The sequence below is a fragment of the Nocardia lijiangensis NBRC 108240 genome, assembly GCF_001613045.1.
Lineage (GTDB): Bacteria > Actinomycetota > Actinomycetes > Mycobacteriales > Mycobacteriaceae > Nocardia > Nocardia lijiangensis.
Genome location: NZ_BDBP01000021.1, coordinates 57672 through 113677, shown reverse-complemented (window position 1 = coordinate 113677; position 56006 = coordinate 57672). Strand labels below are relative to the sequence as shown.

Below are 56006 nucleotides of genomic sequence, written 5' to 3'. Positions count from 1 at the left end.
GGGGGTGGTTGCGGCACGCCGGGTCGGCCCTGCGGCGGCGGCACCCGGCGCGTCCGCGCATTGCGGGGGTCGTCGCCGTTCATCACACTGACTCTACTGATCGGGTAGGCACGGGGTTTCTCTGAGAATCACCCGGCGGGGTATTTCCGTTACGGCAGCCAGGAAACGTGTCCGCGCAGCGCCGTGTAGCCGATGTAGGCGACCGCATCGATGGTGGCGTGCGCCAGTATCAGCGGCCACAACCGGTTGGTGCGCTGCCAGTAGCGACCGAAGATCAAACCCATCACCAGGTTTCCCAGACCGCCGCCGAGCCCCTGGTAGAGGTGGTAGCTGCCGCGCAACAGCGCCGAGGCGAACAGCGCGGAATTCTCCGTCCAGCCCAGCCTGCGCAGCCGCGTGATCAGGTACGCGACCACGAGGATCTCCTCGGCGAACGAATTCGCGCAGGCCGACAGGATCAGGGCGGGTAGCCGCCACCAGTGCTCGTCGAGCGCACTCGGCACGATCGTCACACTGAAACCCATGGCGTGCGCGGCCAGATACAACCCGAGGCCCGGCACACCGATGATCGCGGCAAGCGCCAGCCCCGGCAGCCCGTCCGCGTGGGGCCGGAACCGCCCGAGCCCGATCAGGCGTGGCCCGATTCCGCTGCGCCACAACAGGTACAGGCCCAGTGCCGCCCACCCGGCCAGCCGCAGCACCCCGAGTAGCTGGAACAGCAGGTCGATCAGCGAATGATCGGAGCGCGAGGCGTTCAGCGCGACCGTGCGCCCGCCGACGCCACCCGGCGCCAACGCGCTGTCCAGCAGCGAGAGCGCGGCGCTGATCCCGCTCAGCCCGAAGGTGGCGGTCAGCACGATCGCGATCTCGATCCGGATCGCGAGCCGCTCCCGATCCGTCAGCTCGGATTCGCCGGGGGCATCCGACTCAGCACGCATGCCGTCGAATCTAGTGTTCCCGCTGCGGTCACATTCGGCGCAGGCCGTTGAGGAATGGGCAGCCTGCCAGGGTGCGCACGGCGCGGCTGAGCGATTCGACGTCGTCGGCCGGTGCGCTGAAGGGCAGGCGGAAGTCGTGGTCGCCGTCGTGACCCTCGACGCGCAAGGTGACGCCATACCGATCGATGGCCAGCGGGTGCACGGTGCCGGTCTGCAGGCGCGGCGGCAGGTGGCGGGCGAGCTGGGCGATGACGTCGGCGTGGTCGGCGTCCATGTGCTGCAGCCAGGCCGATTCCAGCGCGTAGAACGGATCCGGCTCCGCCAGCCGCAGTTCCTCGACGCAGACCGACTCGGCTCCGGTGGAATCGGCCATCACGGCGCTGTTGATCACCAGCCGCAGCAGCGTCGAGGTATGCCCGACGTCCAGCAGCGCGGGGTCCGGGTTGTCCTTGGCGACCTCGCCCGCCAGCACACGCTGCGCCTGGGCGGGCACGGCGCGCACGGTGCCGCGCAACCAGACGAGGGCGCGCACCGGTTCGCGTAGCGGCAGCGGCGCGTGATCGGTGAGTTCGAGCACCGCCGCCGCGCCGCCCGGGCCGGAGTTGGCGGTCAGCACCGCGGCCAGCGAACCGGTCGGCACCGCGACCACCACGTCGCCGCACTGCCGCACGTGATGCACCGAGGTCGGCGTCGGGTCGATCCCCGGCAGGGCGAGGACCGCGTGCTCCGCGTGGGCGCACGCGCTGCGTACCCGCTCGGCGGTGGTGGGCGCGACGGTCGGATTCAGCATGCGGACCTCCGTGGTGATGGCGGCGGCGTCAATTAGGTAAACCTAAGCTAAGTGAGCCGCTCTTGATCTGCAAGCGCTACCTTCCGGCTGATTCCAGAATCTGGGCCCGCTACGGTGATTCTCGTGGGAGATGCGACACCAACGGCAGGTCACGGCGCGAGCGAACCGGTGCTGGTCACGTTGTCCGCCCCCGCGCGCCGCAGCCTGGTCGCCGGCCTGATCCGCCCGCCCGGCTCCGTCCCCGACGCCCCGATCCTGGACGCCGACGCCCCCGACGCACAGATCGCCGACTTCCTCGCCGCCATCGCGCACGCCGACACCGGTTTCGTCGCGCGCACCGACAGCGGCGAGCGCGCTCTCGCCATCGTCGCCGCCACCGTCGCAGCGCTGTGCGGCGAGGACATCCGTACCGCGCTCACCCGGCCGGACATCGCCTTCCTCACCGGGTTGAAAGCGCCTGCGGTGGAAGCGGTTCGCGGTGTCCTACACGCTGTGGAAACGGCTGAGCCCGAGCGCGTCGGTGCTGCGCTCTCGGTGCTTGCGCCCTGAAGCGGTTGGCGGTTCGCTGCTGAAGAGGATCTGGTCGGTGCTGGGCGCGTCGCGTGCGGTAACCGGCCAACTTCCGCTGTTGGGTGCGCGGTGTTCGGCTTCCCCGCCCGGTCGACCGGCTGTGGTTGCGTCTGACTCCCACCACCACGCCGAACGGTTGCACACCCCACCTTCTTGAACCACCCCCACGTGCACCCGCCGAGGCCCAGCCCCCGCTCGCGTACGACGCGCGTCGTACGAAGCAGTTTGCTGGCTTCCCGGCGCTTGTAATGTCGTAGGGGTGCCGCGCATCGCGTATTTCGGACCTTCCGGAACCTTCACCGAGATGGCTCTCGCCAAGCTCGAATCCTCGGCGGTCTTCGACGGACCCGTCGAGCGGGTCGCCGCGCCCAGTCAGGGGGCGGCGCTGGATCTGATTCGGTCCGGTGACGTCGATGGCGCTGTCGTGCCGATCGAGAGTTCGGTGGAGGGTTCGATCTCGGCGACGCTGGATTCGCTGGCCATCGGGCCGCGGTTGCAGATCGTCGCGGAGACCGAGCTGGAGGTCAGCTTCACCATTCTGGCCAGGCCGGGTACCGAGTTGGCCGATGTGCGCACGCTGGCCGCCTACCCGGTGGCCGCCGCGCAGGTGCGGATGTGGGTTGCGCGCCGCCTGCCCGATGCCGAGATCTACACCTCGTCCTCGAACGCGGCCGCCGCCGAGGATGTCGCCGCCGGGCGCGCCGATGCCGCCGTCTCCACCGCGCTGGCGGGGGAGCGGCTCGGGCTGACCGCGCTGGCTACCGGGGTGGCCGATCACGACCAGGCGATCACCCGCTTCGTGTTGGTCACCCTGCCGCGCGTGGCGCCGTCGCCGACCGGCGCGGACCGCACCTCGGTCGTGCTGGAGCTGGCGAACGAGCCCGGCTCGCTGATGCGCGCCTTCGCCGAGTTCGCGACGCGCGGCATCGACCTGACCAGGATCGAATCCCGCCCCACCCGAACGGGTTTGGGCACCTACCGGTTCTATCTCGACTGCGTCGGGCATATCGATGACACCGCGGTGGCCGAGGCGCTCAAGGCGCTGCATCGCACGGCCCGGATCCGCTTCCTCGGTTCCTGGCCCGCGACCTCGGCGACCGGAACGCCGCCGCCGTCCGACGAGGCGGCCGCGGAGTGGCTGACCCAGTTACGAAAGGGGGTGGCGGACTTATGAACGAGATCGCAGGCAAGCTGATCCTGGTCCGGCACGGTGAGACCGAAGGCAATGTCGCCAAGATTCTCGACACCAAGGTGCCAGGGCTGCCGCTGACCGAACGCGGTGCGGCCCAAGCGAAGACGTTCGGATCGAATCTGCTCGCCCAGCCCCGCGCGCTGCTTTCCTCGGCCGCCCTGCGCGCCAGGCAGACCGCGGGTTATATCGAGGCCGCGACCGGCATCGCGGCCGACGTCCTCGACGACGTGCACGAGGTCCAGGTCGGCGCACTGGAAGGGCTGAACGACCCGGAATCGCACCGGACCTTCCAGCGCATCTACCGCGCCTGGCACGAAGGCGACCTGTCCGAGCGGGTACCCGGCGGCGAATCCGGCGAGGACGTCCTCGCGCGATTCCTCCCGGTCATCGAGACCCTGCGCACCTCCTTGCTGCTGCCCGAAGCGGGCGGCGGCGACGTGCTGCTGGTGAACCACGGCGCCGCGATGCGACTGGTCGCGCGCACCCTCAGCGGCGTGGCGCCGCCGTTCACCACGAACAACCACCTCGACAACACCGAAACCATCGAGCTGGTCCCGCGCGCCGACGGCGGCTGGGACTGCATCCGCTGGGGGCGCTTCGTCCCACCCTTCGGCTACGAAGTCTCACCCACCGCCGACGACCCGATGGGCTGAGTCCTACCCCGCCTTCGCCGCGGCCGTACCACTACATCCGGCCGGTCACGAACCCTCGCAACACATTTCAACGCCCCGCAGAGGCCGGAACCTGTGCGAGGCGTGGAACGTGTTGCGAGCGCTCGGAACGTCGGATCAGGACCGCTTGGTCGCGGTCTGCGGAAAATCCTCCCGCTCCGGCAGCGAATTGATCAGATCCAGCAGCGCGGTGCGCAGCCGCGCCGTGGTGCCGGAGCTGATCGACGACCACTTCGTGCCGTCGTCGGCGACGCTGGCGGTGATCAGGAACCTTCCGCCGCGGGTGTTGAAGATCGCGATGTGGTTGTCCGAGATGTCCCGGGTGCCGTCGCCGTACGCCACACCGGAAATCTGCACGTGCGAATGGATTTCGACCAGCGCCGAGGCCAGCACCTGCGCGTCGCGGTTCGGGTTGCACACCTTCGCCAACCGGTGGGCCGTTGCCGCGGCATCGCCGGTTTCGCCGAAGATCGGCGCGAGCAACTCGGTCTGGGCGTTCATGCTCTCCAGCTCGAGCGGCTCGGCGGGGCCGAGCGCCGCGACGATGGGCCCCGGCAGATCCTCTTCGACCTCGTCGATGACGTAGGACTCCGGCCCGCGGAGGGCGACGACCACCAGGTCGTCACCCTTCGCGAGACACATCCGGCTGACCTGTCCCTCGACGACCCACCGCAGCGCGAGTACCCAGTGCGGCCGGTAGAGCGTCCGCAACCGATCCTCGAGTTCCCGGTGGACGAGGCCGTCGATCAGGAAGTCCCGCTCGGTGAGTACCTGGGCGGCCACGTCCATCGCGGCATCGTGGTCGGTCTGGTTGTCGTAGCGCCCCATCGCTTGCAGCACGACGGGAAGCTCGTCGATCTGCAGTTTCTCCAGGAGAAACTGCATTTCGTCGAGCGACAACGTGACGCCCCCGAGCATCGACGGGCCGCGGCCCGCTCCCAGAATCGTCACTTAGCCGTCCCGGCGGGGTCGGCGCCGATGACGCCATCGGCGGAGAAACGGCCGTCGGTGAAGTGATCGCCGCGCAGGTAGTCCGCGCCCTTGTGCTCCGACTCGTCGTCCTCGGCGCCGCGCGTGTTCCCGAGCAGCGGGCTTCCGGCCGGGTTGCTCGCGGCCGGACGGACCGGCGCGGCATCGACCCGGGCGACGACCTCGGCGACCGGGGCCGCGGCGGGCGCGTTGGTCGGCAGACCTGCACCCCAGCCCTCCGGCAGCTTCAGCGAGCCATTGTTCAGGTTGACGCTGCCCGGCCCGAAGGTCGCCGAACGGGTGGCGCCGGTGGTCGCCGCGGCGCCCGCCATGCCGCCCGCCATCATCGTCATCGGGGCCGCGGGTGCGACGCTCGGCGCGGTCGCGCTGGTGACCGCCGCGATGGCGTTGGCGCCGATATTGCCGACGGTGCTCACACCGCCGGTGGCGACGGTGCCCGCCACGTTCGCGACCTGGGTCGCGGCGCTGGCGATGGCCGGGTTGTTCACCACCGAGACGGCGGTCGCGATGGCCGACTGCACCGGGTCACCCTGGAAGGTGGCCTCGGCGGAGCCGGGGTCCGCGCTGCCCGCGCCGTTGGCGATCGAAGGCGGGTTGTGGAACTCGCCCGGGGTGGACACGGTCACGGACGTCGCGGCCTCGTAGGTCTCCATGACCAGCGCGGCGCGGATGTCCATCGCGTGCTTGGCGACCTCGGCGGCCTCCAGCGCGCCGGATACCGCACCGGGCGGGTTCGCCGAGGCGATGACGGCGCCGACGGTGGCGACGATCTCGGGCGGGCTCGGCATCGTGAGCGCGGCGACGGTGTAGGCGGTCGCGTTCGCCGCGGCCTTCGATCCCATCGCGGCGGCCATCACGCCCTGCTGCTCGGCCCAGCCGGTGAATCCGACCAGCCGGGACAGGGCCGCGATGCCGTTCACACCCTGCATGCCGACGCCGAGCTCGGCCATCACGCGGGTGACAGTCGCGGTCGCGTCGACCCACGCCGCGGTGAGCCCGCCCCACGCGGTGGCGGCGGCCGAGATCGGAATGGCGTGCGCGCCCGAGTGGAGCAGCGCGGAGTTCGTTTCGGCCATGCGGGGCAGCCAGAACACCCCGGTGATACCTGCGGTCATGCTTGTTTCTCCCCTTGTGTCTCGATGTCCGCGATCAGGCGCCGATGGTGCCCGCGACGCCGCGCATCACGCCCGCCTTGACCACGTCCTCGGCGACGTGGGTGGCGAGCTGCATGCGCAGCACGGCCGCGGCATGGTGCAGCTCGAGAATGCCCTGGGCGACGGAGCCGTCGTGCGTCGCGGCGGCCTTGTTGAAGTGGTGGGCGGCGATGAGCGACACCTCGTCGGCGCCGGACGGAATGACGTGCGTCGCCGGGGCGGTGATCGCCGCGGCGCCGGCCAGCCGTTCGGCCAGCAGGTCCAGCTCGGCAGCGGCGGCGAGGATGATCTCGGGCGAGATCGATACGTGGCCAACCATTACTCGACTCCTTCTAGTGGCGGCTATGGGGCGGAACCACGAGAATTCCCCCTACGAGTGATAGGACGCGACAGCCACGCGATCGGTTCCATCGAATCCCCTACTTCTTTGCGATCTTGCCAGCCGCCCGCGCTCCCCTGCGCACCGTGTCCGTCCGGATGACGCGGCTTCGCACCGGCGACTTGGTAAAGACTAGCCCCATCCCAGCTGATGCAACCGGTCTTCGTCAATGCCGAAATAGTGTGCGATCTCATGGATCACGGTGATCGCGACCTCTTCGACCACCTCTTCCTCGTCGGCGCAAATCTCCAGAATCGCGTCGCGATAGATGGTCACGGTGTCGGGCAGCGCGCCGCCGTATTGACTGTCACGCTCTGTCAACGCGATTCCGTGATAGAGCCCGAGCAAATGCGGGTCTTCCATATTGCGCGGTTCGATCAGCACGACCACATTGTCGATGGCGCGCGCGAGTTCGGCCGGAATGAGATCGAGCGCGTCGGAGACCAGTTCTTCGAACCGGTCCTCGGACATGAAGACCGTCATGGGTGAACGCGACCTACCGGGGCCTCGGCTGCGGCGGCAGCGGAGCCGCGCCGGGCAGCGGTGCGGGTGTGGAGCGACCCGAATTCGGCGGCGGCACAGGGGCTTGGCCGTTGATCAGGATCTCGCCCTTGGCCGAACCGGTGATGGGCGCGAAGCCCTCGCCGTCGGTGCCCTTGCCGACCATGCAGTCCAGCTTGCGGCTGCCCGCCATCCAGCTGCGGGCGTCGAGGTAGTCGAAGAACAGCGTCAGTGTCTTGTCGCGGATCGCCTCGGGCGAGCCGAGGTAATCGGTGGCCAACCTGGCGCACTCCTCCTCGACGTACCTGTCCTGCTCCTCCTTGGCGGGCGGGCCGCCGTTGAAATGGGCGCCGAGATCGACGGTGGCGACGATCTCCACCGCGTGCGCCTGCGCGCAGTCCACCGGATCGGTTGGCAGATTCTGGTTGATGCCGAGGCAGATGCCCGGCTGGAACACCCTGGACTGGTCGTGTTCCGCCGCGCTGCCCTGCGACGGCAGCGGCGTGCCCGTGCTGCCCGAGAACTGCAGGCCGCAGCGCAGCGTGCGGTCGCCATGCTTCCAGCCGTCCGGGCTCGGGTACATCAGGCCGACGACATAGCGCCCGCGCGGATCGAACTTCCCGCTCATGTACTGCTGCACCGAGGGCACGCAGTGCTCTTCCTTGAGCTCGGTGAGCCGCAGCGAATCCGGGAAGCGCGAGCCCGGCCCGAATTCCACGCCGGGGTATCTGCTCATGTCGATGTCGGCGGCGACCTCGAACAGGTGCCTGCTGCCGCAGGACACCTTCACCAGGTCGCTGCGGTCGGACTTGGTCCAGCTCAGGCAGTCGCCCTTGGCGGCGGTGCCGAATTCCTTGTCCAGCACGGTCTGCGCGGGCGCGCCGGGGTTGTGCGCCTCGAGGCCTGCCTCGTTGTCGAAGCCGGTCACGAACAGGGTGACCAAGGCCGCGGCAACGGCGCCCGCCGCGACGGCGAGCAGCCCCCAGCGCAGCGTCGGCGCGGACAGGTGCAGCCCGCCGCCTTCGGCTAGCGCGTCGCGCGCGGACGCGAGGGATCGAGGGAACGAACCCGAGCGCGCCGATCGACCCGTCGGCGGCTTCTCGGGCTGCGGAGTCTGGGACACATCATCGGAGGACATTGCGCTCCATCATGGCAGCCGTCTGCCCTCCGGTGCCACGACCTGGCCGAATCGGCGCGCTCAACCGCGAAACGCGGACAGGAACACACCGGGCAGCCGCGCTGGATTGCGATCGGCGTAGAACTCGGTGAGCTTGCGGCCCGTCGCGGCGGCGGTGCCGTTGCCGACGAACCACGGCGGTTTGGGCGAGAGCGCGAGCTCGCCGCCGAGCAGCGACCGCGGCACCGGCCGGAACGGCCCGCGCACCACCGTGCGCTCCACCTCGTCGAGCAGGAAGGCATTGTGCACCACGCCGATTCCGCTCTGCACGTCGTCGAGGGTGTGGCCGGGGAACGCGCCCCAGGTGGCGCGCGGCGACAGGAAGGCCAGGCCGGTCCACGCGTTCACCGCGACGGTGCCGTAGCGCAGCCGCTCCACGGCGCGGTCGAAGGCTATGCCGAGCCTGCCGATGGTCTTGGGATCCGCGAGCACGTTGGCGCCCAGCGTTCCGGTCAGTTCGGAGTTGGCGAAATCGACCGCACGCTGGAGGAATTCGCCGCCGCGTCCGGGCAGCTCGACAACGCCGAGCACCGGCGAGAAGTACTCGGTGCGCAACAGCGGCGTGTCGGCGGCGGGCAGTCCGTCGATCAGCACCCGGCCCTGGCCGAGCCGCTCTGCCTCCGGGTAGGACGCGAGCGCGTCGGCGACGCGGCTGTCGCTGCCCGGGTAGTAGGGCGTCCGCTGCGGCGCCAGCTCGAGCGCCGTGCGCAGTTCGTCGAGGAAGCGGTCCTTCTGCGGCCAGTCCGCGCCGAGCACGACGGCCTGCGCGGCCACGCAGTTGTAGCCGCCGTTGTGCAGCCGCTGGGTCGCGATGTGCTCGGCCTGGAAGCTCAGATCCGCGTCCGACCAGTCGCCCGGGACCACGATGGTGGGGGAGACGCCGCCCAGCTCGCTGGTGATCGGCTTGTCCAGCAGCGGTGTGCCCGCACGCCGGTTCGCCGCGCCTTCGGCGCCGCGCCCCCAGACGATCGCGTCGTGGGTGCCCGCGCTGCCGGTCATGTGCACGTGCGCGACGTCCGGATGACGCACCAGATAGCCGCCCGCCTCCGCGCCGCCGAGCAGAATCCGCAGCACGCCCAGCTCGATGAACGGCGCGAAGACCATCTCGAACACCGTGAACAGCGGATCGGTGATCGGGTTGAGCTTGAGCGCGACGACGCGATTGTGCGCGTACAGCTCGTAGAGCGTGTCCAGCGGCGGGATCGAGGTGATGTTGCCCGCGCCGAGCACCGCGCCGATGCCGCCGGTCGCGGCGGGATCCAGCTGGCCGAGCCCGGCTCGGCGGCGCGCGCTGTCGGCGTCCACGCCGGGGCGCAGCCAGACCTCGCCGCGGAACCCGCTGAGCAGCAGCCGGTCGTAGGTGTCGAGGGGCAGGACCGGCACCGCGACCCGGTCGCCGGGTGCGGTGGTCAGCCGGACGCCGTCCAGCGGGCTGCGCCCGGCCTCCAGCTTCGCCAGGGTGGCGGAGAGAGCGGCGGTGGCCTGCAGGAGCGCCATCGGGCCGGACATCCACTCCTCGCCGACCAGCGGCGAGTCCGCGTCGAGGTCCTTGACGGTGCAGGCGGCCCGCACCCAGTCGCCCGCGAAGCGGCCGGTGCGTTTGTGCAGCTCGTCGAGCAGTTCTCTGCGCCTGCGCAGCGGAATCGCGGCCCATGTCTTCTCGCCCGCGGACAGGTCGGCAAGGGCGTTGTCGATGGTCGTCTCGTCGAAAGTCGTGCCCACAAGCCAACTATGCGCGCGTCGCGCCCCGGGCGGCCAGGAACTGGACAGATCGGCGCAAACAGGTCAGCGAGCGCGGGCCGTTGTGGCCGATCGGACCCACGGGACCCGCAGACCGATATCGGGGTGAAACGCCGAAGGCCCGCCGACTAGGCTGATAGCCCATGATCGACCTCCGACTCCTGCGGGAGGACCCCGACGTGGTGCGCGCCTCGCAGCGCGCCCGCGGCGAAGACCCCGCCCTCGTCGACGCCCTCCTGGAGGCGGACTCGGCGCGGCGCGCCGCGGTCGCCACCGCCGACAACCTGCGCGCCGAACACAAGGCGATGGGCAAGCTGGTCGGCAAGGCGTCCAAGGAGGAGCGCCCGGCGCTGCTGTCGCAGGCGCAGGAGATGTCGGTGAAGGTCAAGGAGGCCGAGGCGGCCCAGCACGCCGCCGACGCCGACCTGGACGCCGCGCAGCGGGCGATCTCGAACGTCGTGCAGGAAGGCGCGCCCGCGGGCGGCGAGGACGATTACATCGTCCTCGAAACCGTGGGAACGCCACGCGAATTCGACTTCGAGCCGAAGGACCACCTGGAGCTCGGCGAGGCGCTCGGCGTGATCGACATGGAGCGCGGCGCGAAGGTGTCGGGCGCGCGGTTCTACTTCCTCACCGGCTACGGCGCGCTGCTGCAGCTCGGCCTGCTCCAGCTGGCCGCGCAGAAGGCCGTCGCCAACGGATTCACCATGATGATCCCGCCGGTGCTGGTGCGCCCGGAGATCATGTCGGGGACCGGCTTCCTCGGCAAGCACTCGGCGGAGGTCTACCACCTGGCCGACGACGACATGTACCTGGTCGGCACCTCGGAGGTGCCGCTGGCCGGCTACCACTCGGGCGAGATCCTCGATCTCAGCGGCGGCGCCAAGCGGTACGCGGGCTGGTCGTCGTGTTTCCGCCGCGAGGCGGGCAGCTACGGCAAGGACACCCGCGGCATCATCCGGGTGCACCAGTTCGACAAGGTCGAGATGTTCGTCTACACCACGCCGCAGGAGGCCGACGCCGAGCACCGGCGCCTGCTCGCCTGGGAGCGGGAGATGCTCGCGGCCATCGACGTGCCCTACCGCATCATCGATGTCGCGGCGGGCGATCTGGGTAGCTCGGCGGCGCGCAAGTTCGACTGCGAGGGCTGGGTGCCGAGCCAGCAGACCTACCGCGAGCTCACCTCGACCTCCAACTGCACCACCTTCCAGGCCCGCCGCCTCGCCGTGCGCTACCGCGACGAGAACGGAAAACCGCAGATCGCAGCCACTTTGAACGGCACGTTGGCAACCACCAGGTGGCTCGTCGCGCTGCTGGAGAACCACCAGCAGGCCGACGGTTCGGTGCGCGTTCCCGAGGCGCTGGTGCCGTTCGTCGGCACCGACGTGCTGCGACCCGCGGGCTGACCACGGGCAATAGCCACTGGTTCGCCATGCCCGGATTCCGGGGATGTGGCAACCAGTGAGATGCGTTGTGTCTAGGCTATTCCCCGTGCGAGGAATCGGGGCGCGCGGCGATACCCGAACCCGGGTGCGGGCGGCATCGGCGCTGGCGACGGCAATGGTCATGGCTCGGACCACCGGGGCGTTCTACGTCATGGGTGGTGTGCTTGGTCTGGTGATCACGGCCATCGCACCGGGCGATGAGGGTAATCGACCACTGGTCGGCACAGCGGCGGCGATCGCGCTGGCGCTGGGTCTGACGCTGCTCGCGTGGGGTCCGCGACTGCCGCATTCCATCCACCACGGCTATGTCGCGATCGCGACCGTGCTGGTGACGGTCGCGGTGCATTCGTTCCCGAACACTGTCGGCGGCATCAGCCTCGCCTCGTTCTATGTCTTCATCGCCTGCGATGCGGCCCTGTTCTTCCGCTGGCCGCAGGCGATGGCGCACATCGCCTTCGCCATGGCGCTGTGTCTGTGGGCGCTGCCCGCGCGCGACCTGCCCTGGTGGTCGGGTCTGATCCCGGCGGGTGTGACGTTCGGCGTCGGCGTCGTCGTCGGCATCCTGACCAGGATGGCCTCCGAAGCCGATATCGACGTGCTCACCGGTCTGTTGAATCGCCGCGGTTTCGACCGCGCCCTGAACACCGCGATCGAGCAGGCCACCCGCAACGGGCAGGGCCTTTCGCTGGTGCTCGTCGATCTCGACCGCTTCCAGAAGATCAACGATCACCTCGGCCACCGCGCGGGTGACGCGGTCCTGCAGCGCGTGGCCGATACCTGGTCGAAGCTGCTCACCCCCGAGCAGCGGCTGGCCCGCTACGGCGGCGACGCCTTCGCCCTGTTGCTGCCGAACACCACCGAACAGGCCGCGATCCTGCTCACCGAGCAGCTGCGGGCGGCCGTCACGACCGGCTGCTCGGCGGGTGTCACCTCGTGGCAGCCGGGCGAGTCCGGTTCGCTGCTGGTGAGCCGCGCCGACGTCGGTCTCTACCGCGCCAAGCAGGCCGGTCGCAACCGGACGGTGCTCGAGTCCTCCCGGCAGCTGCCGCTGGCCGTCGAACTGCGCGAGGCGATCGATCGCGGCGCGCTGGACGTGCACTATCAGCCGATCGTCAGCCTGACCGAGGGCGGCGGCAAGGCGGTCGGCGTCGAGGCGCTGCTGCGCTGGTCGTCCAGCGCGCAGCCGGACGTCACCACCGAGGGGCTGATCCGGGTCGCGGAGGAATACGACCTCATCTCCGATCTGGACGAGCTGGTGCTGCGCCGGGCCTGCGCCGACGCGGCCCGCTTGCAGGAGACCTTCGCGCAGCTGGACCTGACACTCAATGTCAATGTCAGCGGCCTGGAACTGGCCGAATCCGGTTACGCCGACCGGGTGTCCGGCATTCTGGCGAGTACCGGATGGCCCGCCGATCAGCTGGTGCTCGAGGTCACCGAGAGCGAGCTGGCCGCCGAATCCCAGACCGCCATCGCGAATCTGCACACGCTGCGCGACCGGGGCGTGCGCATCGCCATCGACGATTTCGGCACCGGTTACTCCTCGCTCAGCCGCTTGGCCACCCTGCCGAGCGACATCCTGAAGGTCGACCAATCCTTCGTGGCGGCCATCCGCTCCGATTCCCCCGCGCCGCCGCTGCTCGGCGTGATCGCCGCACTCAGCAGCGCGCTCGACCTGCAGGTCATCGCGGAGGGCGTGGAAACCGAGTACCAGGCGGCGGTGCTGACCGAGCTCGGTTTCGCGCTCGCCCAGGGCTACCACTACAGCGATTCGCATCCGGTATCGGAGCTGATCAACGATCTGAACGAGGGCCAGGGCCGGGTCGGTTCCGGACTGGCCGATCGGGAGATCGACGGCGATTCCCTGCCCGCGGCCAACGGCTGGCTGCCGCTCGGTTGAGTCGCCCGCCGCCGCGGAAAATCGCTTGACGCGGTCGAGGGCCGACGCCGAAGCTGAAGAACATGCGCTTGATCATCAACGGCTATTGAGCTTCGCACGCACCCTCCACGCGACGGGGTCGTGATCACGGCGTCCGTGGTCTCGCCGTGCGGGCGGTGCTGTTCAAAGGCTCGCGCGATCTCATCCCGCTCTACGCGCTGTACGCGCTGCTGTTCGCCGAACACGGCCTGAACACCGCGCAGATCTCCTCGCTGCTCGCCCTGTGGTCGATCACCGCATTCGTGCTCGAGGTGCCGTCGGGCGCCTGGGCCGACACGGTGTCCCGGCGCGGCCTGCTGATCCTCAGCGGCGCGCTGGTGCTCGGCGCCTTCACGCTGTGGACCGTCGCACCGTCCTATCTCGGCTTCGCGATCGGCTTCGTGCTGTGGGGTGTGTCGAGTGCACTGGAGTCGGGCACGTTCGAGGCGCTGATCTACGACGACCTGGTCGCCAGGGGCGAACCCGCCGCCTACCCGCGCATCATGGGCTACGCCCGCGCGGCGGCGGAGGGTGCCGTGGTCGTGGCGATCCTCGCCGCTACCCCGCTGTATGCCTGGGGCGGGTACGCCCTGGTCGGCTGGTCCAGCGTGGCGATCGCGGCGTTGCACGTGCTCGTCGCGGTGTCGCTGCCGAGCGCGCCGAGGGCGGCGTCGGTCGACGACCTCACCGACGACGCGCCCGACGCCGTCGCGACCGTGCCGGGTCATCCCGTCGTGCCCGGCGACGGACGGGCTCCGGTCGTGGCCGCCGGTCGGTCGGGCGTGCTGACCCGATACGTGACGATGCTGCGCACCGGCGTCGGCGAGGCCATCCGGGTGCGCCGGGTGCGCAACGGCGTGCTGCTCGGCGCGCTGCTGTTCGGCATCACCGCCTACGACGAGTACTTCGCGCTGCTCGCGCAGTCCGCCGGCGCGCCGACCGTGGTGGTGCCGCTGCTGGTCGGCCTCACCGTGGTCGGTTCGCTCACCGGCTCGCTGCTCGCGGGCCGCACGGCGCGGCTGTCCGCCCGCACCATCGCCGCGGCCGTCGCCGTCGGCGGTGCGCTGTTCATCGGCGGCGCGCTGATCTCGGGTCTGGCCACCGATCGCCCGGACGCGGTGTACCTGCTGACCGGCATCGGCTTCACCGCGATCGGCATCGGCTACGGCGTCGTGCTCAATGCCGAGGTGGTCGCCGAATCCCGGTTGCAGGACGCGATCGAGGGACCGGCCCGCGCGACGGTCACCTCGGTGTCCGGCCTGCTCTCGGAGGTGGTGTCGCTGGTGATCTTCGGGTTCGTCGCGCTCGCGACGATCCAGCTCTCGATGGCCACGACCTTGGCGCTGCTCGGCCTGGTCATGCTCGCCATCGCCGCGCTCACCCCGGCGTGGTTGCCGCGGCGGGCCGAAGTCACCGAACAAGCCTGAGTGACGGCGTAGCTATCTGGCAGAGGTCCTTGCCAGATAATGGAATTTGTGGGACGGTCTTATCGGAACGCGCCCGATACTCGGCGCGAAGCTCGATCCGATGGGTGCAATGCAATGGCGCATGACAACCGGAAATTCCTGCCGACTCCGCAGCTGTTCACCGAGTTCCCCTTCAAGTACGCGGTACCGGTGCTCGCGCCTGGCGACCTGCGCTGCACCGCTGCGCAGCGGGACTCCTTCCGCCGTTTCGCCCAGGTCGGCGACCCGCTCGCCGACGACGTGGTGGCCATGATCCAGCGACTGCCGGTCGGCGAGGGCCGCCGGATGTTCGAGACCGCGGTGGCGCACGGTATCGACGCGGTGCCCGACGCACCGCGGGAGCTACGCGCCTTCTTCGAGCAGGTCGAGGCTGATCCGTACTGGCTGGATCGGGGGAAGATCGATCGCGGCGCGCGCGTGGTGAACCGGACCGGCGTCTGGGGCGGCATCGCGATGGGCATGTTCGCGCTGATGGGCGGCTACCTGGCCTCGCGCGCGGACAAGACCCTGGTCGGCACCGGCGATCTCGACGCGATGGCGCCGCGCAGGCTCGCCGAGACCACCCAGTGGTGGCTCGACGTCACCACGCCCGGCGCGTTGGAGCGGCACGGGATCGGCTATCAGAGCGTGCTGCGGGTGCGGCTGATGCACGCGCTGGTGCGTTCCGGCATGAACCGCCGCCCCGACTGGGACTACGCGGCCTGGGACCAGCCCGTCAACCAGGTGCTCACCGTTGGCACGCTCGGACTCTTCTCGATGGCGAACCTGGTGGGCGCGCAGGCGCTCGGCCTGCGGTTCTCCGCACGGGAGAAGGACGCCGTCTTCCAGCTGTGGCGCTACATCGGCTTCCTGCTCGGCATCGACCCCGAGATCCTGCCGACCTGCGAGACCGACACCTGGCGCGCCTTCTGGATCCTCGCCGACACCGAGTTCATCCCCGACGAGGACTCTCAGCGCCTGGCCCAGGCGCTGATCCCCGCCGCGGGCGGGCTGTTCGTCGGCGACAGCACGCCCGGGCAACGCGCGATCCGTCACCTGGTCACCCAGTACATGGTCGCCTACAGCCGAATCGTGCTCGGCCGCACCAACTCCGATTTCCTCGGTCTGCCCGACAGCCGCCTGTTCCAGTACGCCGTGCTGGCCACCGCCGCGATCAACGGCGCGCTGGAAGTCCCGCGCCGCGTCATCCCCGGCGCCACCCGGCTGCAGGAGAACGTCGGAGCCCGTGTCCGCACCCGCCTCGTGCGCGGCTCGATCGCCCGCAACGGCGGCGACCGAACTTACGCCAGACACGATCGCTTCGCCGCCGACCGCGGGGAACTGCGCGCGGGCTGACGCTCAGCGTGGCGATGCCGAACAAGGGTCGCAGCACGTTCGAGCCGCAAGTCGGCGGATGCGGCGAGCCGATCGCGCCGATGACCGGCGTCACCGCCGGGCGACAGGCCGCGCCGGGGTCACCGAGTTTCGCTCTAGCGCTCGGGAAAGGCATGGCCGCACCGGTCTTTCAGGGCTGCGTCGAGTGCCGAACGACCCGCGGGTACGGTGCGGAAATGACCGGGCGGACCAGGCTGGGGTTGCTGTTCGGGTTCTGCATCGGCGCGGGTGTCGCGGTGCAGGCCCGGATCAACGGTGCGCTCGGTGTCTGGTTGCAGGATGGCGTTGCCGCCGCCACCGTGAGTTTCGGGACCGGACTGCTTCTGCTTGTGATCGCGTTCGCGTTCAGCGGCCGACTGCGTGCGGGGCTCGGCGCGGTGCGGCGGGGAATCGGTGACGGGACGCTGCACAGGTGGCAGCTGCTCGGCGGGTTGTTCGGCGCGTTCTTCGTCGCCTGTCAGGGTCTGACCGTCGCGGCGATCGGCGTCACCGCGTTCACCGTCGCCGTCGTCGCCGGGCAACTGTCGAGCAGCCTGGTCGTCGACCGGCTCGGTCTGGCGCCGAGCGGCGCGACGCCGATCACCGCGCTGCGGGTGGGTGGCGCGGCGCTCGCCGTCGGTGCGGTGTTTCTCGCCGTCGCCGACCGCTCCGGCGCGGTGCCGGGCGCGCTCGCCCTCCCCGAATCGCTGCGCGCGGTCCCGTCCGCGCTGCTCATTGTGCTGCCCGCGCTTGCGGGCATCGGCCTGGCCTGGCAGCAGGCCGTGAACGGACGCGTCGGCGCGGTCGGCGGATCGTTCTCGGCGGCCCTGGTGAACTTCGCCGTCGGGCTCGTCGCGCTGCTGCTCATCGAAGCCGCCCTGCTGACCGGCACGGGCGGCCTCGGCGAATTTCCCGCCGAACCCTGGCTCTACCTCGGCGGAGCGATCGGCGTCGCGTTCATCGCCCTCGCTGCCCTCACGGTCCGCTGGATCGGCGTCCTGCTCCTCGGCCTCACCTCCGTCGCAGGCCAGCTCGCCGCCGCCATCTCCCTCGACCTGCTCATCCCGACCGGCCCGCAACTGTCACCGTGGTCCGTACTGGGCTGCGCGCTCACCTTTGCGGCGGTGGCGCTGGCCGCACAGCAACGTCCCGGCACCACTTCCACGCTGGCCGATTACCGGTCGCCGAACGAATGACCTCGGCTTCCCGCCAATCGACTACCTCCTCCTGCCTGCTTGCACCCCGGTGATCTCGCTGACCCACAGCCTCAGCGCCATAGGTCTGCGCGGTGGCGGGCACACCGATCGCGCGTCGGCACAGTGCGACGATCACGTTGTGCGACGGTGCGCTCGCCGAGATTCGCTCGCTCGGGCGATGCCGTCGTGCTGTGTGCAGCGGCGGATATCGGGTTGTTCGGACCGGGCGTGAGCGTCGCCGTCCGCCAGGAAAGCGGGCTGTTCTTCGCAACACCTCGCATACTCTTCCGGCGATTCCGATTTCGAATAACCGCAGATGTGGGAGGGTGCGGCCCATGCTGATCGAATACGGGGTGTGGGTGACGCGGTTGGCGCTCGCCGTGGTGTTCGGGTTGTCGGCCTGGGGGAAACTGGCCGATCGCGCGGGGACGCGGCAGGCGGTGGGGGACTTCGAGGTGCCGGTGCGGTGGGTGCCCGCCGTGGCGTGGGGGCTGCCGGTCGTCGAGGCGGCGCTCGCGGTGGGTGCGGTCCTGCCGTGGACGGTGGCGGCCGCGGCGGTTGGCGCGCTGCTCTTGCTGACGGTCTTCACCGCGGCCATTGTCCGGTTGTTGCGGCGCGGGAAGCATCCGGCGTGCTCGTGCTTCGGAGCTGCGAGTGCGACGCCGATCGGCGCGCGCAGCATCGTGCGCAACGGCGCGCTGATGCTGCTCGCGGCGCTGGTCCTGTGGGGCGCGTTCGCTCATCCCTCGGTGCCTGCCGGACTGCCCGCCGACACCGCCACCGGGCTCGCGCTCGTCGCGGTGCTGTGCGGCGTGCTGGCGTGGCTGGTCGGCCAGGTCGGCGCGCTGCGGCGCAGGCTCGACGAGCAGGCGCTGTCGACGCTGGGTGCCGAGGGCTTGCCGGTCGGTTCGGTGGCGCCGGAGTTCGAGTTGCTCGACGTCGCGGGCGACCGCACGAATCTCGCGGACCTGCTCGCGGCGGGCCGAGCCGTGCTGCTGGTGTTCGTGCACCCGGGCTGCGAGCTGTGCGCCGCGCTGGCGCGGGAGCTGCCGCGGTGGCGGGCGCGCACCGACCTGACCATCGTGGTCGTCGGGAACGGGGACGCCGCGGAGCAGGCTGCATGGGGCGTCGAACAGGGGCTCGGCGATATTCCGTCGCTGGTGCAGCAGGGCAACGAGGCGGCGCTGCGATACCGCGTCCGCGGTACACCGTCGGCCGTGCTGATCGACGCCGACGGACGGGTCGCCGCGCCCGTCGCGCGGGGCGCTATCGCGACCCGCGAGCTGATTCTCGCCAGGAAATCCGTCCGGACTCAGCTTTCCTCTCGAAGCAACGGCCAACGCGCCGCCGCCAACGGCCGGAGCTGACCCAGCCTGCATGTTTCCCACGAAAGAAACCGACTGAAAGTCCAAATCGATTGTCGCGCATCGAATTTCGCGAACAGCGACCCTTGTCCACCGATACGATCGGAACGCATCGATGCAGAACCGCGCGGACCAACCAACCACCTTCGGTAGGGAGATGTCATGGCGGACTTCGCATTCACCGATTACTCGGGCAAAGAATTCATCATCCGGCTGACCAACGAGCAGCGCATCGGAGAAGCACGCCGGATTCTGTCCGGCGAGGAGCAGATGTCGATCCACGTCATGGGCCGGATCAGGAAGACCCCGGCCGAATACAACCCCGGCTGGAGCTTCCACCTGGATCCCGACACGATCACCTTCTTCACCATGGCGATCGAGGTCTGCGACTCGAGCATCTACTACGTCGAAGACCATCTGGACGAGGCGTGCGGCGCCTTCCTACCCGGCTGCTTCTGGTGTCCGTGGTCGTCCAAGCTGACCCGAGAGATCCGCTGATCAGCGAAGTTGTTGGCAGCGGGCCCCGGCCGCGACCACCGGTCGGGGTCCACTGAAAACCGGGCTCAGAGCTTGCGCGAGCGCAGCTCGTGCCCCTTGGACGTCTTGCACCGGCCCGACTCCAGATCCCACTGCCAGCCGTGCAGGTTGCAGGTGAGGTTGTTCCCCTCCACCACACCGAACTTCGACAGGTCGGCCTTCAGGTGCGGGCAGCGCCGCTGCACTTCCCAGCCTGCGATCTCGGTCGACGCCGAATCGTCGTGCGCCTCGGAGAACCAGCCGTCGGCGTAGGCGATGCGCTCGTCGGTGAGGCACTTGAAGAAGGTGTAGAGGAATTCGTTGTAGCCGCCGATGCGCCACGCCTGGAACCGGGTGGACAGGAAGATGGTGTTCACCCAGTCGGGCTCGTTGTCGCGCAACACCGTGCGTACCAGCTCCGGCGCGATGCGGAACCCGTAGCGGTACTTGCCCTCGCCCTCGATGGGTGCGCGCACCGCCCGCTTCGGGAAGTCGAGCACCACCGTCTCCTCGCCGATCACCAGACCGACGGGGTAGCCGATGCCGTCGCAGATCAGATCGCTCTGCGCCATGATCGGCTCGAACAGCTTCTGCAACGGCTCGAGCAGGGAACCCTCGCCCGTCGCCCAGGACGCCTTCTCGGCCTCGAGCACCGGGGCGAGGCGCTCGGCCATCCGCTCGATGTAGCCCGCCTTGTAGGCGTAGATCTCGGCCGGATCGAACGGGTGGGTCAGCGACAGTTCCTTGCCGCGCACGTCGGCGACCGAGCCGGGGATCATCAGGACCCCGCCCTCGTTGCCGTGGATCTCCATCTGTTCGAGGAACACCATCTGGTCGGGGAAGATGTTGCCCTCGTCGCCGCGGTCGTCGTTGAGGTAGCGCAGCTCGGGGTCGAGGAACACCGGCGGGCCCGCCGAGGGCACCACCCAGGTCGCGCCGACCTGCTCGATGTAGCTGCGCGCCCGGTCCATGCCGCGCTGGCGCTTCTGCTTGCCGAAGTTGGACTTGGTGCGCGTCGGGATGTCGTAGACCATCGGGTACCAGATGGCGCCCGAGTACTGCAGCAGGTGGATGTCGACGTGGCCGAACGCGTCGTGCAGCACGTCCATGTCCACCGGGCGGGCGTCGTTCATGTTGAAACAGACGGTCTCACCGTCGGAGACCACCAGACCCGAGTCGCCGATCGGCCCGTCGGCGGGCGCGCGCAGGGCGATGATCATGATGTCCAGCTCGCCGCCGGGACCGGTCACGGTGTGCTTGACCGAGTCCTCGGTCTCGACGAACGTGTGGAAGCCGAGCTTCTCCAGCTCGCGGCGCAGGTCCGGCACCGGGTAGTCCGGCAGCAGCACGGTCGCGTCCTTGCTGACGTGCTTCGCCAGGTGCTCCGCGTCGAAGTGGTCCCGGTGCAGGTGCGAGACGTAGAGGAAATCGCAATTGCCCAGCTCGTCCCAGTCCAGCTGGGTGTTGTCGGGGAACGGGACCCACGAGGCGAAGTACGCGGGGTTGACCCAGGGATCGCAAAGGATCGTTCCGGCCGCGGTTCGAATGTGGAATCCGGCGTGTCCGACGCTGGTGATCTGCACGAGCTGTTCCTCCTACGCGTACCTCCGCCTGCGCTCCGGCGGTGCGCTGAGCGATCGACGAACTTCGTCCGGCGGCACCATCGGGCGTACCTCCGGGCTGCGCTCCGCGCGCCAGATGGGCGTTATCAGGCACCCAGGTTAGTAGCTGCGTTCACATGACGATGCTCACGGTGCCCGGCTACGGCGAGACGTCGCCGATGCAGTACCCCTCGTCGCCCTCGGTCAGCGTGAACGTGCGGACCTGGGTGACGCCGGAGGAGTTGGTGACCGGCACCTCCACGGTGATGTAGCCGGAACCGATGCTTTCGGAGCTGATCTGCTGACCTGCGAAATCGGTCGCGCCGGTGAGCTTGCCCGGGTTGTTCGCCAGCGGCGGCGGCGTCGCGCTTCCGGTGCCATTCGGGTCCCACTCGGCCGGGCTCGCCTTGCAGATCAGCGGGTAGTCGCCTTCCTTGTCGGCGGGGTCGAGCGGTTCGCCGACGAAGCGGGCCAGGTAGCGGCGCACGGTGTGGCGGGCATCGGCGTCGTTGTAGCCGATCTCCGTGCCTGCCGGGAACACCCGCGGACAGGCGTAACCGGTCGCGATCGCGTCGCGCTCCACGGTGACGGTCGCGCTGCGGCTCTTCCAGGTGACAGTGCTCGCCGTGGCGGAGCCGGGCTGGGCGAGGGTGGCGAGGACGGTCTGCTTGTCCTCGTACATGTCGGCGACGTTGCCCGGAGCCATGGTCCAGCACTTGTCCTGTAGTTCGGCGATGGTATCCGACTCCAGGTCGGCGGCCCAGTGCCGCAGCGCGGTCGCGGCATCCGGCACGCCGGGCACCGCGCCGACCTCGGGCGCGTCGGCGGGCGGTGCGGCGAGCGTGCTGGTGGCCGCGGTCGTGGGAACCGCGGAGGGGACGGCGGCCGAGGGGGTCGTCGCCGCCTTGACCGGCGCGGGGTCGTCGCCGGGGATCCCCGAAACCGAGTCGCAGCCGGTGAGCAGGAGCGCGCCGCCGAGCGCCATGCCGATCAGCGCCCCGCGGTAGCCACGTCGCGTGGCCGGGTCGGGCGGCGCCGAAGAACTTTTGCTCGATGTTGCCGGGTGGCCTGCGTTCCTGATGGTCCGGTCGCTATACGGCAGCGGTCGGGCGCGTTCCACTTCGACGATCCTCTTTCTGAGCCGATCGGGGCGGATCCCGACCCGGTGGGCGTTTCGCCACTGCCGGATGGGAAAGTCTGCGACTACGCTAGCGGAATTGTGGAACCCGTCTACCGGACGATCATCGGGCTGGCCCGAACCGTCTTCTTCGTGCAAGGTCTGAAGTTCATCGTCAAGGGCGATGAACATATACCCGCGACCGGTGGTGCCGTGCTCGCGGTCAATCACACCGGCTACATGGACTTCACCTACGCCGGTCTGCCGGTGCGCACTCCCAAGCGCTACATCCGGTTCATGGCGAAGAAGGAAGTCTTCGACAACAACATCTCCGGTCCGATCATGCGGGCGCTCAAGCATATTCCGGTGGACCGTGCTGCGGGTGCCGATTCCTACAAGGCCGCGGTGGAATACCTGCGACGCGGGGAACTGGTCGGCGTGTACCCGGAGGCCACCATCAGCCGCAGCTTCGAGATCAAGGAGTTCAAGTCCGGAGCCGCGCGGATGGCCATCGAGGCGGGCGTGCCGGTCATCCCGATCGTCGTCTGGGGCGCGCAGCGGGTGTGGACCAAGGGCTTCCCGAAGCGATTGGGCCGCACCAACACTCCGATCTCCATCGTGGTCGGCAAGCCGATCGAGCCCTACGAACCCGCCGCCGACCTCACCGCCGAGCTGCGCGCCACCATGCAGCGGATGCTGCTGGAGGCGCAGGACGGCTACGCACACGAGCCCGGCGCCTACTGGGTGCCCGCCCGGCTCGGCGGCAGCGCACCGACTCTCGAACAGGCCGACGCCATGGACGCCGCCGAAGCGGCGGAGAAGGCGGCCCGCAGGGAGAGTCGCGCCGACTGATCCTCGGCAGGTCGGGTGATTTCGCGTGACCGGCTGTGCGCCATGGTCAGGTCGTCATCTGGCACGGGCTAGCGGCGGGAAGGTGGCCGCGGAAGAACTTGCCCGGTGGCACGCCCATGAGGGTGCGGAAATCGGCGGTCAGGTGGGACTGGTCGTAGTAGCCGTTGTCGGCCGCGATCCGCGCCCACGGGGTGTTACCGGTGTAGGCGAGGATCTGGCGTACCCGGCCGATGCGGGCGAAATGCTTGGGCGACAGGCCGATTCCGGCACTGAACAGGTTGCGCAACTGGCGCTCGCTGACCGCGAGATCGGCGGCGAGCGCCGGGATCGGTCGTCCGGCCGGTTCGGCGAGGGCGGTGGCGGCCTTGGCCAGCAGGCCGCGGTGGGCGCGTTGCGTGGGGTCTTCGGAAAGGCGCTGCGGTAGTTCGTCTTCCAGGAAGGCGAGGATGTCGTCGTGGGGCAGGTCGGCGAGCGCGTCGGCGAGACCGGCTGCGGGACCGGGCAGGTCGGCGAGCCGCACGGCCCGATCGGTGAGTTCGCTCGCGGCGACGCCGAGCATCGGGTGGGCCGCGCCGGGAGCCAGGCGCAGCCGGACGCAACTCGCGGGAGTCTTCGCCGCCGAGTAGGTCGCCTTGGTGCGCGGGCCGAGCACCAGCGCCTCGCGCCGTCCGGATTCCTCCGTGCGCAGCACGATCGTGGTCGCGGTGTGCGGGATGTGCGCGAAGGGCTCGGACAGGTCCCGCACCAAGGGAATCCGGCCGAGTTCGGTGAGCCACGGGCGCAGCGATTCCGGTGCGTGTTCGGTGGATTCGAGGCGCTCGGCGGTTCGGACGGACGTGGTCTGCACCCCATCGACTCTAGGCACTTTCGCGCCCGCCGGTTGTGCCGAAACTTCCTATAAGCGGTGGCCGGGACACGGCACCGTCTTAGCCATGATTCTGATCACCGGTGCCACGGGCACCATCGGCAGTGAGATCGTCCGGCAGCTGGCCTCGCGCGAGGTGCCGGTCCGTGCGGTGACGCGTGACCCGGCCCGTGCACAGGCTTTCGAGGGCGTCGACGTGGTGCGCGGCGACTACGGCGACGCCGAGTCGATGGCGGCGGCGATGACGGGCGCCGAAGCCGTGTTCCTGGTCGGCGTACTGGGCCCCGACGACGCCGACACCGATCGCGCCCTCATCGCCACGGCCCGCGCGGCGGGCGTACGGCGCATCGTAAAGCTCTCGGCCATCGGCACCGGTGAGCCGGATCTCGGCCGCGTCGGCACCTGGCACCTGCCCGGCGAACAGGCCGCCCGAGAGAGCGGACTCGAATGGACCATCCTGCGCCCGAGCAGCTTCGCCTCCAACACCCTGATCTGGGCCGACCCCATCCGCGCCGGTCAGCCCGTGCCCAACCTCACCGGCGAGGGCGCCCAGGGCGTCATCGACCCACGCGACGTCGCCGCGGTCGCGGTCGAAGCCCTCCTCTCCACCGCCCACGCAGGCCACACCTACACCCTCACCGGCCCCGAACTCCTCACCACCGCCGACCAAGCCGCCGTGCTCGCCGCGGTCCTCGGCCACCCGATCGAGGTCGCCGACATCCCGGAGGATCTGGCACGGCAGCACATGCTGGCCGCGGGCATGTCTGCCGAGTACGTCGACGGCGCGCTCGCCGGCCAGGCCTATGTGCGCGCGGGTGGCAATGCCGTGCGCACCGACGCTGTGCGCACGGTGCTCGGCCGCCCGCCCCGCACGTACGCCGATTGGGCCGCAGACCACGCCCACGTATTCCGCCCGGTACCGGCCCGGTCCTAACAGCTGGTCTTGACGCCTCGCAGTGGTTGCAGCCTGTGCGAGGCGTCAAAAGCGTGTGCGCACTCTTCGGTCGCTTCACGTGACGGTCCGTCGATCGGTGACCGAGACGCGGACTTCGAACCCGGCGCGGCGGAACAGCCGGTTGGCCGCCTCGCGCTCAGGGCGCAAGGTCAGGTCGACTGTGCGGGGGCGACCTCGATCACCTCACTCATGCCGCCAACCTAGGTGAGCCGCGGCCGAGGCCCGGGGCGGGCTGTTTGTGGAGCTAGTTCGGTGAGTGCCGCGTTCCGGATGGCCGAGAGCCCGGGCCGGCGTCGCGGTCGAGGCCCGGGCGGCGGGCCGTTGGAGTCGGCTAGGCGGAAGCGACCGGGCGCACACGATATCGGGCTCCGTCTAACAGCGCTCGTCCACCGCAGCGCGGCCCGACGGTGTCGAAAACAGGTCTGATCAGTCGAGCGTTCGCCGATAAGTGACCGACTCGCGAACCTCGAACCCGGCCCGCCGGTACAGCCGGTTGGCGGCCTCGCGTTCGGGCCGCGAGGTCAGGTCCACGGTGCGGGCGCCTGCCGCGCGGGCCAGCTCCACGGCGGCGTTCGTCAGCTCGAGCGCCACGCCGCGACCCCGGGCCACCTCGTCGACCACCACGTCCTCGATTCTGGCGCGCACCCCGGTCGGAATGGCATAGGTGACGAGCGTGAGCATGCCGACCGGGGCGCCGTCCAGATAGGCGATCAACAGCCGGGTTGCCTCCGACTCGATCAGCTTGGCCAGCTCGGCGACGCTCAGCACTCTCGGCCTGCTGGACAGCTGCCGATTCAACGACGAAACCGCTTCCGCCAGTTGCTCCGTCGCCTCCCCGGCGACCTCGATCACCACCTCACCCATGTCGCCCAACCTAGGTGAGCTGCGGCCGATTTTGAATCACCCGCACCCGCCGACTAAAGTTGCCCATCGCACGGCAACGCGCCTTCGGGCCGCCACGCGGTGCATGCGGATGTAGCGCAGCTGGTAGCGCATCACCTTGCCAAGGTGAGGGTCGCGGGTTCGAATCCCGTCATCCGCTCTCCGATTCCTTCTCGTCGTGCATCCACGACATCCTCCATTTCCCATGGCGAGTGCCACTGCCGGGAACGAAGACCGCCACCTTGGTTCAGCAGCCGACCGCTCGCCCAGCAAACGCGAGTGGGATCGCCGATGTCGCGGCGATCGAGCGGCCGTTGCGCAGCGATTTCGCCGACTGACATTGCTGCCGACTAAGCAGGCTTACGTGGCGGATTCGTAACTGGCTCGCGAGCGCATCGTCCCGAAGCCGGTCAGGCGAAGCCGCGGGCTTGGTGCAGGGGTGAGGGGGTAGTCGTCGACGAGTTCGTAGCGCCAGCAGATCGTGTCGAGCGCCGTTGCGCAGCGATTTCGCCGACTTGGCGGTTGCGCCGACTTGAAGTTGATGCCGGACCGGGCGGGCTTGCCCGGGGGATTCGTCACCGTCTCGTGAGCGAGTCGTCCCGAAGCCGGTCAGGCGAAGCCGCGGGCTGGTGCAGGGGTGAGAGTGGGAGGGATTCGTCGGCGGGGTTTGCGGCGCCAGCAGGTGTGTTGGTGCGGAGTGCACGCTCGTGGCGCAACAACTACACCGACCTGACATCGCCGCCGACCGGGCGGGCTTGCGCGGCGGATTCGTCACTGACTCGTGAGCGAGTCGTCCCCAGGCCGGTCAGGCGAATCCCGCGGGCTCGGTGCAGGGTGGGAGGTAGTCGTCGACGAGTTCGCAGCGCCAGCAGGTGGGGTCCGGCGGGATTCGCGGGCCCTGGCGCAGCGATTTCGCCGACGCCGACCGGGTGGCCTGCGCAGCGGGTTCGTCACTGCCTCGCGAGCGCGTCCCCGAACCCGGTCAGGCGAAGCCGCGGGCTTGGTGCAGGGTGAGGGGTGGGAGGTAGTCGTCGACGAGTTCGCGGTGCCAGCATGTGTGGTCGTGGCGGAGTTCGCGTGGGGAGGTGTAGCGGTATGCGTAGAGGCGGGCGCGGATGTAGCGGGGCGGGGCGTCGGGGAACGGGCAGTGGCGCAGCAGGCGCAGGGTGGCCGGGTCGTTCTGGAGCAGCCGGACGACGAAGGGGAGCAGCCAGGATCGCGCGTAGTGCGGTGAGATGGCGGCGAACCACATCAGCCAGTCCAGTCGCAGGTGGTAGGGCGCGAACTGACGGGGCCAGCGGTGCGGGTCACCGGGTTTGCCCTTGAATTCGTATTCACGCCAGACGGTTTCGTCGGAGATCCGGGCGTCGGCGGTGCCTTCGATCACCACCTCGTTGCGCACCCGGTCGATGCTTCCGAAGGCTCCGTAGGTGTTGACGAGGTGGTACGGGTTGAAGGAAGTGTTCATCCGCTGGTTCTTGGAGCACATGTTGCGCACCGGCCAGTAGCTGAGACCCACGGTTGCCACGGTCAGGACGAGCACCGCGCCGACGAACCACAACGGCGGATCGGGTAGCGCCCGCGCCTCGGGGATGGGCAGCGGGCCGAAGACCCACGCGTCCAACGCCGTGACCGCGAGCAGGATCGTCAGCCAGTTCAGCCAAGCGAAGTTGCCGGAGAGCACCAGCCACAGCTGGGTCACGATGATCAGCCCCGCGGCGATGCTCGCCACCGGTTGCGGCGCGAACAACCCGAACGGCACCACGAGCTGGGCGACGTGATTGGCCGCCACCTCCATCCGATGCAGCGGCCGCGGCAGGTGGTGGAAGAACCAGCTGAGCGGGCCGGGCATCGGTTGGGTCTCGTGGTGGTAGTACAGGCAGGTCAGGTCGCGCCAGCACGGGTCGCCCCGCATCTTGATCAGCCCGGCGCCGAACTCCACGCGGAACACCAGCCAGCGGGCGAGCAGCAGCACGAGCAGCGGCGGCGCCACGGTGTCGTTGCCGAGGAAGATCGCAAGGAAACCAGTCTCCAGCAGCAGCGACTCCCAGCCGAACGAATACCACGCCTGACCGATGTTGACGATCGAGAGATACAGCCCCCACAGCGCCGCCCACAGCACCATGGCCGCCCACAGCGGCACCAGATCACCCAGCCCCGCGACCAGCGCGGCGGCGAGCAGCACCCCCGCCCACGCGACACCGGCGAAGAACCGGTCCGAATAGTGCAGGTGGAACAGGCTCGGAGAACGTCGCGGCGAAACGTACCGGAGAAACCGCGGCGCCGGCAGCATGCCGTGCTCGCCGATCAGTGCGCGGAATTGCAAAGCCGCCCCGAGAAAGGCGAGCAGGTACACGACCGCCAGGCCACGCTGGAACAGCAGCCTGGCCTGCGAGTATTCGGGAGCCGTGAACCACTCCATGCCCGCATCTCCTCGGACGGTGGAAGGTGCTCTCTGTTTACCCGACCGACCAGTGCGAAAACGCCCCCAACCCGGCACTGAACTCTGCGCCACAGCCGCCGCACCCTGCACAAAGCGTCGACAGCCATGCGAACTGCTCAGCAAGCCTGACGCCACAGTCGGTGAACACGCTTCGCATAGCCACTGCCTCGGTGAAGCGTCGGCACGATACGCAGTCCGGGCAGCCCCGACCAAGCGTTGGACTTTGCGGAACTGGGCGCTCCCGGCAGTCCTCGCAGCCCATCTTGACGCCTCGCAGCCGCTGCAACCTGTGCGAGGCGTCGACAACGTCTGCGAGGTGCTCAGCAAGCCGGACGCCACAGGTGGTGTGGACGCTTCACATAGGCACCGCCTGTGTGACACGTCGGCACGATGTGTGGGCTGCTTAGGGCAGCCCCGATCGGGGTGCTGGACTTCGCCAGAGTGGGCGCTGCCTCGCGGGCTTCGCAGCCTATCTTGACGCCTCGCAGCCGCTGCAACCTCTGCGAGGCGTTGACAAGGCCTGCGAGGTGCTCAGGCCGGCGCCGCAGACCGTGCGGACGCTTACACAGGCACCGCCTATGTGGTGCGTCAGCAAGCTATGTGGCCCGCTCGGCCAGCCTCGACTGGACTGCCGGATCCCCAGGGGAGCGCCGGTCCGCTGGCTTGGCAGCCCGGTGCCGTGGACCCCATGAACGCCACCGTGTGAACGCCACACACAGGCACCGCTTGTGTGAGGCGTTCACAAGGCGTGTGGACTGCTCAGGCAGCCCCGATCGGGTGCTGAACTTTGCGGAGAGTCGCTCCCTTGGAATCTTCGCAGCCTGTCTTGACGCTTCGCAGCCGCTGCAACCTCTGCGAGGCGTCGACAAGGTCTGCGAGGTGCTCAGTCCGGCGCCGCAGGCCGGGCATGGTCGCCGGGATTCGATCCCTCGAGGAAGCCCGCGTAGTCAGGTGGTGTACATCACGACACCGAGCTTGGAATCCGCGGTCTTGGCATAGAAGGCAGTGAGTCCCTCGAGTTCGGCGACGATGATTTCCGGGCCTTCATCGGGTGTGATCAGCTCCAGTTCGTAGATTTCGTGCTCGTCGACCAACTCCTCGAAATCGGCTTGCATGACAGCGGTTTCGACGGCCATCACGTCAACCGTGGCGAGACGTGCAGCGAGCTCGGTTGCCTGATCCGGCGACACCACCGAGAAAGCCCCGTTCTCCAGGGTCGAGCAGGCGATGCTGTCGGCACCACCGACCACGGGCCACAGCTCGTGGTCCTCAGGGCCGGGCCAAGCCTCCCCGGTGAGGAAGTAATTGAGCGCGGCGCCGTAGTGGGTGCGGTAGTAGTCGGGTTTGTCGAGTCTGTTGATGCTGGTCGGATCCTGCCGGAGTGCGTGGATCTCCTCGCCACTCACCGCTTGCAGCCAGGTCGCCTGTGCCACGGGACCCTCCTGTTCCTTCTCTTGTTCGACAAGGTCTACAAGGGCATTCAGGGCCACGCAACCGTGCCCAGCCGGGGTGAGCGTCCGCAAGGAGTGTGGACTGCTCGGGCGCTGGACTTTGCGGAGAGGGCGCTCCCTTGCAGTCTTCGCAGCCCGCCTCGACGCTTCGCAGCCGCTGCAACCTCTGCGAGGCGTCGACAAGGTCTGCGAGGTGCTCGGCAAGCTGGACGTCCCGTCGGCAAGGTGTGGGCCCGTCTCGGTCGGGGGTGGGCCGACCGAGACGGGCCGTGGGTCAGGTGACGGTCAGGACGGTGCCTGCGCCGACCGTGCGCCCGCCTTCGCGGATGGCGAAGCCGAGGTTCGGCTCCAGTGGGACCGGGCGGCCCAGTTCGACGCCGATCTCGACCGTGTCGCCGGGGTGGGCGAGCGCGGTGCCGACCGGGAGGGTGACGTCGCCGACCACGTCGCCGGTGCGCACGTAGAACTGCGGCCGGTAGCCGCTGGCGATCGGCGTGCGCCTGCCGCCCTCGCCGGCGCCGAGCAGGTACACGCGCGCCGTGAAGCGGGTGCGCACCGCGATGCTGCCCGGCGCGGCGATCACTTGGCCGCGGCGGACCTGGCCGCGCTGCACCCCGCGCAGCAGCAGCGCGACGTTGTCGCCCGCCTCGGCGAATTCCATGGTCTTGCCGAAGGTTTCGATGCCGGTGACCACCGTCGTCGAGGCCTCCGCACCGAGACCGAGCAGCTCGACCCGGTCCCCGAGCCGGACCCGGCCGCGCTCGATCGCCCCGGTGACGACCGTGCCGCGCCCGGTGATGGTGAGGACGTTCTCCACCGGAAGCAGGAACGGCGCGTCGGTGTAGCGCACCGGTATCGGCACGTGCGCGTCCACCGCGTCGAGCAGTTCGAGCAGCGCCGCCGTCCAGCGCTCGTCGCCCGCCAGCGCGCGCAGCCCGGAGACCCGCACGATGGGCGCGGTGTCGCCCGGGTAGCCCTGGGCGGTGAGCAACTCGCGGATCTCCAGCTCGATCAGCTCGAGCAGTTCCGGGTCGCCCGCGTCGGCCTTGTTCAGCGCCACCACGATGTGCTCGACGCCGACCTGCCTGGCCAGCAGCACGTGCTCGGCCGTCTGCGGCATCACGCCGTCCTGCGCCGAGACCACCAGGATCGCGCCGTCCAGCTGGGACGCTCCGGTGATCATGTTCTTCACGAAGTCGGCGTGGCCCGGCATGTCGACGTGCGCGTAATGCCGTGTGGCCGTCTCGTATTCGACGTGCGCGATGTTGATCGTGATGCCGCGCATGGCCTCCTCGGGAGCGCGGTCGATCCGGTCGAACGGCACGAACGCGCCGCCGCCCCGCTCGGCGAGCACCTTGGTGATCGCGGCGGTCAGCGTGGTCTTGCCGTGGTCGACGTGCCCCATGGTGCCGATGTTCAGGTGCGGCTTGGTGCGGACATAGGTGTGCTTCGACATGTGTGTTCCTCGGTTCCCGGGCGAATGCCCGAAATGTCATGGGGACCTCTCCGACGGGGGCACCTTCCCCGTCGGAGATCCCGGGACGTCCCGGGGAAGGTCAGCGTCGGGCGCCGTCGAACAGCGCGGCCACTGCCGCCGCTGCCAGGGCAGCCGCCATCGCGCCCGCAATCGCGGACTCCAGGACGATGGCGAGCCGGAACATGAACAACACGGTACGGCCGCAACAGGCAACGGCGCGAATGATTTTCGCGGCGATGAGTTTCCGGGGCCGGTGCCGTCTACATGTATGAGATGCTCCGGAAGCTCCGGGCACACCCACACAAGCGAGGTCACACCATGGGCAAGGTCATCGTCTCCGAGTTCGTCTCCGCCGACGGGATCATCGAGAACCCCGCGTGGACGTTCCCGTTCTGGAACGACCGCATTGCGAACTTCAAGAGCACCGAGGTGTTCGACGCCGACGCACTGCTGCTGGGCCGCACGACCTACGAGGGTTTCGCCGCGTCGTGGCCCGAGCACCCGGAGGAGGGCGACTACAAGGTCCGGATGAACAGCATGCCCAAGCACGTCGCGACCACTTCGCTCACCGAGCTGGAATGGAATGCGAGCCGCATCGAGGGCGATGTGGCCGAGGGCGTGGCCAAGCTGCGTGCCGAGCAGAATCTGCTGGTCTTCGGCAGCGGCGCCCTGATCACCACGCTGCGCGCCAACCACCTCGTCGACGAGTACCGGCTGGTGATCTACCCGGTGCTGCTCGGCAAGGGTCAGCGGTTGTTCGAAACCGTCGACGCCGAGGACACCATGGAGCTGGCCGCCTCGGAAGTCCTGGACAACGGCGTGATCCTGGCAACCTACAAGGTCACTGCCCACAGCGTGGTGCGCCCCTCCTTCGACTGATCCAGCGCACACCAAAAGGGCGGGACGGCCTCGTGGGTGCCATCCCGCCCGATCGGATTCGCTTGCTGCCGGTTGAGTTTTCGCGCTACCGCCGATTGGTTTCGCGCTACCGCACTGTGAGTTTTCCGCTACCGTGCGGCGGGTTTCGCACTACCGCGCGGTCGACCGAAACCCCCGCAGCCGCAAGCTGTTGCTGACGACGAACACCGAGGAGAACGCCATCGCCGCACCGGCGAGCATCGGGTTCAGCAGGCCCGCCATGGCCAGCGGAATCGCGGCCACGTTGTAGGCGAAGGCCCAGAACAGGTTGCCCTTGATGGTGCCGAGTGTCTTGCGGGACAACCGGATCGCGTCCGCGGCGGCACGCAGATCGCCGCGCACCAGGGTCAGGTCGCTGGCCTCGATGGCGACGTCGGTGCCGGTGCCCATGGCCAGACCGAGATCGGCCTTGGCCAGCGCCGCGGCGTCGTTGACGCCGTCGCCGACCATCGCGACCACCTTGCCCTCGGCCTGCAACCGCTCGACGGTCGCGACCTTGTCCTGCGGCAGCACCTCGGCGATCACCTCCTCGATGCCGACCTGATCGGCGATGGCCCTGGCCGCCGCCTTGTTGTCGCCGGTCAGCATGATCGGGGTCAGTCCGAGTGCCTTCAGCTGCGAGATCGCTTCGGCCGATGTCGATTTCACCGCGTCGGCCACCACGAGCACGCCGCGCGCCGTGCCGTCCCAGCCGACCGCGACCGCGGTCTTGCCCTCGGACTCGGCCGCGTGCATGGCCCGCTCCAGCTCGGCGTCCAAGTGCTGCGACCAGTCGGCGAGCAACCGGGCCCGGCCGACGATCACCGCGTGCCCGTCCACCACACCCTGCACACCGAGACCCTTGATATTGGCGAACTCCTCGACCGGCGCGAGCTCGCCGACCTTCTCGCGGGCGCCCTTGGCGATCGCCTGCGCGATGGGGTGCTCCGACGAATCCTCCAGCGCCCCGGCCAGGGCCAGCACCTCGCCTACGTCCTCGCCGTCGGCGGCGATCACGTCGAGCAGGGTCATCTTGCCGGTGGTGACGGTGCCGGTCTTGTCCAGCACCACGGTGTCCACCCGGCGGGTCGACTCCAGCACTTCGGGACCCTTGATCAGGATGCCGAGCTGCGCACCGCGCCCGGTGCCGACCATCAGCGCGGTCGGGGTGGCCAGGCCGAGGGCGCACGGGCAGGCGATGATCAGCACCGCGACCGCCGCGGTGAACGCCGCCGCCACGGAACCGCCGGTGCCGAGCCAGAATCCGAGCGTCACGACCGCCAGCGCGATCACCACCGGCACGAAGATCCCGGAGATCTTGTCGGCCAGCCGTTGCGCCTGAGCCTTGCCGGTCTGCGCATCCTCGACGAGCTTGGCCATCTGGGCGAGCTGGGTATCGGCCCCGATCCTGGTGGCGCGCACCACGATCCTGCCGCCGACGTTGACCGTCGCGCCGACCACGGCGTCGTCCTTGCCGACCTCGACCGGCACCGATTCGCCCGTCAGCATCGAGGCGTCGACCGCCGAGGAACCTTCCACGATGACGCCGTCGGTGGCGATCTTCTCACCGGGACGAACCACGAATTCATCACCGACACCGAGCTGTTCGACCGGAATCCTCTGCTCGCTTCCGTTTCGCAGCACCGAGACCTCTTTGGCGCCAAGCTCGAGCAGCGCGCGCAACGCCGCACCCGCCCGCCGCTTGGACCTGGCCTCGAAGAAGCGCCCGGCCAGGATGAACGTGGTGACGCCCGCCGCGGCCTCCAAGTAGATGTTGCCGGTGCCGTCCATCCGCGAAATCGTGAACTCGAACGGGTGGGTCATGCCCGGCGTGCCCGCGGTGCCCCAGAACAGCGCGTACAGCGACCAGCCGAGCGCGGCGAGAGTGCCCATCGACACCAGCGTGTCCATGGTGGCGGTGCCGTGGCGCAGGTTGGTCCATGCCGCGCGGTGGAACGGCAGCGCACCCCAGACCACGACCGGCGCGGCCAGCGTCAGCGAGAGCCACTGCCAGTTGGTGAACTGCAAGGCGGGGATCATCGCCATGGCGATCACCGGGACGGTCAGCACCAGCGAGACGAGCAGCCGGGTCCGCAGGGCCGCGGTCGGATCCGCTTCGGCGGCAGAGTCTTCCGTCGCGTCCGCGACCGGCATCTGCGGCGCGGGCAGGGCGGCGGTGTACCCGGCCTGCTCGACGGTGGCGATCAGGTCCTCGGGGGAGATGTCACCGGTGAAGTCCACCCGCGCCTTCTCGGTCGCGTAGTTGACGGTGGCGGTGACGCCGTCCAGCTTGTTGAGCTTCTTCTCGATGCGGTTGGCGCAGGACGCGCAGGTCATGCCGCCGATCACCAATTCGACCTGGCCGGTGGCCGGTGATTGCGTTGCGGTCGTCATCGGAATTCCTTTCGGTGCGGCGGGGGTGATCAGTGGCCGTGGCCCGGCTCGGGGGTCGCGCCGGGCCCGGTGGGTGCGGCGGTCTGCGCGCCCGACGGTACCGAGAGCGTGAACTCGGCGGTGCGGACCACCCCTTCGTGCTGGAAGTCGAGGAACAGGCGGTAGTCGCCCGCGCTCGGAGCCGTCACGGAGAAGGTGATGCCCGGGCCCGCGGGCGTGACGCCGTCGCCGGGGTGACCCTCCGGGTGAACGTGCAGGTAGGCGAGGTCGGCGGCGCGCAGCGCGACCAGATGGCCGTAGGCGCCGAGGTAGGGCTGCAGGTCGGTGACGGGCTTGCCGTCCTTGCTCACCGAGAGCGTGACCGTCGAGGACCGGCCCGGCGTGACCGCCCCGTCCAGCGTGACGGTGTAGCCGTTCACCGTGGCGGCGCTCGTCGCGACCGGCAGTGGCCGCGGATCGTAGGCGCCCGCGACCCGCAGGTCGGCGCCGAGCGTCAGGTCCTCGCCGCCTTCGGGGGTGAAGTCGGCGAACACGCGGTAGTCGCCCGCGCGGGTGAGATCGAGCGGGACACTCCAGGTTCCGCTGCCGTCCAGCACCGGGTGCACGTGCTGGAAGGCCGCCATGTCGCGGCGGACCACGATCAGGTGCAGATCCTTGTCGTGGCTGCGGACGTAGCGGGTGACCGGTGCGCCCTGCTGATCGAGGATGCGGAACCGCAGCGGGGCGTTGGGTCCCGCGGTGGTCTGCGTGGTGTCCAGGCTCAGGGTGTAACCGTCGGAGGTGACCAGCAGGCCGCCGGGCAGTTCCTCCGCGCCGGGCCCGCCGTCGGTGGCGGGCCCGGTCGCGTGGGTGTCGTGCGCCGGGGCATCGGTGGGCTCCGGGCCCAGCACCGCTCCGGTCGCGAGAGCGATCCCGAAGACCGCCGCGAGGCCGAGGGTGAAGCCTGCGAACTTGGTTGTGGCGTTCATCGGGGGCTCCGTTTCCGGGTTGTCGTTCAGCTCGGGCTCTACCATACCCCCCTAGGGTACTTTGTCAATTCTGTTCCGGTACGGATTCGGTCGCCTGTGTCCGCATGGTCACCGCGGCGATGCCCGCTCCCGCGAGCGCGATCACCGCGGCGCCCAGGAAGGCCGCCGAGAAACCGCTGGTCAGTTCGGGAATATCGGTCACATGATCGGCGCCGAATGCCGCGGCGACGGCCGTCATCGCGGCCAGGCCGACGGCCGAGCCCACCTGGTAGCTGACGTTGACGATGCCCGAGGCGAGGCCGCCCTCCTCCGGTCGGGCCGCCGAGATGGCGGTACCCAACGAGGGTATGAAGGCCAGCGACATGCCGCCCGCGGCCACCAGCGAGGCGGGCAGCACGTCGGCCCAGAAGTTCCCGGTGGGCCGCACCAGCGACATGATGGCAAGACCGAGTGCGAGCACGAGCAGACCGGTGACGATCATCGGCTTGGCGCCGAAGCGCTGCATGGCGCGCGGGGCGAGCACGATCATGCCGAGCATGATCAGCGTGGTCATCGGGAGCAGCGCCGCGCCCGACGGGAACGCGCTGTACCCGAGCACCTGTTGCAGGTAGAGGTTCAGGAAGAACCACATCGGCACCCAGGCCGCGCCGAGCAGCAGCTGGGCGATGTTGGCGGCGGCCAGGTTCGGCGCGCGGAAGATGCCGAGGCGCATCAGCGGTTCGCTGCGGCGGGACTGGATGACCACGAAACCGGCCAGAAGTGCGGCCGCGATCGCGAGCACGCCCCAGGTCTGGCCCGAGGCCCACCCGGCTTCGGGCGCCCGGACGATGCCGTAGACGGCGGCGGCGAGACCTGCGGTCACCGTGGCGGCGCCGAGCAGATCGACCGAACCCGGCCGGGCGGGGGCGCTCGGCATCAGCGCGGGCACCGCGACGAGCGCGAGCAGCGCGATCGGGATGTTGATGTAGAAAACCCAAGGCCAGCTGATGTATTCGGTGATGACGCCGCCGAGGAAGACGCCCGCCGTGCCGCCCGCGGGCGCCGCGGCGCCGTAGACGGCCAGCGCCTTGGTCAGCTCCTGCGGCGAGGATCCGAAGAGCATCATCAGCAGGGTCAGCGCCGAGGGCGCGATGAGCGCGGCGCCGCCGCCCTGGACGGCTCGGCCGATCAGCTCGGTGGCGACATTTCCTGCGGCGCCTGCGATCACGGAGCCGGCGAGCAGCGTCAGCCAGCCCGCGGCGAACACCCTTCGTGCGCCGAGCAGGTCCGACAGCCGCCCGCCGAGCAGCAGCAGGCCGCCGAAGGCGACCACATACGCATTGAACACCCAGGTCAGATTCTCTTGGGAGAAGCCGAGTTCGGCCTGCATCTTCGGCAAAGCGATGCCGATGATCGAGGTGTCCATGATGACCATGAATTGCGCGGCGGCGATCACCGCGAGCGCCCACCACCTGCGGGTGGTGGGCGCGGTCCGGGTAGTCATGACATTCCATCCTTTCCGGAGCGGAGCAACTTGCTCGGCTAGTACCGTACCCCCCTAAGGTATTTGGATGTCAAGATGGAGGTGCCGTGAATGCGTCGCTGTTTCAGGGGTTCTCGGTGATCAGGCGGCGGCGACGGCTCGCGTCGCGTGCGCGTAGCGCAGCACCCGCGCGACCTGGACGCGGGCCGCCGCGCGGGCGGTCTCGTCCACGCCGTAGCTGTCGTTCCTGGTGTTGTGCGAAGTGCCGTAAGGGTTTCCGTCGGCGAACTTGTCGGGGTGGGTGTAGCCCGGCGGGACGATGACGCCGCCGAGATGGATGAAGGAGTTCGTCAGTGCGAGCAGGGTGGACTCGTGCCCGCCGTGCGCGGTGCCCGCCGAGGTGAAGCCGCTGTAGATCTTGTCGGCGAGCAGTCCCTGGCTCCACGGGCCGCTCAGGGTGTCGATGAACTGCTTGAGCTGCGCGGCGATATTGCCGAACCTGGTGGGGGAGCCCATGATCACGGCGTCGGCCCAGAGCAGGTCGTCGGCGGTGGCGATCGGGACGTGCGCGGTGGCGGCGGCATGCGCGGCCCAGGTGGGCTTGGCGTCGACGACCGCCTGCGGCGCCAATTCGGCGACCCGGCGGACGCGCACGTCGTTCCCCGCTTGCTCGGCGGTCTCGGCCATCTCCTCGGCGAGTTCGGCGATCGTCCCGGTGGCGGAGTAGTAGACGATGGTGAGGTTCACGGACATGTTCGCTCCCGATCGGGTGGGTGGGTACAAGTCCGAAACATATAGTCAAGAATAGTGACCGTCAAGATTAGTGACTAAATGGAGTGTGTCTGGGTTGAGTCGTCATCAGCGCAAGGAAACCGATCCCGACCTGGGAATTCTCTCCGGGCGACTGCTGTTCTCGCTGCAACAGGAGGTGTTCGACACACTCGCTCGCGAGGGACACGAGCGGTTCCGGCCCAAGCACGGCGCCGTGCTCGCCTACCTCGACGAGGAGGGCAGCCGCGCCACCGACCTCGCGCAGCGCTCGGGTCAGCACAAGCAGGTCATCGGCACGCTGGTGGACGAACTCATCGAACTCGGCTACGTGCGGCGCGAACCCGACCCGAACGATCGGCGCGCCAAGCTGGTCGTCCCGACCGAACTCGGGCTCGACCAGATGGCGAAATCGGACGCGCTGTTCGTCGCGATGGAGAAGCGGCTCGCCGAGTCGCTCGGCGAGCGCGCTTATGCGGAGTTCAAGGATGCGTTCCGGGAGGTTGTCCGGTTGCGGCGGGAGGGTGATGCGAGCGCGTCATGACCGTTAGCCGACCCCGTGCAAATTCCGCGCCGTCGGCGAGGTGGCCACTTCCGCCGGATCCGGATACGTACCGAAGACCCGATCCGCGGTGCCCGAGCTCGTCACGGTGAACCAGAAGTGCTCGTTCTTGTAGTGGTGATGCCGGTGGTTGCGCCAAACCGCCTTGTACAGCGCCCTTTTCGGCTTGTAGTCGGTGTGGATCAGGTAGTGCGTCCACTCGTAGCCGAGGCCGAACACCGTGATGGTGAGCAAGAAGGTCAGGCCGAGGCCGAGGCGCGGGAAGGCCAGGGCGGTGATCGCCAGCAAGGCGATGACGACCACCATCAGCGAACGGGTCGGGATGAAGATCAGCGGGATGTTGCGCGGATCCACGTGGTGCTGGCGGTGTTTGCGGGCCAGCTCGCTGTCCAGGGTGATCGGGCCCAGGTGCTTAGGCCGCCAGTGCAGCACCATGACGTGCACGACCCACTCGAACGCGGGGAACACCGCGAGCATCACCAGCGGCAGCACTGCGTCGCTGATCTGCCAGTCGCCCACCAGGATTCGGGCGGCGAGGGCCAGCAGCAGAGTGGTGCCGATCATCCAAGGCGAGGGGTGGCGGAGGAACTCGCGGAAGGCGTCGCCGAGCGTCAGGCCGCGGCGCAGTTGGGTTTTGGACATGATGTCACCTCGGGTGTTGCGTGATCAGCGGCCGCCGAGGGCCTCGATCAGGGCGGTGGTCGCCGGTTCGAGCAGGGCCCGAGCCTTGTCGGCGGCCTTCTTCGGCCGTCCCGCCACGATGGCGGCGGCGAGTTCGCGGTAGCCCGCGGCATTGCCCACCTCGGCGGACATGACGGGGGCCAGCGCCGCGAGCGCGGGTTCGTAGGCGGCGCGCAGCATGTTGAACATCAGGCGGAACACGATGGAGTCGGCCGCGTCGACCACGTGATCCCAGAACTCCAGCGCGTGCCGTTGCAGCACGATCGGATCGGTGTCGGCGGTCAGCGCCGCCACGCTGCGCTCGAGATCGGCGCGCACCTGCCCGCGGTCGGCGCCGGACTCCGCACCCATCCGCGCGGCGGCCAGTTCGGCGACCTTCGGCCCGTTGTGCATGCGGACCTCGAGGATGCTGCGCGCGACGGCGGGTTCGAGCATGCCCTCCCTGATCAGCAAGCGGGGCAGCACCTCCAGTCCGGCGCCGCGCCGATAGTCGAGCACCGTGGTGGCGTCGCCCTGGCGCACCGCGACGAGTCCCGCGGCGGCCAGGCGTTGCAGCGCCTCGCGCACCGCGGGCCGCGAGACGCCGAGCGCCTCGGCCAGCTGCCGTTCGCTCGGCAGCGTCGAGCCGGGCGCCAGTTCGCCGCTGAGCACGTCCGCGGCGATCTGTTCGAACACGTCCGCCGACACCGACCTTTTGACAACAGGTTGCAACGCCATGCGTCTACTGTGCGCTTCGGTGGTCAGCTGGTCAAGTGGTCAGACCAATTTGGTTTCTCAGCGCCCGGCCACGGACGACTCGTGGCAGACTTGAGTGCGGGAGGGAGGAAACATGCCAGAAAAGCGAAGGCGGGCTTACGCACTACTCATCCGGGCGGGCAGAGTCCTACTGCTGCACCGGGTTTCGAACACCGCCGAGCCCGATATCTGGGAGATCCCCGGCGGCACGGTGGCGCCGGACGAAACCTCGGCGCAGACCGTCCGCCGCGAGGTATCCCAGGAAATCGGCCTCGATGTCCTCGTCGCGGACGAACTGACCCACTTCGTGGACGACGACGTGCACACCATCACGTTCGGCTGCTTCGAGAACGAGGTCCGCCCGGAACTCGAACTCCAGCACCGGGATTTCGAGTGGATGACCTACGCGGAGGCCACCCGCGTCCCGCTACCGTGGCACGTCCGCAAAACCCTGGACCACGCCGACGCCCTCGGCCTGCTCATGTGAGTTCTCCACACACCCACCACACGCCTCACACAGGCGGTGGCTGTGTGAGGCGTGGGAACGGAGTGTGGGAACTAGCTTGGGTCGGAGCCGCGGATGGCGGCGAGCCAGAGGGCGGTGGCGGCGGCGACGGTGAGGGCGCCGGTGAAGGTGGCGAGGGTGCCGCCGTCGATGTAGATCCAGAGCAGGGCGGCGAAGGGGGCGGCGACGGTGGATTGCGCGTCGAACAGCAGGCGGCGCGTCAGGCGGGTGGCGGTCGCGGCCAGCACGGGAGCGTCGGGATCGGGTCGCGTCGGATTGTCGACCAGGCGGCCGGGCGGTTCGGTGTCTCGCGCGCGGCCAGAGGGGTACAGGCGCAGGTCGGCGGTGCTGATGACGCCTCCGCTGAGCCGAGCCTCGGTCTCGGTCATGGTCAGCAGCGCCGGATCGAAGTAGACCGGCAGCCAGCGGCGCGGCGCGCCTGCGACCTCCAGCCAGGACCTGGTCACCAACCGGTGTTGCTGGCGAATTCGAGCGACCCGCACCGTCCCCGTCTCCGGCAGCCCGTTCGGCAGCTTCCCGAACGCCGTGGCCAGCCGAATCCCGGTGTACACCAAGATCGCCAGCGCCACCGTCGCCAGCGCCGCGACCTGGTCCACGGTGGCGAACGGCGCCCAAGCGGCACAGACCGCGAGGGCGCCGAGCGTCACACCGATCGGATAGGAGAGTGGGTTGCCCCGCCCGAACCGTCCCGATCCGGGACTCACTTCAGGAAGCCGACTTTGATGTAGTCCGGCGTGGCGAGGCCGAACGCGCCGTAGTTGGCGAGGTTGTTGCGCACCGCGTAGGTGCCGGAAGCCTGGTGCAGCGGAATCGAATAGCCCTCGGCGAAGATCATCTGATCGGACTGGTTGGCCAGCTCGATCGCCTTGTCGGGGTCCAGTTCCGCGATGGTCTTGTCGATGAGGGCGTTCAGCTCCGGCGACCCGATGCGGGCCTTGTTGCCCATCAGGTTGTTCGGGTCGTAGTAGTAGATCTGCTGCAACGCGCCGAGTGGCAGCGCGCTACCGCCCCAGCTGAACTGGGCGATATCGAAGTTGCCCGGATCGATGACGTCCTTGAACAGGCCCGTGCCCGGCACGGTCTGGATGGTCAGCTTCACGCCGACGGCGGCCAGGTTCTGCTGGACGATCTGCGCGGTCTGCACCCAGGCGTCCTGCTGGTACATCACGTCGCGGATCTCCAGCCTGCGGCCGTCCTTCTCGCGCACGTCGCCGTTGAGCTTCCAGCCGAGCTCGTCCAGCATCCGCGCCGCCTCGGCCGGGTCGTAGGAGATGGGCGCCGCGTTGTCCTGGTAGCCCTTCTGACCCGCCATGAAGATGTGGTTGTTCAGCGGCTTCGGGTTGTCCACCACGCCGTTCTGCGACGCGGTCACGATGCCCTGCCGGTCGATGGCCTTGGAGATGGCGATCCGCAGCTGCGGGTCCTCCAGCAGCGAGCCCGGTGCGCCGTTGAAGGTCAGGTGCGACCAGCTCGGCTCCGGCGCGCGCCGGAGGACCACGTTGGCCGCGTTGCGCGCCGCGGTCACGTTCTCGATGCCCGACATGTAGGCGATGTCGAGCTCGTTGTTCTGGATGGCGGGCAGCCAGGCGCCGTGGTCGAGCACGCTGAAGGTGATGGTGTCCAGCTTCGGGGTCTCACCCCACCATTTCGGGTTGCGGCTCAGCGTGATTCGCTGCTGTGCGCGATCGATATTGCTGATCACGAACGGTCCCGCGCTGAGCGTCAGCCCGTCCCGGTTGGCGGTGTTGAACGCCTCGGGAGACCCGGTGACCGACTTCGGGTAGAGCGGGCCGAACTGGCCGCGCCACTCACCGTAGGGCTGGTTGAACGTGACGATCGCCTGCCGGTCGTCGACGCCGCGCTCGACCTTCTCCACCCGGTCGAAACCGCTCAGCGCCGCGATCAGGTACGCGTCGTCGCGACCGCTGAGCGCGTGCGCCTGGGAGCGCAGGTCCTCCCAGGTGATCGGGCTGCCGTCGGACCACACGGCCTTCGGGTTGATGGTGTAGGTGACCTGCTGCGGGCTGGTGCCGGTGAGCTGCACGTCGGTGAAGAAGTTCTGATCCACCGAAAGCTCGCCCGCCGCGTTGCTGACGAACGGGGTCGGCATGGTCGGCTGGGTGATCGCCGCGGTGCTGTCGTTGCCGCCGTCCACCTGGAGCACATTGAAGTTCTCCGGGAACGAGCTCAGCACCAGCCGCAGGTTCCCGCCCTCGCGCAACTGGCTCGGGTCCACCGGATTGATGTCGTTGGTGCTGCCGATCGTGCTGGTGCCCGGCGTGATGCTCCCGCTGTCGGAACAACCGGTCAGGATCAGGCCGAACGCGGCGAGTGGCACCGCCAATCGGGTGGCCAAGGAGCGTGTCCGCATAGAGCTGGTCCTTCCGATCGTCCGACGCCTGATCGCTGTCACCGCGTCATGTCACTGCGCGACGCCGGTCACTGCACGAAACCGACTTTAGTTGCGTCGGAGGAGGCCAGCCCGAACGCGCCGTAGTTGGCCAGGTTCTCCCGCACCGCGACGGTGCCTGGCGACTGCACGATCGGCACCGAGTGACCCATGTCGAAGATCATCTTGTCGGCCCGGTTGGCCAGCTCGATGGCCTTGGCCGGGTCGAGCTCGGAGATCGTCTCCTCGATCAGCGCGTTCAGTTCGGGGCTGCCGACGCGGCCCTTGTTGCTGAGCCGGTTGTTCGGGTCGTAGGCGTAGATCTGCGGCAGCGCGCCGAGCGGCAGGATGCCGCCGGACCAGGTGAACTGGCAGATCTCGAAGTTGCCGGGATCGATCACATCGGTGAAAAGGCCGTTGCCCGGGTAGGTCTGGATGATCATCTTCACGCCGACGGCAGCGAGGTTCTGCTGCGCGATCTGCGCCATTTGAATCCAGGTGTCCTGCTGGTACATCACATTGCGCAGCTCCAGCCTGCGGCCGTTCTTCTCGCGCACGTCACCGTTGAGCTTCCAGCCCAGTTCGTCGAGCATCCGCGCGGCGCCCTCGGGGTCGTAGGCGATGGCGGCGGCGTTGTCCTGGTAGCCCTTCTGGCCGTTGAGGTAGACGTGGTTGTTCAGCGGCTTCGGGTTGTCGACGATGCCGTTCTGCGTAGCGGTGGCGATGCCCTGCCGGTCGATGGCCTTGGCGATCGCGACGCGCAGTTGCGGGTCCTCCAGCAGCGAGCCGGGCGCGCCGTTGAACGTGAAGTGCGAGAAGCGCGGCGCGGCGGCGCGGCGCACCTTGATGCCCGGCGAGTTGGTCGCGGTCTTCACCTCGTCGATGCCGGACACGGACGCGTAGTCGAGCTCGTTGTTCTGCAGCGCGGAGATGCGGGCGGAGTAGTCGAGCACGCTGAAGGTGACGGTGTCGAGCTTCGGGGTGTCACCCCACCACTTCGGGTTGCGCTTCAGCACGATGCGCTGCTGAGCGCGGTCGATCGAGTCGATCAGGAACGGACCCGCCGAGATCGGCAGACTGTTGCGCGCCCAGCTCTCGAAGGACTCCGGCGATCCGGTGGACGCCTGCGGGTACAGCGGGTTGAACAGGCCCTGCCATTCGGCGTAGTGCTGGCCGAAGGTGACGATCGCCTGCCGGTCGTCGACGCCGCGCTCGACCTTGTCCACCCGGCTGTAGCCCTGCGTCGCGCGCACCTGGTAGGCCGTGTTGCGGCCGTTCAGTGCGTTCACCTGGGAGCGCAGGTCCTCCCAGGTGATCGGGCTGCCGTCGGACCAGACGGCTTTGGGGTTGATGGTGTAGGTGATCTGCTGCGGATTCGTATTCGTCAGCTTGATCTCGGTGAAGTAGTTCGGGTCGGTCGTGAGTTCACCGGCCGCGTCCGAGTTCACCGTGCCGGGCAGGGCCCAGCTGACCACATCGGAGACGTCACCGGAGGCGTCCACGTGCGAGGAGTTGAAGGTCTCCGGGAAGCCGGTCAGCGCCAGGCGCAGGTTGCCGCCTTCGCGCAACTCGCTGCGATCGCGGGGGTTGATGTCGTTGCTGGTGCCGATCGAACTCGAGCCGGTCTGCACGTCGGCGCCCGCGCCGCAGCCCGCGAGCAGCAGCGCGAGGGCCAGCGCGGGCGCGGCGACCACTGGGCCGAGCCGACGACGAGAGTGAAGTGCTGCGGTCATTTCACGAATCCGATCTTGGTGTAGTCGTAGGATGCCAGGCCGGGCGAGCCGAAGTTGGCCACCTCGGCGCGAACGCCCCAGCTGCCGTCCGACTGGGTGAGCGGCAGTGAGTGCCCCTCTTCGAACACTTTGCGATCCACCTCGTTGGCCAGCTCGATGGCCTTGGCGGGATCCAGCTCGCGCAGGGTGCGCTCGATGAGCGCGTTCAGTTCCGGCGAACCGATGCGGCCGAAGTTGCCTTGCAGGTCGTTCGGGTCGTAGTAGTAGATCTGCCGAATGCTGCTGAGCGGGAAGGCGTCACCCTGGAACACGAACTGGGCGGCGTCGAAATCGCCCGGCTGGATGACGTCGGTGAAGTAGCCCGCGCCCGGTTTGGGGTCGATGACCAGGCCGACGCCGATCTGCGCCAGGTTCTGCTGGATGATCTGCGCGATCTGCACCCACAGCGCGTCGTTGTACATCACGTCGCGGATGATCAGCTTGCGGCCGTCCTTCTCGCGGACGTCGCCGTTGAGCTTCCAGCCGAGCGCGTCGAGTTCGCGCGCCGCGGCGGCGGGATCGAAGGGCAGGCTGTTGTCCTGGTAGCCGCGCTGGCCCTGCAGGTAGATGTGGTTGTTCAGCGGCTTCGGGTTCTCCACCAGACCGTTCTGGATGGCGGTGGCGATGCCCTGGCGGTCGATCGCCTTCGAAATCGCCACGCGCACCCCCTGATCGGCGAGGATCGAGCCGGGCGCGCCGTTGAAGGTGATGTGCCGCCAGCGGTTGCCCGGTGCGCGGCGCACCTCGAGGCCGTCGGCGCCGCGGACGTTCTTCACGTCGTCGATCGAGTTGAGCATCACCGCGTCGATCTCGTTGTTCTGCAGCGCGGCGACCCAGGCGCTGCGATCGAGCACCGAGAAGGTGATGGTGTCCAGCTTCGGGCGCTCGCCCCACCAGTTGGGGTTGCGGCCCAGCACGATCCGGCCCTGCCCGCGATCGGTCGACTGCACCTGGAAGGGGCCCGCGGTCGGGCCCATGGCGTCGACGAGGCTGTGGTTGAACGAATCCGGATTCTGCGTCACCGATTTCGGGAACAGCACGCCGTTGCCCGCGAACTGGCCGCGCCACTCGGCGTACGGATGGCTGAACGTGAGAACGGCCTGGCGGTCGTCCACGCCGCGCTCGACCTTCTCCACGAACTCGAAACCGTTGGTGATGGCGATCAGGAAGCTCTTGTCCCTGCCGCTCAGCGCGTTCGCCTGGGAACGGATGTCCTCCCAGGTGATCGGGGTTCCGTCGGACCAGACGGCCTTCGGGTTGATGGTGTAGGTGACCTGCTGCGGGTCGGTGCCGGTCAACGCGACATCGGTGAAATAGTCGTGGTTGACCGTCAGCTCGCCCGCGGCGTCGGTGTTGAACGCCCGCGGCATCATCGGGCGTTCGATGTCGGCGATGTCGGCCTCGTTCCCGTCGTTGGACAGGGTGTTCCAGTTCGCCGGGTACGAGGTGGTCGCCAGCCGGAGGTTGCCGCCGTCGCGGAGTTCCTCGCGGGGCCTGGGATTGATGTCGCTGGTGGTGCCGAGCGTGTCGGACAGTCCAGAAGCCGATTCGTCGTCGGCCGTGCCGCATCCGGCGGCGATCAGCCCGACCGCCACCGCGCCCGCGACCCAGCGCGCTCCCCTCGAACGAATCGGCATGCTGTCCTCCTGACTTACCGACTGACGATCGGCATGGGCACCGCGTCGATCAGCTTGCGGGTGTACTCGTGCTCGGGCTCGGCGAAAATCTGTTCGGCGGGCCCGGATTCGACGATCTTGCCGCGGTACATCACCGCGATGTGATGGGCCAGATTGCGGACCACCGAAAGATCGTGCGAGACGAACAGATACGACAGGCCGCGCTCGGTCTGCAGGTCGCGCAGCAGGTTCAGCACACCGGCCTGGATGGAGACGTCCAGCGAGGACACCGGCTCGTCGAGCACCAGCAGTTCGGGGTCGAGCGCGAGGGCGCGCGCGATGCTGATGCGCTGCTTCTGGCCGCCGGAGAAGTCGGCGGGGTAGCGGTCGGCGTGTTCGGGACGTAGACCGACCAGCTCGAGCAGTTCCGGCACGCGGCGCGCGATCTCGGCGCGCGGGCGGCCGTCGATGCGCAGCGGTTCGGCCAGCGCGTCGAAGATCGGCAGGCGCGGGTCCAGCGATGCGGTCGGATCCTGGAAGACGATCTGCATCGTGCGCCTGAGCTCGCGCCGCTCGGCCTTGGTCAGGGTGGACACATCGCGGCCCATGATCTCGATCGTGCCCGATTGCGGCTGCACCAGGTCGAGAATCTGGGTGAGCGTGGTGGATTTTCCCGACCCCGACTCGCCGACCAGCGCCAGCGTTCGTCCGGCGGGCACCTCGAAGCTGATGCCGTCGACCGCGCGCACCTCGCCCTTGCGGCGCTGGAACACCACACCCGAGGTGATCGGGAAGGTCTTGACCAGGTCGGTGACCCGAAGCACCACGCCCTTGTCAGGCTCGGTCTCGGCCTTCGGCTCCTCGATCTCGGAGCGGTAGGCCTCGAAAAGATCCTTCGTGCCGACCTCCGCGGTGCGGATGCAGGCGGCGGCGTGGCCGGGTTCGGTCATCTCCAGCGGCGGCTCGGCGGCCAGGCACTCGTCGATCGAGATCGGGCAGCGCGGTGCGAACGAGCAGCCGGGCGGCAGCGCGTGCATGGCGGGCGGCGCGCCGACGATCGGGATCAGCGGTCTGCGCGCAGGCCCGTCCATGCGCGGGATCGAGCCGAGCAGCCCGACCGTGTACGGCATCCGCGGGGCGTTGAACAGCTCGCTCGCCGTTGCGGTTTCGACGATGCGACCCGCGTACATCACCGCGACCCGGTCGGCGAGCGTCGCGGCGATGCCCATGTCGTGGGTGATCATGATGACGCCAGCGCCGGTGATGTCGCGCGCCTTGCGCAGCAGATTCAGGATCTGCTTCTGCACGGTGACGTCCAGGGCGGTGGTCGGCTCGTCGCAGATGATCAGCGCCGGATCGTTGGCGATGGCCATGGCGATCACCACGCGCTGGCGCATACCGCCGGAGAACTCGTGCGGGAAGGCCTTGGCGCGCGTCTTCGCGTCATCGATGCCGACCAGTTCCAGCAGCTCGACCGCCTTCTGGGCGGCCTCCTTCCGGTCGCGGGCGCCGTGCGCGAGCAGTGCCTCGGTGATCTGATCGCCCACCCGGTACACCGGGGTCAGCGCGGAGAGCGGGTCCTGGAACACCATGCTGATCGAGCTGCCGCGCAACCGCGACATCTCCCGATCGCCAAGGCCGAGCAGCTCGCGCCCGCGCAACCGGATGGAGCCGTTGATCCGCGCCTGCTCGGGCAGCAGACCCATCACCGCCAGCGACGACACCGACTTGCCCGAACCCGACTCGCCGACGATGGCGAGCACCTCGCCGTCGGCGACGCTGTAGGTCACCCCGCGCACGGCGTCGATGCGGCCCTCTTCGCTGGGGAAGGAGACCCGTAGATCGGAGACTTCCAAGAGAGGCGCGGTGGAATGGGCGGTCATGCCTCAGCCTTCTTCGGTGTCTCTGCCTTCTTTTCCTTCTTGCGCGCCCGAGCCCGCTTGGCGCTCGGGTCGAACGCGTCGCGCAAGCCGTCACCGACCAGGTTCGCGCACAGCACGGTGGTGATCAGCAGGCCGCCCGCGAACATGAACAGCCACGGGTAGGTCAGCGCGGACTTGGTGCCCGCCGCGATCAGCGAGCCGAGCGAGACGTCCGGCGGCTGCACACCGAAACCGAGGAAGCTCAGGCCGGTCTCGGCCATGATCGCCGCGCCGACGGTGAGCGTGGTGTCGATGATCAGGATCGACGCGATATTGGGCACGATGTGGCTGACGATGACGGTGCGCGTCGGCGCGCCCATATACCGTGCGGCCTTGACGAATTCGCGGTCACGCAGGCTCAGCGTCAACCCGCGCACGATGCGCGCGCTGATCATCCAGCCGAACACCGCGAGCAGCACGATGAGCAGCACGATCGAACCGCTGCCCTTCGTGCGCGGCGCGAACAGCGCGATGATGATGAAGCTGGGTACTACGAGCAGCAGGTCGACGAACCACATGATGGCCCGGTCGGTCCAGCCGCCGAGCAGCCCGGCGAGCGCGCCGGTGGTCGCCGCGATGGTGGTCGAGATGAGCGCCACGCACAGGCCGATGATCAGCGATTTCTGCAAACCGCGCAGGGTCTGCGCGAGCACGTCCTGGCCGATCTGGGTGGTGCCGAAGGGATGCTCGGCGCTGGGCGGTTTCAGCAGCGCGGTGTAGTCCATCTGCTGGTAGTCCCAGGGCAGGAAGGGCGGCAGCGCGAAACTCGCGACGAACAGCAGCACCAGCACCACGGCCCCGGCGACCGCGGGCTTGTTGCGCAGGAAACGCCGCAGCACCAGCTTGCGCCGCCCGGCCGCGGCGACCTCGGGCGCGCCTTGGACGATGATCTCGGCTTCGGTCACGCCGCCCTCCCCCTGATGAGATCCCCGTGGTCACGCATGCTCATCCCACACGCACCCTCGGGTCGAGAATCGCGTAGACGATGTCGGAGAGCAAGCCCGACACCAGCACGACGAGACCGGCGAACGCGGTCACCGTCACCACCACGTAGAGGTCCTGGGCATTGATCGAATCGACAAGCCACTCGCCGACGCCGTGCCAGCCGAAGATCTTCTCGGTGAAGGTGGCGCCGGTGATCAGGCCGCCGAGACTGTAGGCGAACAGCGTGGCCATCGGGATCAACGCGGTGCGCAGGCCGTGCTTGTACAGCGCTTTGTTCCTGGTCAGGCCCTTGGCGCGGGCGGTGCGGATGAAATCGCTCTGCAGCACGTCGAGCATCGCGTTGCGCTGGTAGCGGCTGTAGCCCGCCATGCCGCCGAGCGCGAGCGCCGCGGTGGGCAGCACCAGATGCTGGAGCCGGTCGACCAGTTGCGGCCAGAAGCCCTCGATCGCGCTGGCCGAGGTCTCACCCGTGTAGAGGAAGATCTGCGATCCGGTCAGCGAATTGATCTCCAGCGCGCCGTATTTCAGCAGCGTGGCCAGCAGGAATATCGGCGTGCTCAGAATCAGGAGTGAAACAACGGTTGTGAAATAGTCGCTGAATTTGTATTGGCGAATCGCGCCCGCCGCGCCGATCAGCACACCGAGCACCGTGCCGACGATCGAACCGATGATCAACAGCCGCAGGCTCACCGCGACCCGGCGCGGCAATTCCTCGCTCACCGGCTGGCCCGCGAGCGTGGTGCCGAAATCGCCGCTGGGGATGCCCTTCAGCCAGGTGAGATAGCGTTCCGGAATCGGATCGTCGAGATGCAATTCCTCGGCTTTGGCATCGATCACCGCCTGCGGCGGGCGGGGGTTGCGCTGTTCGAGACTGTCCAGCGGCCGAAATGTCAGCGACGCGAGGCTGAACGTCAGGAACGAAGCCAGCAGCAACAGCACGACATAATTGAGCGCGCGTCGTAGCAGGAAGCCGGTCATCAGTCCTCTGGTTCTCCGGCCGGACGGACCGGCGTTCGAGTGTTAGCCCCTGATCATAAGGACGATGTCGCAGACGCGCGTGCCACGCATAGGCACGGCATGTCCGGTGAACGCACCGACTGCGACCGCCCCGAGACGGTTTTCCGGCAGGATGGAAGAGGTGACACGCCTGCACCTGCCCAAACCGAAGATGGTGGCCACCGATGTGGACGGCACTCTGATCGATCACGACGAGCGCGTGACCGCGCGCACCAAGGCCGCGGTCGCCGCGCTGATCGCCGACGGGGTGCCGTTCGTGCTGGCCACCGGCAGGCCGCCGCGCTGGATCGAACCGGTGGTCGACGGCCTCGGCTTCGCGCCGCTGTGCGTCTGCGGCAACGGGGCGGTGATCTACGACAGCGCCGCGGACAAGGTGCTCGCGAGCCGGACCCTGGACGTGGAGACGCTGAGCTGGATCGCCGACCTCGCCGAGCGCGCGCTGCCCGGCTGCGGTCTGGCCGCCGAACGCGTCGGCGCCAGCGCGCACGACGCGGTGACGCCGCAGTTCGTCAGCTCGCCGGAGTACGAGCACGCGTGGCTGAACCCCGACGACACGGCCGTCGCCCGGCACGAGGTGATCGATACCCCGGCGATCAAAATGCTCATCCGGCTGCGCGGTGCGCTCAGCGGCGACATGCGCGCGGTGCTCGCGCCGCTCATCGGCGAGCGCGCCGACATCACCTACTCCACCGACCACGGCCTGATCGAGCTGTCGGCCCCCGGCGTCACCAAGGCCTCCGGGCTGGCCACCGTCGCGCAGCGGCTCGGGGTGCAGCACTCGACGATCATCACCTTCGGTGACATGCCCAACGACGTCCCGATGCTCGCCATGGCCGGGCACGGCGTCGCCATGGCCAACGCGCACCCGGAGGCGTTGGCCGCGGCCGACGAGGTGACCGCGACCAACGCCGAGGACGGTGTCGCGCAGGTGCTCGAACGCTGGTGGGTCTGAACTACTTTCAGCCGACCGGCGCTGGAACAGGAGCCTCGGCGTCCCCGGGCGTCCCCGCCGCAACCGCAGGCTCGGTGGGAACGGCAGGGGCCGCGGCCGGAGCGGGAGCCGGGGCGGGCGGAACCGGCGCGGCGACCGCGCCGCCCTCGTTGCGGCGCGTCTCCTGCTGGTAGATCTGGTTGTAGGTCCTCCAGACCGTCGTGACGATCCCCGTGAGCTTGTTGAGGATCAGCGAGCCGTACTGGAAGTCCGACCTGAGGCCGTCCGGCACCAGGTAGGCGTCGGCGAGCGGCAGGCCGAGCATGCCCAAGTCGGCGCCGAGCTGAATGAAGCGCTCCAGGATCACGCCCATCACCTCGATGGCGTGGCCGTCGGGCGTCGTGTAGACGTAGCCGTTGGCGAACTTGGCGTACTGCTGGCCCTGCGCGGCGGGCAGTAGCTCGGACATCGCCTGGCCCAGCGGGCCGTCCGGACCGCCCTTGGCCGAATAGTGCCTGGCGATGATGTTCTCGTCCACCAGGCTCAGAATCCGTGCCGTCAGCGCGGCGAGCGTCGCCAGATCGGACTCGGTGCGCTCCGGAAGCTGCGGGAGTCGCGGATTCTGTTGCGGCGCAGGGCCACCCGGTGCGCCCGCGGCGATGTCGCGAATCCGGTCCATCAGCTCGTAGGCGGCGTCGCCAGGGCAGCTGGTGTTGCCGACATCGCGGTGCGCGAAGACGATCGGCAGATCCACGGCCTCGCCCTGCGCGTACGGGGTGTATTCGGTGCCCTCCGACCACATCGTGGTGTGGCCCTTGGGATTCAGGCCCGCGACCCTGGTCCGCCAGCCGACGAACTTGCCGACGGCGTTCACCGCCTGGTCCGAGGGCGTCTCGGATTCGTGATTGCCCATGAAGGCGACACCCGCGGTGTTCTCGTTGAACCCGCCCGCGTGCGCGCCCTGCACCGGGCGATCCAGCCCGCCGTGGCGTCCCTCGAAGATCTGGCCGTATTTGTCGACGAGGGCGTGGTAACCGATGTCGCACCAGCCGAGGGTTTGGGCGTGATAGGTGTAGATCGCGCGGACGATGCCCGCCGATTCGGCCTTGCTGTAGTCGTTGCGTCCCGCGGTGTGGTGCACGGTGACGCCGCCGAGCTGGTCGTCGTAGGTGGGTTCGTCACAACGAATGGATTCGTCGGCGCCCCACTGCGATCGGGTGATCACGTTCGGTCCGCCGCTGGGCAGTGCGGCGGCGGCGTCGGTGAGCGCGCCGTCGATGGCGCTGCGGCCCGGATCGATCAGGACCGCGGTGAGCGACGGCGGGATGAACTGCGCCGGATCGCCTGCATGCGGCGCAGCGGCAGGGATCGGTTGCAGCGGGCCGGATTCCGGTGTGACGCCAGATGTTTGCGATTCCGTAGCAGCAGGTTTGCGAGTGACCAGAATCTGGACCGACGTGGTGTTCCCGACGTAGATCGGCTCGGTGCCCGCGGTGCGGTCGGCCGGTGTGTGGTCGTTGCCGCGGGTGTCGATGGGTTCGGTCTCGTACCAGGGGCCCCAGGTGCCGTTGGGCTGGCGGGCGCGGACCATCGCGCGCGTATTCGCGAGATCGCGCGCGGTGAGGGCGACGACGCTGAACGGCGTGTCCCGCGACAGCTCCCTGACCTGCGCGCCGACCTGGTCGAGGAGTTCGGGCGCGAGCGCGCCGGGCGTCAGCGCCGGTGTGTCGGGAGTGGTTCCCTCCGGCAGGTCGGCAGGCTCGGCGATGAAGCGGGCGGCGGGCTGCGGCACCGGGCTCGGCGTCGCGGGCGCTGGAACGGATTGACCGGGAATCGGCCGTGAGGCGGTTTGTCCTGGCAGAGGCTGTGCCGGGGGTGCGGCGGGCTGGCCGGGGGCGGGTTGTACGGAGAGGGGTTCTCCCGCCGCGGGCCGGCCGGGGATCGCCTGATTGGTGGTCGGCGCGGTGAATACAGGAGGCCCGGATTCCGGCGTGGTCGGCGCGGCCTGGCCCTGCCCGAACCGGGGGAGCGGGATCTCCTTGGGCAGCTGCACGCCCGGCGGCAGCGGCAGTCCCTCCGGTATCGGGATGGAGGGCGGGAGCGGCAGCATCCGTAAGTCGGATAGTCGCAGGTCGGGTAGGTCGAGACCGGTCAGTTCCCGCAGCGGGAGGGTGATCTCGGGCGCCTGCGTGAGCATCACTTCGGCCAGGCGCGCAGGCACCGCGGCCAGCTCGGACTCGTTGGCGGAGCGGTAGTCGGTCGAATCGCTCTGCGCGAGTGTCGCGAGCGGGGCCGCTACCGCAAGCGTGGTCACCATCGGGAGCACGTACGAACGTTTCGGTTTGCGGTACGGCACGAGCATCTCCAATCAGGTCGAACCGGTGATCGGGTGCGGAGAGTCAGGTTGCTTCCTGATGCATCAACAATCACACTAGTTCACATCTGTCACAGGTCTAAACCTCTTGTTGAGGATTAGAATCACGTGATTGCCCAAATGTAACTCTCGGAATGCGCCCAAATGGCACGACATGCCGACAGGTATCCAACCGATCCGGTCCTGGAAAACCGTGGGAGATACGAATGCGACGCAGACAGCACCACAGCCCGAGTGCGCGGGGGATTGGAAAGGTGCAGCGTTTCAGGGTGCGCAACCGAATTCGGCCCGCGCCGATTTCGATCGGGCCCGTGCTCGTCACCGGAGGCGCCGCCGTCCTCGCGGGGACGGTTCTCGTGTTCTGGGGCTCGGGCGACACGCCGGTGCGACCGCTCGCCGGTCACGGCCGGGGCATGAGTCAACAGGGCGCCTTCGACAGCGCCCAGCAGGGCTGGCTCGCCGAACGCATACTCGAGCACTACTACCCGGGCGCGACACTCGGGACCATCCCGCCCGCCAACCTGGCCGTGCGGCTCACGGAACAGGACGGTGCCACCCTCGACGCCTACGCGGAGGCCGGATTCCGGGTGGCAGGCCGCGAACTGCAACCGGGCCAGGTCGCCCACCTCACTGCGCTGCCGGGCGGCGGCGCGAACATCGTCGTCACCGTCGGGTGTGACGGCGAAGTCCTCTGGCAGACGGTCGCTTCCGATCCGTGGATCTACCCGCTCGACCCCAATCCGAATCGGCCCGCGGCCGAACACCTCACCCTGTGCGGCGGAATGTCTTACCGCGGGGCGCTCGGCGTCGCCATCGAGAACGGGGAGCCGCGCACGATCAATCGCGTCGACGTGGAGGACTATCTGCTCGGCGTCGTCCCGGCCGAGGTTCAAGCGAACTGGGTCGACAAGGGCGCGGGCGAAGCGCTGCGCGCGCAGGCCATCGCGGCCAGGTCCTATGCGCTCGCCGAGCGCAGGTATCCGTACGCGCAGACCTGCGACACCACCGACTGCCAGGTGTATCCCGGTACGGCGATGGAAGATCCGCGCACGACCGCGGCCATCGCGTCCACCGCGGGCACCGTGCTGCTGCGGGACGGTCGCATCCTGCGCTCGGAGTATTCCGCCGCGCCGGACGGCGGCGAACCCGCCGACATCTACGCCTTCGAGGTGGGTCCGACGCCCGCGGACCTCGCGGTGGGCCGCCCGCCGACGGACCCGCGGCCGGATCCGCGCGCGCGGGCCGCGACGGCGCCGTCGCCGATCGAGCTCGAATATCGGCGACTCGGCGGCGAGGCGAGCTCGCTGGGCGCGCCGATCGGGCCGGAGATGCTGTTGCCGCAGCGGGCGGGCACCTATCGGTTGTTCACCAACGGCGTCATCATCGCGACGCCGACGCTCGGTGCGCAGGTGGTGGACTTCACGACGCTGATGCAGCTGGTACCCGATCCGGGCATCTCCGGGGCCGCGCCGGCGGGTTCCGCGCAGCCCGGTGAGGCGGTCGCGCCGACCACCACGTCGACGCCGGGGGCTGCCGTGCCCTCGGGCGGACTCGCGCTGCCCGGTGCCGAAGCCCCGGCGGGTGGGAACGCGCAGTCCGGTGCGGCGACGCAGTCGGGCGCCGCGGCGGGTACTGGTGGAGTGGCTGTTGTGCCTGCGCAGCCGGGTGGGAGTGCGCAGACGGTGCCAGGTGCGGGGACGCCGTCGGGTGCCACGGCAGGGACTGGTGGGGCGGCTGTTGTGCCTGCGCAGCCAGGTGGGGGTGTGCAGTCCGGTGCGCAGGCGGTGCCCGGAGCGGCAAGGCCGTCGGGTGCCGCGGCGGGTACTGGTGGGGCGGCTGTTGTGCCTGCGCAGCCAGGTGGGAGTGTGCAGTCCAGTGGTCAGGTGGTGCCCGGTGCGGCGACCCAATCGGGTGCCGCGGCGGGAAGTGACGGGCTGGCCGGTGTGCCTGCGCAGCCGGGTGGACCGGATGGGCAGGTGCCGGATCCGGGCTTCGCCGTGCCGACGCTCGAGGAGGTGTTCGGCAACCGCTGATCGGCCCAGTGCCGCAAGGGTTTCGGATGCGACGAGCTGCTCGATGTGGCGTTCTCCCGTGCGGCGCGCTTGCTCGGATTCGGCCCGTCAGTCCAGCGCGGTGTCGCCCAATGACTCGGCCAGCGTGCGCAGCAGTGCGGTCAGGTGCTCGCGATCCTGCGCGTCGAGGGCCTCGAGCAGGCGCTGCTCGTTGGCGATGTGCAACGGAAGCAGGTCGTCGATCAGTTTCCTGCCCTCGGCGGTGAGGCGAACCCGGATGGAGCGCCGGTCCTCGGGGCACGGCACTCGTTCGACCAGGCCCTTGGCCGCCAGCCGGTCGATGCGGTTGGTGATGGCGCCGGAGGTGACCATCGCGGCCCGGTTCAGCGCGCCCGCGGTGAGGCCGTCCGCGCCGCCGGAGCGGCGCAGTGTCGCGAGCACGTCGAACTCCCAGAACTCCAGGCCGTGTCCGGCGAAGAATCGCTTGAGGTCCTGCTCGAGCACCCGGGACAAGCGGGTGATCCGGCCGATGACATGCATCGGCGAGACATCCACGTCCGGACGCTCGCGGCGCCAGTGCGCGGTGATCAGGTCGACGGCGTCGCCCATCGTGATCCCTCTCTTCTAAGAATCTCAACATTCATCTACTTGACGATAAGACACCGCGAGGAGTAGATATTTCAACGTTGAGATTATCAATGAGGAGCGACCGACATGACCATCACCACCGCGACACGGAACCCCTACGTGGGCACCCTCGCGCTCACCGCCCTCACGCCGATCGTCTGGGGCTCCACCTACGCCGTCACCACCGAATTCCTGCCACCGGACCGGCCGCTGTTCACCGCGCTGATGCGCGCGCTGCCCGCCGGGCTCGTGCTGCTCGCACTCACGCGGACGCTGCCGAAGGGGTTGTGGATCGGTCGCGCCGCGGCGCTCGGTGTGCTCAACATCGGCGCGTTCTTCCCGCTGTTGTTCCTCGCCGCCTACCGGCTGCCTGGCGGCGTCGCCGGAGTGCTCGGCGCGGTCGCGCCC

At 69.0% G+C, this 56006-nt stretch carries 48 protein-coding genes and 1 tRNA gene (1 of these 49 only partly in view); 19 read left to right on the top strand and 30 right to left on the bottom strand.

The genetic code is table 11. From position 1 onward, the window contains the following. Nucleotides 1-149 precede the first annotated feature (149 nt). Together NL1_RS08940 and NL1_RS08935 are read right to left on the bottom strand one after the other, a co-directional pair. A complete protein-coding gene (locus tag NL1_RS08940; protein ID WP_067836302.1) occupies nt 150-938 on the bottom strand; it encodes a CPBP family intramembrane glutamic endopeptidase in 789 nt (262 codons plus the stop codon). 28 nt (nt 939-966) lie between these two features. Then, a complete protein-coding gene (locus tag NL1_RS08935; RefSeq protein ID WP_067836300.1) occupies nt 967-1728 on the bottom strand; it encodes a DUF2470 domain-containing protein in 762 nt (253 codons plus the stop codon). Nucleotides 1729-1851: 123 nt separating this feature from the next. Between NL1_RS08935 and NL1_RS08930 the strand changes: the two genes are divergently transcribed. The 3 genes from NL1_RS08930 (at nt 1852) to NL1_RS08920 (ending at nt 4143) form a co-directional block, all read left to right on the top strand. After that, nucleotides 1852-2277 carry a hypothetical protein gene (locus NL1_RS08930; protein ID WP_067836357.1) on the top strand — a complete coding sequence of 142 codons (426 nt, stop codon included), beginning with the start codon at nt 1852-1854 and terminating at the stop codon, nt 2275-2277. 280 nt (nt 2278-2557) lie between these two features. Beyond that, nucleotides 2558-3472: a prephenate dehydratase gene (gene pheA, locus NL1_RS08925; RefSeq protein ID WP_067836297.1), complete on the top strand. Its 915-nt coding sequence runs from the start codon at nt 2558-2560 to the stop codon at nt 3470-3472. 5 nt (nt 3473-3477) lie between these two features. Continuing rightward, a complete protein-coding gene (locus NL1_RS08920) occupies nt 3478-4143 on the top strand; it encodes a histidine phosphatase family protein (RefSeq protein ID WP_067836355.1) in 666 nt (221 codons plus the stop codon). A 135-nt stretch (nt 4144-4278) separates the two neighbouring features. Here the strand turns inward: NL1_RS08920 and NL1_RS08915 are convergent, their stop codons facing one another. The 6 genes from NL1_RS08915 to NL1_RS08890 all read right to left on the bottom strand — a co-directional run bounded on the left by NL1_RS08915 (nt 4279) and on the right by NL1_RS08890 (nt 10084). Beyond that, nucleotides 4279-5112, bottom strand: coding sequence for an ESX secretion-associated protein EspG (locus tag NL1_RS08915; RefSeq protein ID WP_169813578.1), 834 nt, complete (start codon nt 5110-5112; stop codon nt 4279-4281). After that, nucleotides 5109-6266, bottom strand: a complete 1158-nt coding sequence (locus tag NL1_RS08910; protein ID WP_067836294.1) for a PPE domain-containing protein — start codon at nt 6264-6266, stop codon at nt 5109-5111. Before NL1_RS08910 ends, NL1_RS08915 begins: the two co-directional genes overlap by 4 nt. Before the next feature lie 34 nt (nt 6267-6300). After that, nucleotides 6301-6624, bottom strand: a complete 324-nt coding sequence (locus NL1_RS08905; RefSeq protein ID WP_067836291.1) for a PE domain-containing protein — start codon at nt 6622-6624, stop codon at nt 6301-6303. Nucleotides 6625-6816: 192 nt separating this feature from the next. Further along, on the bottom strand, nt 6817-7167 hold the full coding sequence (locus tag NL1_RS08900; RefSeq protein ID WP_067836289.1) for a metallopeptidase family protein: 351 nt from the start codon (nt 7165-7167) through the stop codon (nt 6817-6819). 13 nt (nt 7168-7180) lie between these two features. After that, a complete protein-coding gene (locus NL1_RS08895) occupies nt 7181-8323 on the bottom strand; it encodes a septum formation family protein (RefSeq protein ID WP_084510414.1) in 1143 nt (380 codons plus the stop codon). 60 nt (nt 8324-8383) lie between these two features. Then, a complete protein-coding gene (locus tag NL1_RS08890) occupies nt 8384-10084 on the bottom strand; it encodes an aldehyde dehydrogenase family protein (RefSeq protein WP_067836286.1) in 1701 nt (566 codons plus the stop codon). A gap of 161 nt (nt 10085-10245) precedes the next feature. Here NL1_RS08890 and serS point away from each other — a divergent pair, with 161 nt between their 5' ends. From serS to NL1_RS08855, 7 genes are all read left to right on the top strand, one after another. Continuing rightward, nucleotides 10246-11508: a serine--tRNA ligase gene (gene serS, locus NL1_RS08885; RefSeq protein WP_067836283.1), complete on the top strand. Its 1263-nt coding sequence runs from the start codon at nt 10246-10248 to the stop codon at nt 11506-11508. 85 nt (nt 11509-11593) lie between these two features. Beyond that, nucleotides 11594-13444 (top strand): putative bifunctional diguanylate cyclase/phosphodiesterase, encoded by a 1851-nt coding sequence (locus tag NL1_RS08880; protein ID WP_245673150.1) that lies wholly within the window; start codon nt 11594-11596, stop codon nt 13442-13444. A gap of 146 nt (nt 13445-13590) precedes the next feature. After that, nucleotides 13591-14889: an MFS transporter gene (locus NL1_RS08875; RefSeq protein WP_422615829.1), complete on the top strand. Its 1299-nt coding sequence runs from the start codon at nt 13591-13593 to the stop codon at nt 14887-14889. A 114-nt stretch (nt 14890-15003) separates the two neighbouring features. Continuing rightward, nucleotides 15004-16263: an oxygenase MpaB family protein gene (locus NL1_RS08870; protein WP_067836279.1), complete on the top strand. Its 1260-nt coding sequence runs from the start codon at nt 15004-15006 to the stop codon at nt 16261-16263. A gap of 215 nt (nt 16264-16478) precedes the next feature. Then, nucleotides 16479-17477 (top strand): DMT family transporter, encoded by a 999-nt coding sequence (locus tag NL1_RS08865; RefSeq protein ID WP_067836342.1) that lies wholly within the window; start codon nt 16479-16481, stop codon nt 17475-17477. 335 nt (nt 17478-17812) lie between these two features. After that, nucleotides 17813-18844: a MauE/DoxX family redox-associated membrane protein gene (locus NL1_RS08860; RefSeq protein ID WP_067836276.1), complete on the top strand. Its 1032-nt coding sequence runs from the start codon at nt 17813-17815 to the stop codon at nt 18842-18844. 159 nt (nt 18845-19003) lie between these two features. Then, nucleotides 19004-19339 carry a BP74-related protein gene (locus NL1_RS08855; RefSeq protein WP_067836273.1) on the top strand — a complete coding sequence of 112 codons (336 nt, stop codon included), beginning with the start codon at nt 19004-19006 and terminating at the stop codon, nt 19337-19339. A 65-nt stretch (nt 19340-19404) separates the two neighbouring features. Here NL1_RS08855 and NL1_RS08850 read toward each other — a convergent pair whose 3' ends face one another. Both NL1_RS08850 and NL1_RS08845 read right to left on the bottom strand, forming a co-directional pair. Beyond that, nucleotides 19405-20940, bottom strand: coding sequence for a Rieske 2Fe-2S domain-containing protein (locus NL1_RS08850; protein ID WP_067836270.1), 1536 nt, complete (start codon nt 20938-20940; stop codon nt 19405-19407). A gap of 178 nt (nt 20941-21118) precedes the next feature. Next, complete coding sequence (locus NL1_RS08845; protein ID WP_084510413.1) at nt 21119-22078, bottom strand: hypothetical protein; 960 nt, start codon at nt 22076-22078, stop codon at nt 21119-21121. A gap of 99 nt (nt 22079-22177) precedes the next feature. Here NL1_RS08845 and NL1_RS08840 point away from each other — a divergent pair, with 99 nt between their 5' ends. Then, nucleotides 22178-22927: a lysophospholipid acyltransferase family protein gene (locus NL1_RS08840; protein WP_067836267.1), complete on the top strand. Its 750-nt coding sequence runs from the start codon at nt 22178-22180 to the stop codon at nt 22925-22927. A 46-nt stretch (nt 22928-22973) separates the two neighbouring features. On the opposite strand, the gene NL1_RS08835 is transcribed toward NL1_RS08840, so the two are convergent. Further along, entirely contained in the window at nt 22974-23774 is an 801-nt protein-coding gene (locus NL1_RS08835; protein WP_067836264.1) for an AraC family transcriptional regulator, read from the bottom strand. Nucleotides 23775-23859: 85 nt separating this feature from the next. On the opposite strand from NL1_RS08835, the gene NL1_RS08830 reads away from it, so the two are divergent. Continuing rightward, a complete protein-coding gene (locus tag NL1_RS08830; protein WP_067836261.1) occupies nt 23860-24726 on the top strand; it encodes an SDR family oxidoreductase in 867 nt (288 codons plus the stop codon). A 447-nt stretch (nt 24727-25173) separates the two neighbouring features. Here NL1_RS08830 and NL1_RS08825 read toward each other — a convergent pair whose 3' ends face one another. Then, nucleotides 25174-25641, bottom strand: a complete 468-nt coding sequence (locus NL1_RS08825; RefSeq protein WP_281180802.1) for a GNAT family N-acetyltransferase — start codon at nt 25639-25641, stop codon at nt 25174-25176. Nucleotides 25642-25716: 75 nt separating this feature from the next. Between NL1_RS08825 and NL1_RS08820 the strand changes: the two genes are divergently transcribed. Next, a tRNA-Gly gene (locus NL1_RS08820) sits at nt 25717-25789 on the top strand. A gap of 822 nt (nt 25790-26611) precedes the next feature. On the opposite strand, the gene NL1_RS08815 is transcribed toward NL1_RS08820, so the two are convergent. The 3 genes from NL1_RS08815 to tuf all read right to left on the bottom strand — a co-directional run bounded on the left by NL1_RS08815 (nt 26612) and on the right by tuf (nt 30979). Beyond that, nucleotides 26612-28051: a lipase maturation factor family protein gene (locus tag NL1_RS08815; protein WP_067836256.1), complete on the bottom strand. Its 1440-nt coding sequence runs from the start codon at nt 28049-28051 to the stop codon at nt 26612-26614. 968 nt (nt 28052-29019) lie between these two features. Next, nucleotides 29020-29505, bottom strand: coding sequence for a DUF1877 family protein (locus NL1_RS08810; protein WP_067836253.1), 486 nt, complete (start codon nt 29503-29505; stop codon nt 29020-29022). A 292-nt stretch (nt 29506-29797) separates the two neighbouring features. Next, nucleotides 29798-30979 carry an elongation factor Tu gene (tuf, locus tag NL1_RS08805; RefSeq protein WP_067836250.1) on the bottom strand — a complete coding sequence of 394 codons (1182 nt, stop codon included), beginning with the start codon at nt 30977-30979 and terminating at the stop codon, nt 29798-29800. A 339-nt stretch (nt 30980-31318) separates the two neighbouring features. Here tuf and NL1_RS08800 point away from each other — a divergent pair, with 339 nt between their 5' ends. Further along, on the top strand, nt 31319-31879 hold the full coding sequence (locus NL1_RS08800) for a dihydrofolate reductase family protein (protein WP_067836247.1): 561 nt from the start codon (nt 31319-31321) through the stop codon (nt 31877-31879). Nucleotides 31880-32029: 150 nt separating this feature from the next. Here NL1_RS08800 and NL1_RS08795 read toward each other — a convergent pair whose 3' ends face one another. The 4 genes from NL1_RS08795 to wrbA all read right to left on the bottom strand — a co-directional run bounded on the left by NL1_RS08795 (nt 32030) and on the right by wrbA (nt 37474). Then, nucleotides 32030-34291, bottom strand: a complete 2262-nt coding sequence (locus NL1_RS08795) for a heavy metal translocating P-type ATPase (RefSeq protein ID WP_067836245.1) — start codon at nt 34289-34291, stop codon at nt 32030-32032. A 29-nt stretch (nt 34292-34320) separates the two neighbouring features. Continuing rightward, on the bottom strand, nt 34321-35259 hold the full coding sequence (locus NL1_RS08790; protein ID WP_067836336.1) for a DUF8832 domain-containing protein: 939 nt from the start codon (nt 35257-35259) through the stop codon (nt 34321-34323). 64 nt (nt 35260-35323) lie between these two features. Next, a complete protein-coding gene (locus NL1_RS08785) occupies nt 35324-36742 on the bottom strand; it encodes an MFS transporter (RefSeq protein WP_067836242.1) in 1419 nt (472 codons plus the stop codon). Between the two features lie 120 nt (nt 36743-36862). Continuing rightward, nucleotides 36863-37474 carry an NAD(P)H:quinone oxidoreductase gene (gene wrbA / locus NL1_RS08780; protein ID WP_067836239.1) on the bottom strand — a complete coding sequence of 204 codons (612 nt, stop codon included), beginning with the start codon at nt 37472-37474 and terminating at the stop codon, nt 36863-36865. A 94-nt stretch (nt 37475-37568) separates the two neighbouring features. On the opposite strand from wrbA, the gene NL1_RS08775 reads away from it, so the two are divergent. Next, a complete protein-coding gene (locus tag NL1_RS08775) occupies nt 37569-38033 on the top strand; it encodes a MarR family winged helix-turn-helix transcriptional regulator (protein WP_067836236.1) in 465 nt (154 codons plus the stop codon). Between the two features lie 3 nt (nt 38034-38036). On the opposite strand, the gene NL1_RS08770 is transcribed toward NL1_RS08775, so the two are convergent. Both NL1_RS08770 and NL1_RS08765 read right to left on the bottom strand, forming a co-directional pair. Then, nucleotides 38037-38693, bottom strand: coding sequence for a sterol desaturase family protein (locus NL1_RS08770; RefSeq protein ID WP_067836233.1), 657 nt, complete (start codon nt 38691-38693; stop codon nt 38037-38039). A gap of 24 nt (nt 38694-38717) precedes the next feature. Next, complete coding sequence (locus tag NL1_RS08765; protein ID WP_067836231.1) at nt 38718-39449, bottom strand: FadR/GntR family transcriptional regulator; 732 nt, start codon at nt 39447-39449, stop codon at nt 38718-38720. A gap of 112 nt (nt 39450-39561) precedes the next feature. On the opposite strand from NL1_RS08765, the gene NL1_RS08760 reads away from it, so the two are divergent. After that, on the top strand, nt 39562-39954 hold the full coding sequence (locus tag NL1_RS08760; protein WP_067836228.1) for an NUDIX domain-containing protein: 393 nt from the start codon (nt 39562-39564) through the stop codon (nt 39952-39954). Between the two features lie 71 nt (nt 39955-40025). Here NL1_RS08760 and NL1_RS08755 read toward each other — a convergent pair whose 3' ends face one another. From NL1_RS08755 to NL1_RS08725, 7 genes are all read right to left on the bottom strand, one after another. Then, nucleotides 40026-40697, bottom strand: a complete 672-nt coding sequence (locus NL1_RS08755) for a hypothetical protein (RefSeq protein ID WP_245673149.1) — start codon at nt 40695-40697, stop codon at nt 40026-40028. Next, nucleotides 40694-42364, bottom strand: a complete 1671-nt coding sequence (locus NL1_RS08750) for an ABC transporter family substrate-binding protein (protein WP_067836222.1) — start codon at nt 42362-42364, stop codon at nt 40694-40696. Before NL1_RS08750 ends, NL1_RS08755 begins: the two co-directional genes overlap by 4 nt. A 68-nt stretch (nt 42365-42432) precedes the next feature. Next, nucleotides 42433-44115: an ABC transporter family substrate-binding protein gene (locus NL1_RS08745; protein WP_067836219.1), complete on the bottom strand. Its 1683-nt coding sequence runs from the start codon at nt 44113-44115 to the stop codon at nt 42433-42435. Next, the gene (locus tag NL1_RS08740; RefSeq protein ID WP_067836216.1) at nt 44112-45791 is read right to left on the bottom strand and encodes an ABC transporter family substrate-binding protein; all 1680 of its coding nucleotides are present in this window, start codon (nt 45789-45791) and stop codon (nt 44112-44114) included. The genes NL1_RS08745 and NL1_RS08740 overlap by 4 nt, the downstream gene beginning before the upstream one ends. Nucleotides 45792-45805: 14 nt before the next feature. Further along, the gene (locus NL1_RS08735; RefSeq protein WP_067836214.1) at nt 45806-47653 is read right to left on the bottom strand and encodes an ABC transporter ATP-binding protein; all 1848 of its coding nucleotides are present in this window, start codon (nt 47651-47653) and stop codon (nt 45806-45808) included. Beyond that, on the bottom strand, nt 47650-48597 hold the full coding sequence (locus NL1_RS08730) for an ABC transporter permease (protein ID WP_067836211.1): 948 nt from the start codon (nt 48595-48597) through the stop codon (nt 47650-47652). Before NL1_RS08730 ends, NL1_RS08735 begins: the two co-directional genes overlap by 4 nt. 40 nt (nt 48598-48637) lie before the next feature. Further along, nucleotides 48638-49615: an ABC transporter permease gene (locus tag NL1_RS08725; RefSeq protein ID WP_067836208.1), complete on the bottom strand. Its 978-nt coding sequence runs from the start codon at nt 49613-49615 to the stop codon at nt 48638-48640. 151 nt (nt 49616-49766) lie between these two features. On the opposite strand from NL1_RS08725, the gene NL1_RS08720 reads away from it, so the two are divergent. Then, complete coding sequence (locus tag NL1_RS08720; protein ID WP_067836205.1) at nt 49767-50606, top strand: Cof-type HAD-IIB family hydrolase; 840 nt, start codon at nt 49767-49769, stop codon at nt 50604-50606. Nucleotides 50607-50613: 7 nt separating this feature from the next. On the opposite strand, the gene NL1_RS08715 is transcribed toward NL1_RS08720, so the two are convergent. Then, nucleotides 50614-52902, bottom strand: a complete 2289-nt coding sequence (locus tag NL1_RS08715) for an N-acetylmuramoyl-L-alanine amidase (protein ID WP_245673148.1) — start codon at nt 52900-52902, stop codon at nt 50614-50616. Between the two features lie 368 nt (nt 52903-53270). Here NL1_RS08715 and NL1_RS08710 point away from each other — a divergent pair, with 368 nt between their 5' ends. Then, nucleotides 53271-54992, top strand: coding sequence for a SpoIID/LytB domain-containing protein (locus NL1_RS08710; RefSeq protein ID WP_245673147.1), 1722 nt, complete (start codon nt 53271-53273; stop codon nt 54990-54992). Between the two features lie 87 nt (nt 54993-55079). Here the strand turns inward: NL1_RS08710 and NL1_RS08705 are convergent, their stop codons facing one another. Beyond that, a complete protein-coding gene (locus NL1_RS08705) occupies nt 55080-55580 on the bottom strand; it encodes a MarR family winged helix-turn-helix transcriptional regulator (protein WP_067836199.1) in 501 nt (166 codons plus the stop codon). Between the two features lie 105 nt (nt 55581-55685). On the opposite strand from NL1_RS08705, the gene NL1_RS08700 reads away from it, so the two are divergent. Continuing rightward, nucleotides 55686-56006, top strand: partial view of an EamA family transporter gene (locus tag NL1_RS08700; protein ID WP_156094756.1) — the start only. Its footprint extends 705 nt past the window's final position; only the first 321 of its 1026 coding nucleotides appear in the window; its start codon is at nt 55686-55688; its stop codon lies off the right edge, out of view.

What these genes read in the sequence shown, in the direction of transcription:
- serS (WP_067836283.1), top strand. Translation starts at nt 10,246, where the DNA reads ATGATCGACCTCCGACTCCTGCGGGAGGACCCCGACGTGGTGCGCGCC.
- NL1_RS08860 (WP_067836276.1), top strand. Translation starts at nt 17,813, where the DNA reads ATGCTGATCGAATACGGGGTGTGGGTGACGCGGTTGGCGCTCGCCGTG.
- NL1_RS08785 (WP_067836242.1), bottom strand. Translation starts at nt 36,742, where the DNA reads ATGACTACCCGGACCGCGCCCACCACCCGCAGGTGGTGGGCGCTCGCG.
- NL1_RS08795 (WP_067836245.1), bottom strand. Translation starts at nt 34,291, where the DNA reads ATGACGACCGCAACGCAATCACCGGCCACCGGCCAGGTCGAATTGGTG.
- NL1_RS08900 (WP_067836289.1), bottom strand. Translation starts at nt 7,167, where the DNA reads ATGACGGTCTTCATGTCCGAGGACCGGTTCGAAGAACTGGTCTCCGAC.
- NL1_RS08910 (WP_067836294.1), bottom strand. Translation starts at nt 6,266, where the DNA reads ATGACCGCAGGTATCACCGGGGTGTTCTGGCTGCCCCGCATGGCCGAA.
- NL1_RS08760 (WP_067836228.1), top strand. Translation starts at nt 39,562, where the DNA reads ATGCCAGAAAAGCGAAGGCGGGCTTACGCACTACTCATCCGGGCGGGC.
- tuf (WP_067836250.1), bottom strand. Translation starts at nt 30,979, where the DNA reads ATGTCGAAGCACACCTATGTCCGCACCAAGCCGCACCTGAACATCGGC.
- NL1_RS08790 (WP_067836336.1), bottom strand. Translation starts at nt 35,259, where the DNA reads ATGAACGCCACAACCAAGTTCGCAGGCTTCACCCTCGGCCTCGCGGCG.
- NL1_RS08830 (WP_067836261.1), top strand. Translation starts at nt 23,860, where the DNA reads ATGATTCTGATCACCGGTGCCACGGGCACCATCGGCAGTGAGATCGTC.
- NL1_RS08720 (WP_067836205.1), top strand. Translation starts at nt 49,767, where the DNA reads ATGGAAGAGGTGACACGCCTGCACCTGCCCAAACCGAAGATGGTGGCC.
- NL1_RS08740 (WP_067836216.1), bottom strand. Translation starts at nt 45,791, where the DNA reads ATGCCGATTCGTTCGAGGGGAGCGCGCTGGGTCGCGGGCGCGGTGGCG.
- NL1_RS08750 (WP_067836222.1), bottom strand. Translation starts at nt 42,364, where the DNA reads ATGCGGACACGCTCCTTGGCCACCCGATTGGCGGTGCCACTCGCCGCG.
- NL1_RS08770 (WP_067836233.1), bottom strand. Translation starts at nt 38,693, where the DNA reads ATGTCCAAAACCCAACTGCGCCGCGGCCTGACGCTCGGCGACGCCTTC.
- NL1_RS08745 (WP_067836219.1), bottom strand. Translation starts at nt 44,115, where the DNA reads ATGACCGCAGCACTTCACTCTCGTCGTCGGCTCGGCCCAGTGGTCGCC.
- NL1_RS08735 (WP_067836214.1), bottom strand. Translation starts at nt 47,653, where the DNA reads ATGACCGCCCATTCCACCGCGCCTCTCTTGGAAGTCTCCGATCTACGG.
- NL1_RS08815 (WP_067836256.1), bottom strand. Translation starts at nt 28,051, where the DNA reads ATGGAGTGGTTCACGGCTCCCGAATACTCGCAGGCCAGGCTGCTGTTC.
- NL1_RS08935 (WP_067836300.1), bottom strand. Translation starts at nt 1,728, where the DNA reads ATGCTGAATCCGACCGTCGCGCCCACCACCGCCGAGCGGGTACGCAGC.
- wrbA (WP_067836239.1), bottom strand. Translation starts at nt 37,474, where the DNA reads ATGTCCGTGAACCTCACCATCGTCTACTACTCCGCCACCGGGACGATC.
- NL1_RS08865 (WP_067836342.1), top strand. Translation starts at nt 16,479, where the DNA reads ATGACCGGGCGGACCAGGCTGGGGTTGCTGTTCGGGTTCTGCATCGGC.
- NL1_RS08765 (WP_067836231.1), bottom strand. Translation starts at nt 39,449, where the DNA reads ATGGCGTTGCAACCTGTTGTCAAAAGGTCGGTGTCGGCGGACGTGTTC.
- NL1_RS08940 (WP_067836302.1), bottom strand. Translation starts at nt 938, where the DNA reads ATGCGTGCTGAGTCGGATGCCCCCGGCGAATCCGAGCTGACGGATCGG.
- NL1_RS08870 (WP_067836279.1), top strand. Translation starts at nt 15,004, where the DNA reads ATGGCGCATGACAACCGGAAATTCCTGCCGACTCCGCAGCTGTTCACC.
- NL1_RS08715 (WP_245673148.1), bottom strand. Translation starts at nt 52,902, where the DNA reads ATGGTGACCACGCTTGCGGTAGCGGCCCCGCTCGCGACACTCGCGCAG.
- NL1_RS08800 (WP_067836247.1), top strand. Translation starts at nt 31,319, where the DNA reads ATGGGCAAGGTCATCGTCTCCGAGTTCGTCTCCGCCGACGGGATCATC.
- NL1_RS08895 (WP_084510414.1), bottom strand. Translation starts at nt 8,323, where the DNA reads ATGTCCTCCGATGATGTGTCCCAGACTCCGCAGCCCGAGAAGCCGCCG.
- NL1_RS08905 (WP_067836291.1), bottom strand. Translation starts at nt 6,624, where the DNA reads ATGGTTGGCCACGTATCGATCTCGCCCGAGATCATCCTCGCCGCCGCT.
- NL1_RS08855 (WP_067836273.1), top strand. Translation starts at nt 19,004, where the DNA reads ATGGCGGACTTCGCATTCACCGATTACTCGGGCAAAGAATTCATCATC.
- NL1_RS08725 (WP_067836208.1), bottom strand. Translation starts at nt 49,615, where the DNA reads ATGACCGGCTTCCTGCTACGACGCGCGCTCAATTATGTCGTGCTGTTG.
- NL1_RS08705 (WP_067836199.1), bottom strand. Translation starts at nt 55,580, where the DNA reads ATGGGCGACGCCGTCGACCTGATCACCGCGCACTGGCGCCGCGAGCGT.